This window comes from Pseudomonas sp. IT-232MI5 (assembly GCF_949767845.1).
Classification (GTDB): domain Bacteria; phylum Pseudomonadota; class Gammaproteobacteria; order Pseudomonadales; family Pseudomonadaceae; genus Aquipseudomonas.
In genome coordinates this window covers 1-57671 of the sequence record NZ_CATKQE010000022.1, presented here as the reverse complement: position 1 = coordinate 57671, position 57671 = coordinate 1, and the positions used below count along the sequence as shown (strand labels likewise).

The following is a 57671-nucleotide window of genomic DNA, read 5'->3' as shown; positions in this document are numbered from 1 at the left end:
CAATCTCGATCTTCAGTAGCGTCGAAGTCAGGGTGACTTTCACACCGTCGAGGGTCGAAGGCTCGCCATCCAGAGTGATCTCCAGCTCATCCTCATCCGGGTAGCGGCTCATCAGGAACATGTCGCCCTTGTCGCTGTGGCAGCAGAGCATGGCCATGTTGTCTTCTTCGTCATCGCACGGGTTGACGATCAGTAGGGCGGTGGTCATTTGCATGGTCAATTCCTGCCTCAAAGGGCGTGTCGGTCGCTAATGGGCGCGATTCTGCCAGTCCTCGGGAATTTCTGCATGTGAGAGTGTCAGAGGATGTGTCGTGAACGCGACGTGGGTCAATGGTCATTTCTGGCACGCATGTACCGTAAAAACGGGCATTCAGACCAGCGTTTTGCGCCACGAGTGCTAGTGTTTACCGGTGCCAAACCCTCGGTTTACGTGCCAATGACCGAATATGTCGCAGCACCGCAAGCAGACACATTGTCGCACCCTTTAAGCTGCGCAACGGATGAGCACCCGTAAAGGCATTGTCGGCACCGCTGGCAGTCGCTTTTGCAGATGCTCATTCTATGGAAGGTGAATGTGACCTGAGTGTCCCGTCCAGCTTCACCCACCTGTCCCCCTGTTTCCTCTGCCCGAGAATCAGGAACAGGGCGACACAAGCCCCGAAAGGGGTGTTGCACGCGACGCTTTCCATCAATAACAAGCTTAAGCGGAGTACCACAGATGGCGTTCTTCACCGCAGCCAGCAAAGCCGACTTCCAGCACCAACTGCAAGCGGCACTGGCGCAGCACATCAGTGAACAGGCACTGCCACAAGTGGCGCTGTTCGCTGAACAATTCTTCGGCATCATTTCCCTGGATGAGCTGACTCAACGTCGCCTCTCCGACCTCGCTGGCTGTACTCTTTCCGCGTGGCGCCTGCTTGAGCGCTTCGATCACGCGCAACCGCAAGTGCGCGTCTACAACCCTGATTACGAGCGTCATGGCTGGCAGTCGACCCATACAGCGGTCGAAGTCCTGCACCACGACCTGCCATTTCTGGTCGACTCGGTCCGCACCGAGCTGAACCGCCGCGGCTACAGCATCCACACCCTGCAAACCACCGTGCTCAGCGTGCGTCGTGGCAGCAAGGGCGAGCTGCTGGAAATCCTGCCAAAAGGCAGCACCGGCGAAGGCGTTCTGCATGAATCGCTGATGTACCTGGAAATCGACCGCTGCGCCAACGCGGCCGAACTGAATGTGCTGAGCAAAGAGCTGGAACAGGTTCTCGGTGAAGTCCGCGTCGCGGTCGCCGATTTCGAGCCGATGAAAGCCAAGGTGCAGGAAATCCTCACCAAACTCGACAACAGCGCGTTCGCCGTCGATACCGACGAAAAGAACGAAATCAAAAGCTTCCTGGAATGGCTGGTGGGCAACCACTTCACCTTCCTCGGCTACGAAGAGTTCGTGGTCACCGATCAGGCCGATGGCGGCCACATCGAGTACGACCAGAACTCCTTCCTCGGCCTGACCAAACTGCTGCGCACCGGCCTGACCTACGAAGACCTGCGCATCGAAGACTACGCCGTTGCCTACCTGCGCGAACCGACCCTGCTGTCGTTCGCCAAGGCTGCGCATCCAAGCCGTGTACACCGTCCGGCCTACCCGGACTACGTGTCGATCCGTGAAATCGACGCTGACGGCAAAGTCATCAAGGAACACCGCTTCATGGGCCTGTACACCTCCTCGGTGTATGGCGAGAGTGTGCGGGTCATCCCGTTCATCCGCCGCAAGGTCGAAGAAATCGAAACGCGCTCCGGCTTCCAGTCCAAGGCTCACCTGGGCAAGGAACTGGCGCAGGTGCTCGAAGTATTGCCGCGTGATGACCTGTTCCAGACTCCGGTCGACGAACTGTTCACCACCGTCATGTCGATCGTGCAGATCCAGGAACGCAACAAGATCCGCGTGTTCCTGCGCAAAGACCCGTACGGTCGTTTCTGCTACTGCCTGGCCTACGTGCCGCGCGACATCTATTCCACCGAAGTTCGCCAGAAGATCCAGCAAGTGCTGATGGAGCGCCTGAAGGCTTCCGATTGCGAATTCTGGACATTCTTCTCCGAGTCGGTACTGGCGCGCGTGCAGTTGATCCTGCGTGTCGACCCGAAAAACCGTCTCGACATCGACCCGGTGCTGCTGGAAAAAGAAGTCGTGCAAGCCTGCCGCAGCTGGCAGGATGATTACGCCGCTCTGACCGTCGAGAGCTTCGGCGAAGCCCACGGCACCAACGTGCTGGCCGACTTCCCGAAAGGCTTCCCGGCCGGCTACCGCGAGCGTTTTGCCGCGCATTCGGCCGTGGTCGACATGCAGCACCTGCTGAGCCTCAACGAAAAAAATCCGTTGGTGATGAGCTTCTATCAGCCGCTCGGTCAGGTCTCCGGCCAGCGCGAGCTGCATTGCAAGCTGTACCACGCCGACACGCCGCTGGCGCTGTCCGACGTCTTGCCGATTCTGGAAAACCTCGGCCTGCGCGTACTGGGTGAATTCCCGTACCGTCTGCGTCACACCAATGGCCGCGAGTTCTGGATTCATGACTTCGCGTTCACTGCCGCGGAAGGCCTGGACCTCGACATCCAGCAACTCAACGACACCCTGCAGGACGCCTTCGTCCACATCGTCCGTGGCGATGCCGAAAACGATGCGTTCAACCGTCTGGTTCTGACCGCCGGCCTGCCATGGCGCGACGTCGCGCTGCTGCGTGCCTACGCGCGTTACCTGAAGCAGATTCGTCTGGGCTTCGATCTGGGTTACATCGCCAGCACCCTGAACAACCACACCGACATCGCTCGCGAGCTGACCCGGTTGTTCAAGACCCGCTTCTATCTGGCGCGCAAACTCGGCAGCGACGATCTGGAAGACAAGCAACTGCGTCTGGAACAAGCGATTCTGACCGCACTGGACGACGTCCAGGTGCTCAACGAAGACCGCATCCTGCGTCGTTACCTCGACCTGATCAAAGCCACCCTGCGGACCAACTTCTATCAGACTGATGCCAACGGCCAGAACAAGTCGTACTTCAGCTTCAAGTTCAACCCGCACGCGATCCCTGAACTGCCGAAGCCAGTGCCGAAGTTCGAAATCTTCGTTTACTCGCCACGCGTTGAAGGCGTGCACCTGCGCTTCGGTAACGTCGCTCGTGGTGGTCTGCGCTGGTCCGACCGTGAAGAAGACTTCCGTACTGAAGTCCTTGGTCTGGTTAAAGCTCAACAAGTGAAGAACTCGGTCATCGTGCCTGTGGGCGCGAAGGGTGGCTTCCTGCCGCGTCGCCTGCCACTGGGCGGCAGCCGTGACGAGATCGCGGCCGAGGGCATCGCCTGCTACCGCATCTTCATCTCCGGTTTGTTGGACATCACCGACAACCTGAAAGACGGCGCACTGGTGCCGCCATTGAACGTGGTTCGCCACGACGATGACGACCCGTACCTGGTAGTCGCGGCGGACAAGGGCACTGCGACCTTCTCCGACATCGCCAACGGCATCGCCATCGACTACGGCTTCTGGCTGGGTGACGCGTTTGCGTCCGGTGGTTCGGCCGGTTACGACCACAAGAAAATGGGCATTACCGCCAAAGGCGCGTGGGTTGGCGTACAGCGTCACTTCCGCGAGCGCGGCATCAATGTTCAGGAAGACAGCATCACTGTTGTGGGCGTCGGCGACATGGCCGGTGACGTGTTCGGTAACGGCTTGTTGATGTCCGACAAGCTGCAACTGGTCGCTGCCTTCAACCACATGCACATCTTCATCGACCCGAACCCGAACCCGGCGACCAGCTTCGTCGAGCGTCAGCGCATGTTCGACCTGCCGCGTTCGGCCTGGACCGACTACGACACCAGCATCATGTCCGAAGGTGGCGGTATCTTCTCGCGCAGCGCGAAGAGCATCGCGATCTCCCCGCAGATGCAGGAACGCTTCGACATCAAGGCTGACAAACTGACCCCGACCGAACTGCTGAACGCCTTGCTCAAGGCACCGGTGGATCTGCTGTGGAACGGCGGTATCGGTACTTACGTCAAAGCCAGCACTGAAAGCCACGCCGATGTCGGCGACAAGGCCAACGATGCACTGCGCGTCAACGGCAACGAACTGCGCTGCAAAGTCGTGGGCGAGGGCGGTAACCTCGGCATGACCCAACTGGGTCGTGTGGAGTTCGGTCTGAATGGCGGCGGTTCCAACACCGACTTCATCGACAACGCCGGTGGCGTCGACTGCTCCGACCACGAAGTGAACATCAAGATCCTGCTGAACGAAGTGGTTCAGGCCGGTGACATGACCGACAAGCAACGCAACCAGTTGCTGGCGAGCATGACCGACGAAGTCGGCAATCTGGTGCTGGGCAACAACTACAAGCAGACTCAGGCCCTGTCCCTGGCGGCCCGTCGTGCCTATGCGCGCATCGCTGAGTACAAGCGTCTGATGAGCGATCTGGAAGGCCGTGGCAAGCTGGACCGTGCCATCGAGTTCTTGCCGACCGAAGAGCAACTGGCCGAGCGTATTGCTGAAGGCCACGGTCTGACCCGTCCTGAGCTGTCGGTGCTGATCTCGTACAGCAAGATCGACCTCAAAGAGCAGCTGCTGGGCTCGCTGGTGCCGGACGATGACTACCTGACCCGCGACATGGAAACGGCGTTCCCGCCGACCCTGGTCAGCAAGTTCTCCGAAGCCATGCGTCGTCACCGTCTGAAGCGCGAGATCGTCAGCACCCAGATCGCCAACGACCTGGTCAACCACATGGGCATCACCTTCGTTCAACGACTCAAAGAGTCGACCGGCATGAGCCCGGCGAACGTCGCTGGCGCTTATGTGATCGTGCGCGACATCTTCCACCTCCCGCACTGGTTCCGTCAGATCGAAGCGCTGGACTACCAAGTCAGCGCTGATGTGCAGCTGGAGCTGATGGACGAGCTGATGCGTCTGGGCCGTCGCGCTACGCGCTGGTTCCTGCGTGCCCGTCGCAACGAGCAGAACGCTGCCCGTGACGTTGCACACTTCGGTCCGCACCTGAAAGAGCTGGGCCTGAAGCTCGACGAACTGCTGAGCGGCGAAATCCGTGAAAACTGGCAGGCGCGTTATCAGGCGTACGTCGAAGCCGGTGTACCGGAATTGCTGGCGCGTATGGTAGCGGGCACCTCGCACCTGTACACCTTGCTGCCGATCATCGAAGCGTCCGACGTGACTGGCCAGAACCCTGCTGAAGTGGCCAAGGCTTACTTCGCTGTGGGCAGTGCGCTGGACATCACCTGGTACCTGCAACAGATCAGCGCACTGCCGGTTGAAAACAACTGGCAAGCCCTGGCCCGTGAAGCGTTCCGTGATGACGTCGACTGGCAGCAACGTGCGATCACCATCTCCGTCCTGCAACAAGGCGACGGCACACTGGACGTGGAAGCACGTCTGGCGCTGTGGATGGAACAGCACGAAAGCATGATCTCGCGCTGGCGCGCCATGCTGGTGGAAATCCGCGCGGCAAGCGGCACGGACTACGCCATGTATGCAGTGGCCAACCGTGAGTTGCTGGATTTGGCGTTGAGCGGGCAAGCGGTCGTGCCTGCGGTTGCTGCGAATGCCGAGCTTGAACTGGCGTAAGTAGTGGTTGAATAAAAAGCCCCGGTGTCGTGAGATGCCGGGGCTTTTTTCTGTCTGAGGGTTTTGTGCTGGCTGTTCCTGCCTCATCGCTGGCAAGCCAGCTCCCACAGGTTTTGTGGCGTTCGCAATACCTGTGGGAGCTGGCTTGCCAGCGATTAGGCTCTTACATTCAATACAACTTTTTATCTTGTTCACTATTGAGCATCGACACTTTATCCGCCGGCCGCGCGACCAAATTGTTGAGCGACTGGTCAAACTTCTGCAACGCCCGAACTTGCACATCCTGCTGCTGATTAATATCGGCAACTATCTCTTCCGACCGCTTGAAGTCCGCCCACACCGGCGTCAGTTCTCGCGCCTCTGAACCTTTCGCCGTACCGATGTAGTTCAACTGCGCATCATAAAAGTCGGCACTGACATCAGCTTTGATGTCGGAACTGCGCGAGGTAATCAACTGGCTGTGGGTATCGACAATCGCCACCACATCCGGTCTGGCTGCGCGCAGGCTCTGCATGTCCGGATACACCGTCACTGAGCCAAACTGACGTTGCAGGGATGCATTGACCCAGTCCACCGCCATGTCCGGTTTCGAGCTGGCGACGTAGGCGTCATGGATCGGCTGCACCAGCAGGCTCTGGCCGAAACCGGTGCCGGCGTTGGCCTGATAGTCGCGCAGGTATTCGCGGTTGGTCTGGGTGCTTGGGCTGTAGACCACGCCGAGCGATACGCCGGGACCGCTTTTTACCTGGGTGGCGCTGCTGCGGCCGGTGGGATGGGGGAGCAGGGTGTCCAGTGAGGAAACGGCTTGAGGCGCGGTGGGTACCGAACAGGCTGACAGCGTTAAAACCGATATCGCCAGTACACTGGTGAACGCAAGTTTCATGGTGTTTCTCCCGTGAAACAACATCAGTCGGAAAGTTTAAAGGTCGTTGGTGACGACCGTTAATTCAGACTAAACCCGTCAACCTGACAATTTGCTGAGTTAAAACGTGTTAGATAGTTTCATTTGCTGTAACCCGGCGCGGTTAATTGCGCCGGGAAATAAAAAGGCGCGAAACGATGATTTGCGCCTCTTTATTTATGGCTGGTTAAACAGCCATCAGTTTTTCAGCGGGATCAGCACTTGCTCATCCGGGGCCAGCACCATGAACACCAGCAACTTGGCGGGTTTGGATTTGCTGGCATTTTTCGACACCAGATGTTCGGAACCGGCCGGTTCGTACCAGAACTGACCCTTCTTGTAGGTGATTGCCTGTTCGCCTTTTACCTGGGAAATCACCTCGCCTTCGAGCACGTAGGCCATGGCGGTGCCGTCGTGTTTATGGGCGATGGAGGATTGGCCGGGTTTGTAGTCGACTTCGATCATCATGGCTTTTTTGCCGGGGGCGTTTTTCAGCATCTGGTCTTGCAGGACGGTGACTTTTTCAGATGGGTCGTGGGCGAAGGCGGCAGAGGCGCAGAGGCTCAGGGCGAGGGCGGCGGCGAAGAAGGGCAGGGCTTTCATGGCGGGTTACCTGTGAGGGTTGGGGTTGCTGATCACAGTAGTCCGCAGGGCAGGGCATTCAAACGGCCAATATTCGGGAAGATCAGGTGACCAATTGGAGGTTATTCAGCGTGTTTGAGTACGCCATCGCTGGCAAGCCAGCTCCCACAGGTTTTGTGTCGTTCATTAAATTATCGAACGACGCTGAACCCTGTGGGAGCTGGCTTGCCAGCGATAGCGTCAGATCAGACGATAGGAAAGCTGTTGAAATCCACACTATTGGCCAACCGACTATCGATCAAGTCAATAAACCCCTGCGCTTCGGGCCGGTTGAAATGCGCTTGCATCGCCGCTTCCGACTGCCAGCGCGCACTAACCGTCCAGCGGTGGCTGTCCTCGGGGCAGCGGTCGACCAGGTAGGAATCGCAGCCTGGCGTTTCGCGCAGGGTTTCGACGATCTTCTGCAGTTGCCTGCCCAGTTCATCCGAGCGGCCGGCGGCAGCTTGCACCTGGACCGTATTGATCACTTCGTTGGACATTGCTCACACTCCTGAATCAGGCCGGACGAATCCTGCTCATTGAGGGATAACGCCTGTGCAGGATAGGCCTGCACCCCCGGAACACCAATAACCAATCGGCGGTTAAATCTTTAGGCCAATCGCTCAGGCGACGTGCTGGAGGATGTCGCGCAGGCGATCCAGCGCAATGTCGATGTCGAGGGTTTCGATAGCACCGAAGCCGAAGTACAGGCCGTTCTTCGCCGGTTGCTGATGATAAAAACCATTGATCGAGTACAGCCCGACTTCAACTTTTTTCGCCAATTCGATCACCAGCGGCAGGTCGATCGGCACCTTGCAGATCACTGCCATATGGAACCCGGCGCTGGCCGGCACCGCCTCCAGCCATGGCGCCAGATCGGTGGCCATGCGCGCGAGAATCCGCTCGCGGCGCTGCGCATAAATCGCATGACAACGGCGGATATGCTTGAGCAGGCAGCCCTCGGCGATGAACTTGGCCAGCGCCCATTGCGGCAGGGTCGAGGCGTGCAGATCGGTGAGCTGCTTGGCGCGGATCACTGCTTCGAGAATCGCCGGCGGCAGAATCGCATAGCCCAGACGCAACTCCGGCAGCAGGGTTTTCGAGAAGGTGCCGACGTAGGCGACGATGCCGCGCTGGTCGAGATTGAACAGCGAATCGGTGGGCCGCCCCTCGTAGCGGAACTCACTGTCATAGTCGTCCTCGATGATGATCGCGCCCAGCTCATGGGCGCGAGCCAGCAAGGCTTCACGGCGCGCCTGACTCATCGGCATGCCCAACGGAAACTGGTGCGACGGCGTGACATAGATGAGTCGGGTGCCATCGGGAATGTGCTCGACCTGAATGCCCTCGGCGTCCACCGGCACGCCGACCACCTCGGCGCCATGGGTACCGAACAGCAGGCGCGCTGGCGGATAACCGGGATCTTCCATCGCCACCAGACTGCCGGGGCTGATCAGCACACGGGTGATCAGGTCCAGCGCCTGTTGCGCGCCGTTGCATACGACGATGTCTTCGTCCTGACAGTTGATCCCGCGGGAAAACGCGATGTGCCGGGCAATCGCATTGCGCAGCGCCGGCAGGCCTTCGGCCACGCTGTAGAAGCCTTTGGACTGGCTCATCTGGCGCATCGCATGGGCGACGCAGCGGCGCCAGTCATCCTGCGGAAACTGGCCCTTGCTGGTGGCGCCACCGATGAAGTCGTAGCGCAGCGAGCCTTCCAGCGTCGGGTGACGCAGAAACACCGGCAGATTGCGCCAGCTCTCGATCACCTCGGCACTGGCCAGTTCAGTGTGGCTTTGCTTGCGCTGGATTTGCGCTGGACGGGCGTTGACGTAAGTGCCTTTGCCGATCACTCCGGTGAGGAAGTTTTCGTAGGTCAGTTGCGCGTAGGTGTCGGAGATGGTCTTGCGCGAGATGCCCAGTTGCTCGGCGAGCAGACGGCTCGGCGGCAACTGCGTGCCAGCGGCCAAGCGCCCGGATTCAATGGCGCCGCGCAGTTGCTGATACAACTGACCGGCAAGATCCTTGCGGCCGTTGATCACGACGTGAAGTTCCATACCGACGAGGCTCCCGAGACTATTTGGCGTGCCCGCCAGATTACCGCTGTTGCGGGACCGGCAATAGTTGCCTACCCGAAAAACCCGAAATTGGCCTAGATCCCCTGTAGGAGTGAGCCTGCTCGCGATGACGGTGGCACATCCGACATCAATGTTGCCTGACACACCGCTATCGCGAGCAGGCTCACTCCTACAGGGATTTGTGCTCGGCTCATGGTGATTGGTGTAGCGGTTTTCCGTGCAATTGGGGCTGTAATGCATCGCTGTCGGCGTTTACGGTGAAGTCATTATTCCGTCTACCGAGAACCGCCATGTCCCCGCGCCTGGATTACTACAACGCTTCGCCCAAGGCGATGAAAGCGATGATTGCCATGGAGGCGCTGACTGCCAACCTCAGTATCGAACAGCCGTTGCTGCAACTGATCCGGATCCGTGCCTCGCAGCTCAACGGCTGCGCCTTCTGCACCGACATGCACTCGGTGGATGCGCGACGGGCCGGGGAGAGTGATCGGCGTTTGTATGCGATTGCGGTGTGGCGCGACAGCAACTTCTTCAACCCGCGTGAGCGTGCGGCGCTGGCCTGGGCCGAGGCGGTGACGTTGTTGGCGGAGAGCCGTGTGCCTGATGAGGTTTATGAGCAGGCCCGTGAGCAATTCAGCGAAGGGGAGTTGGTCGACCTGACCATGGCCGTGACCACCATCAACAGCTGGAATCGTTTGGCCGTGAGTTTCCGCCAAACCCCCAGCGAATGAGCCTGCCCTGATCGTTCCCACGCTCTGCGTGGGAATGCCTCAACGGACGCTCTGCGTTCGGCTCCGGATGGGACGCGGAGCGTCCCGGGCTGCATTCCCACGCGGAGCGTGGGAACGATCGGTGGGGTGTCATTGCGGTGGGCGTTGTGGTTTTACTGATGTGCCAAAGGTATTGCCCATCCGCGTACTGGTCGCCGCCGGTGTCGCGAGGCCAACCTGATTCGGTGGCCGTTTGTTCACCGGCACATTCAGGGCCTCCTGATTCTTCTCCGCCGCCGCAGCGCCTTCCGGGTTGTTGCCCATCTGCTGGCTCAAACAGTCGTAATTCGGCGCCTTGTAGCCGCCGACCGTCACCTCGACACAGCCCAACGGTTCCTCGGCATAAGCGCTCGACAGCGCCATCAACAACAGCCCGCCAAGGCTCAATCGCCACAGTGTGTTCATGCTCGCCTCCTGGCCGGCCCGACGGGGCCGCGCTATGGCTTGAGTCTAGTGCAAGCCTTGCGCAATTCCCGTGATGGTTTTTTTGCACCGCCCGTCACACCAGATTCATAAACAGCCCTCAGGATGACGATTTCCAAGGATTCGTCAGCCGTGCAGCGAGGCAATTCCACGGACGGTTTTCAGCGTTCAACGAGGCTTGTGCGCCGGATGTGTCTGGGGTGGCTGCTTGGTTGTGCGGCGGGCCACGCCATGGCCGACGCGGTGCCGGCGGACTTGCGCATGACGCTGCACATTCCGGCACAGGATCTGGCACACGCGCTGGATCAGTACAGCCTCGCCACCGGCGTTGCGGTGCTGGTCGACAGTCAGTTGAGTCGCGGCCGTCGCTCGCTGGCGGTGGACGGTGAATACACCGCCGCCGATGCCCTGCGTCGATTGCTCGGCGGCAGTGGTTTGATGGCGCGGTATGCCCGCGACGATGCGTTTACCTTGCAAGTGGCGCAGGTCGAAGACGTACCGGCGCCGGCACAAAAACAGACGCCGGAAAGCGTCGCCGTCAATCGCAGTTACGCCACGGCGGTGCAAGCGGCGATCGAGCGCAACCTGTGCCGCTCGCCGCTGACCCGTCCCGGCAGTTATCGCGCGGTGTTGCAGGTCTGGGTTGGCCGCGACGGCTTGGTGCAGCACAACCGGTTGGTCACTTCGACCGGAGATGTACGGCGCGACAACGCGCTGGTGGAAAGTTTTCGCAACCTCAAAATCGACCGGCCGACGCCCAGCGCCTTGCGTCAGCCGGTCACGTTGCTGTTGTTACCGGAGTCGTCAGGGAAACGCATGGAATGCACCAAATGGGAAGGAGTTTCCGGGGGATGAAAGACACCGGACAAGGTTCGATGGTCCAACTGTTCCTGACGTCCTACGAGGACTTTCGGGTGCGCCTGCGCAGGCGTCTCGGTTCGGAAGATCTGGCCAACGACGTGCTGCACGAAACCTACCTGCGGGTCGATCGCATGGAGACGCCGCCGAACGTCCTGCGGCCCAATGCCTACCTCTATCGCATGGCCCTGAACATTGCCGCCGACCGCCGCCAGGCCGATGCGCGCCTGCTCACCGGCGAGGAAGTCGAAGAGCTGCTGCAAATCGGCGATGAAGCCCTCGATCCGGCGCGGGTGGTGGGTGGGCAAAAGGAAATCCAGTCGCTGCTCAGTGCGTTGTACGAGCTGCCCGCACGGCGCCGGAAGATCTTCATCGCGGCGCGCCTGGAAGAGGCGCCGCATCTGGAAATCTCGCAGCGCTTCGGCATTTCCACGCGCATGGTCGAGAAGGAAATCAAAGCTGCGTTGAGCTTCTGCGCGGCGAAACTGGAAAGAAAAGTGTTTCAGCGGTTCGGTCGCGGGGCCGGAAAACCGTCTTCTGAATAGTGCCCGATCAATTCGTTGAGAATCTGCGCGTTTGAACATCTTTCGACTGACATCTGCCGAGCCATCGGCGGCCGACAATCTGCACAGCGAAGCTCGCGACTGGCTGGTCCTGTTGACTTCCGGCCGCGCCACCGTGGGCGACGCCCGGGCCCTGCGCGAATGGTGCGCGCAGAGTGCCGAGCATGCCCGCGCGTTCGAAGAGGCCAAGCGGTTGTGGCAGCAGCTGCAACCGGCCGTGGAGCAAATGCAGGCACCGCGTGGGTTTGGTCGACGTGCGTTTCTCGGTGGGGCGATTGCTGCGTCGGCGGCGTTTTTGCTGGTGCGCGGGACGATTCCTGGTGGTTTTGAAGGGTTGGGCGCTGACTACATTACTGAAGTTGGCCAGCAGCGGCGTTTTGAACCTGTGCAGGGTGTGAGCCTGGAGCTGAACACTCAGACGCGGATCAATCAGCGTGCAGTGTCTGAGGGTGTGCAGGGGTTTGAGCTGGTCAGTGGTGAGGTTGAAGTGCAGACCGTGCGGTTGCCGTTGGCGATGCAGGCTGGGGGAGGGTGGTTGCGCGCGAGTCAGGGGCGTTTCAACTTGCGTAACACTGATCAGCAAGTTTGCGTGACTTGCCTTGATGGTGCGGTTGACGTGGATGTCGAGGGGCGTAGCCTGCGTCTTGAACCGGGGCAGCAGGTGACCTACGACGCGCGGCAGGTTGGCAGTGTGCAGAGTGTCGACACGGCGGCGGTGATGAATTGGCGTCAGCAAGTGTTGGTGTTTAACGGCGCTACGCTGAGCCAGATGATTGATGAGATCAATCGCTATCGGCCGGGGATGTTGTTGTTGCTCAACCGTGAGCTTGGGCAGCGGCGGGTGCAGGCGCGCTTTAGCCTTGATCAGCTCGCTGGCGTTGCGCTGCTGATTCGCGATGCTTATGGCGTCAAATGCACTGAGCTGCCGGGTGGTGTTGTCGTTTTGAGCTAGTGGGTTTGATTGGGTACATATCCGTTGCTGCGGTTATGGCTGCTTAGGGTTCCGCCCTTACGGCGGGTCACTTTTTCCAGACGCCGAAAAAGTAACCAAAAAGGCTTGCTCCTACGTGCGGCCCGCTCGCTAAAGCTCGGGGTTCCTTCGCTGCGGGATCCATCCGGGCGCATCGCCTACGGTTTGCTTCGCTGCACCTCCTCTCGATGCATTTGGCTGCGCCAAACGGTCGCTGCGCTCCCACCCCCGGATGAATCCCTCCACTCAGCCTTCCGACGTCGCCCGTGGATCAAGATCAAGATCAAGAGCTGCAGCCGAGCTAACGCTCATCCTGTTGAGTGGGGCGGCTTTGCCGCTTGGGTTGTACGCACATTAAAACTGTGGGAGCGAGCCTGCTCGCGAAGACGGCCTGCCAGCCGACCAATCCCCAGCTGACTCCACCCAACCCCTGTGGGAGCTGGCTTGCCAGCGATGACGGCCTGCCAGTCAACCAATCCTTAACTGACCTCACACGATCCAATTGTAGGAGTGAGCCTGCTCGCGATGACGGCCTCACAGCCAACCAATCCCCAACTGACTGCCGCCAATCCCAATGTAGTAGTTAGCTAGATTAGTTGTAGATGCTCAAGTCCAGATAGCAGATGCGAAGGACAAGTTTGTACGGCGCTCCGAGGGTGTTCTGATTTGTCGTGAAAGTGCGGGAGTATCTGATGAGTATGGTTGATGGCTTTTAGCCTCGATGCCAGCTAGATTTAGAGCTTTCCACGATCAAGGAAGGATATGAAAAAGCTCATTGCAGTTATGGGGATGTGTGTAGCACTTGGCGGTTGCGCTACGTCGCACTACACCGTAGGCCGAGACTTTCCGTCCGCTAGTGTGACGAACATTACCAAAGGCAAAACTACGACGGCCGAATTGAAGTCGCTGTTCGGTGAGCCATACACCAAGAGCGCAGTCAGCGAGACTGACGAGAAGTGGATCTACACCTATACCAACGGCTCAGCCCATGCTCAAAGCTATGTGGTCACCATGAAGGTGACGACTACTGGCACTCAGAAAACTCTCGACGTCCTGATCCGTAATGACGTAGTCATCAACTACACCTTCAGCGAAGGCCCCGCTCCAGGCACTACCACTGCGACGAACTGAGATCGCCTCTTCGCCGTTGGGCGACCCACCGCGCTCAGTAAGTTGTTGATGGAGCAAGATCATGGACAGAACATATGCCTTCGTGGATGAGTCCGGGAATGCCGACCTTGATACGTCAAAGGGAGGAAGTTCGGGCTACTTCATCGTGTGCTCCATTCTAGTGGCAGAGAAAGACCTGGGAGCTGCTTTTGCCCAAGCTGAAGCACTTCGCATGCGCCATTTTCAAACAGGCGAGATCAAATCCAGCAATCTGAAGCCCAAGGATTCAGATCGCCGTGCCCGAATCCTCAACGAGCTAGCCGAGCTTCCATTCAAGCTCTATTTCACCATCGTTGATAAGTCTCGAATTCACAAAGACGGCGGCCTCCGCATCAAAACCTCGTTCATAAAATACGTGAACGGATTGCTATATGAACGTTTATTCCGTGCATACCCTGACCTCCAGATGATCGTAGACGAGCATGGTGGCCAGGAGTTTCAGGAGAGCCTAAAAAGCTACGTTGCAGAACGTTTCGTCGACGACCTATTTGGCGATAAGGATGCCTTCCAGACGATAGCCAGTAAGGACAACGTTTTGGTTCAGGTTGCAGATTTTTTTGCTGGCTCAGTAGCTCAGATTTACGAGGAGAAAGCATCGGAAGAAGTACTTCTTGCCTACAAGAAAATCCTTCGCAGCCTAACTCTTGGAATGCTGGAATGGCCATCCAAGTACCAGTCTCTTCTGCCGCCGCCGACGGATGAGTCTGGGTATGCTGACTACCAGGTACACCAAGAAGCTCTCCGCCAGGCCGACCGTTTTAGCGAGCGCGTTGGTAAGCACCCTGATGAGGATCAACGTCTTCAGCTAAGCATCCTGCGGTTCTTGAGATTCCAAAGCGAATTCGTCACGAAGGACTACGTTCTGACCACGGAGATCATGGCCCATCTAAAAGACAGCGGATTGGGAGAGGTCAACGGCCAGAGAATTCGCTCCAGTGGCATTGCCAAGCTTCGGGATGCAGACGTCATCATCACAAGCGCAGCTAAGGGTTACAAGATTCCGCAGACGCGTGCGGACATCAATGAGTTTCTTGAACGGGCGTCAGGAATAGTCGTTCCTCTACTGGAGAGGGTCAAAAAGGCTCGAGAAGTTTATCGGCTGAGCAGTCGAGGAGAATATGACATCGTGACGACAGCCAACCTTAATGAATTGGCCAAGCTACTCGCTGCCCTAGAAGCATTTGCGGATGAATGAACTCAGGCATTGCAACGAACCTCAGCAGACTGCTTTGATTCAGGATGAAATCCTGGAAATTATGAAAGAGGCCAAGGTGCTTGCGCGCCGATTCTATAGCCTGACCGGCAAGCCGTTGGGTGTGACCGGCGAGGTGGCAGAGTATGAAGCTGCCACTAGACTCGGCCTGTCACTACATCCTGCAAGGCAGGCAGGTTACGACGCTACCGAGATACTGGAAGATGGCGTAGCGAGAATCCAGATCAAGGGCCGCTGTATCCTGAACCCGCTAAAGATTACGGGCCGTATGGGGGCAATTGACCTACGACACCCGTTCGATTTTGTGCTCTTGGTGCTGCTTGATTCTGAGTTCAACGCATTTGCAATGTACGAAGCGAGTCGTGCCAAGGTCGAAGCAGCTCTGACTTTGCCAGGTTCCAAAGCCAGAAATGAACGTGGTGCGTTGGCTATCAGGCAATTTATGTCGATAGCCACGTTGCGCTGGGCTCGCCATAAGCCTAGCGACTGAGAGAGTTAAATGCCGTCTTGACGCCGAGTGCTACGGATATGTCCCGTATGACGTGCAAGTCTAATGTCCCCAATACGGCGCATTAATCATCACTTTTAGGGTTAATGCTCCCGTTCGGGCTGTCTCAGAGTTCGTCCTCATATCATCGAAGAAGTTCGAGGCTAGCTAGCTTGCCAGCGATGGCGCCCTGACAGCCGAAGATTTTCTATCTAGTTTGCTCAATTGCTATAAGAGATGTCGAAGACTGCGATCTTTTGATCTTGCTTTGATGTTGAGAAACAAAGGTCAAAAATCTCTATTCGGCTACTCTGGTACGGGAATCTATTCAGTTCAGTGGGCCTATCACCTGCCGATACCTCTCAACCCCCTGCGCCGTCTGCCGGGTCAGCCGAATCTCCAGCCCCAACGGATTCTCCCGCCGATTGCCACTCAGCTGCCGCCACCCCTTGTCCGGTTCCCAAACCCGCACCTGCGCATCGCTGACCTCGCTCAATACCGCCACGCCATCGGTCGGCGCCGGCAATGGATACCGACTCCGCGCCGCCGCCACCGCACGGTACAACGTGTCGCCCTTAAGCCACCAACGCACCCGCTGCAAAGCCCCAGGCTGGTCAGCCGCCGTGCGAATGATATCCAGCCGAAACCCCTTGCTGTCACTGCTACGCACAGTCATCGCGGGCGGTGCCGTCACCGGCTCATCGTCCGCGCCGACTTTCTTCGGCTCACTCAATTCAATGCCCGCACGCATGTCCACATCCCGCTGCAACTGATTCAACGTCCGCAGCAGGGCGTCACTCTGTTCACCACTGGCCTGCAAATGACTGTCCGCCCGCGTCACACTGTCCAGCCCACGCCAGGCAATCAAACTCACCACCGCCATCAGCAGAATCGCGACCATCACCTCGATCAGCGTAAAACCCTGTTGGCCCTTCATTGCACACGAATCCGGCCAGCGCCATCGCGCAGGACACTCAACTGATTGGCGCCATCGGACAACGTCAGTTGCAGCGGCGGATTGATCCACTCAGCGTTAAGCACGACTTTCTGTTTCGGCTCGACCCGCACCTGCACCTTCGGGCTCTGCCACGGCCGCGGGCGCAATTGCGCATCGTCATTGAAATGTTCGAAACCCTTGCCGCTGTCACTGCGCCGGCTGAAGCGAAACCCCTTGGCATCGCTGACCCACGCAATCGGCCGGCCATCCGCCCGCGCCTCGGCCTGTGCCACTTGCAGCAGTTGCGCCACACGTTCGGCGTCCTTGCGCAGCAATTGCAGCGGATCGGGCTTGATACTCAAGCTGATCGCCGCACTGGCGATGCCGATGATCACCAGCACCACCATCAGCTCGATCAGGGTAAAGCCCTGTTGCTTGCCCACGTTCATCGGTTGCGCGCTCCTTTGCGTCGACGTTCATCCTGCACGGCCAACATGTAAGGCGTGTGAAATAAAACCGTGAGAATTGCCGCGTAGTCTGTCAGGTGGGACTAAAAGGAGATTCAGCCCATGACATTCGCCACACGCTTTTCGCCACCACAAATGATCCAGGCCCTGGCCCTGCTGGCCACACTGGTCGGCGTGGCGACCTGGTCGTCACTGCTGCTGACCACCGCCGAATCCCACACCCCGACCGCCGCCCCACAATTGATCGCTGCGCGCAGCGACAGCCCGGCGTTGCAGTGGTTTTCCAATCAAACAGCGCCAGTGGACATCAAGGTGAGCGGGGTGATGGCGGGGAGTCGGGGGGCGGTGGCGATACTGAGCCTGAACGATGGGCCGCCGCGTAGTTTTTTGCAGGGGGAGAAGGTTGGGCCTGGGGTGAAGTTGCTGGCGGTGGAGGGGGATGGGGTGGTGATTGAGCAGGGTGGGGAGCGGGTGCGGTTGGGGGTGGAGAGGTTGCCGGAGGGGGTGGTTTTGCCTAGGTTGGTGAGACCGTGATTTGGGGAGTTGAGCTCATTTGTTTTGGTCGTTTGGTTGAGGGCAGTTCGACCGTCTCAGCAAAAAAATGAACTGAGAAGCAGAGTATTTGTTGTTGCCTTCGACCAGAAGTAGGTCGTTATGAATGGCCGCTATCGGCTGTGGATTCAGCCGGTGGACGCAACAGATTGGCTAAATCGTTCAGCGGGCGTTTCGTAGTTTAGTGTTTTTCGAGGGCGGTTATTTAGCTGCCTTGCTACTTCATTGAGTGTGGCTTGCGAGTGATCTGCAAGGTCAGTCCCTTTCGGGAAGTACTGCCTTAACAACCCGTTGGTGTTCTCATTCGATCCCCGTTGCCAAGGACGATGAGGATCGCAGAAGTAGACCTTTATGTCGGTAGCCACCGTAAAGCGCTTATGGTCAGCCATCTCTTTGCCACGATCCCACGTCAGCGATTTGTAGAGTTCTTGGGGTAAGTCGCGGGCGTTTTCGATCAGGGCGCTGATGACCGTCTCGCTATCCTTACCGACCAACTTCATCAGCATTACGTAGCGGGTATGACGCTCTACAAGAGTGGCAATTTGGCTGTTTCTGCTACCGCACAGGAGGTCACCCTCCCAGTGACCTGGCACCGCTCGATCCTTAACTGTGGCCGGGCGTTCACGGATCGATACCGCGTCTGTGATGCGACCGTGATTTTCTTTCTTCTGAGTGTGATGGCGCGAGCGACGCATGGCTCGCGTCCGCCGTAAATGCTCAAGCAACTCCTTCTTCAGAGCCCCGCGAGCCTGTATGAAGAGGGTGCGATAGATCGTCTCGTGTGACACCTGATAGCTCGTATCGTCCGGGTAGGATCGCTTCAGCCAGCCGGCAATTTGTTCCGGTGACCACTGCAATTGAAGCTTGTCTGCAACAATTTGCGCCACCGCTCGGTTCTCAACAAGCTTGCAGACCTTAGGCCGATGCGCGCGATCCCAAGCAGCCTGATCAGCTTGATTAGCCCGGTAGCATCCTTGACCACCGTTGCGTCTGATCTCACGGCTAACGGTCGAGGCTGCTCGCCCTAGCAGTGCAGCTATGGAGTGGACCGAGTTACCTGCAACCACCGCACGCGAAATCTCTTCGCGCTCAGCCAACGTCAGCGCCAATCTGGACCTGCGCCGTACAGCGGGTCTGATACCCCCTGTTTCCGCCAAGATGCGCTGTATCGATGAGTGGTTTCGATCAAATAATTGGGCGATCTGCTGGAGAGAGTCGCCTTTCTGCCAGTGATCCCACATCAGTTTTTTCTGGCTGTCGGTGTAATAAATCCGAGGTCTCTGCTTCATCTGCAACACTCCTTCTGCTTACACAGAATTTAGTCATGTTGCGTCCACCGGTTGAATCCACAGCCAATAGCGGACATTCCGAGTCGTCCGCTTCCCCCCTCAAATTTGCGAAAAAATACCGCACCATAATTCCGATTGCGATGCGACAGCCAATCAGGAGAAGAATTGATAGCGCTGCGGTTGCAAATTTCAGGAGTTATGTGACTTGTTCGCCCTATTTGGAGCTGTGGTTAAGCGCTCAGCAGGAGGGCGAGCATCAGTTGGAATTTCATGCCTATGCACACTGATGGACTAGCTATCTTGCATGATGTGCTGGCAATACGATATCTTCGCCACAGAAAATAGCTCACGTAGACGGAACTCATCGGATAATTTAAGAGGTTTAGATGGCAAACCAGGAGTATTTGAGCTGGTTACACATCAGCGACTTTCACGTTGGAATGAAAGGCGCTGGCCTGCTATGGACACAAATAAAACAGCGAATGATCGAAGATATCATCAATCATTCCACGAGACATGGTGCAATTGATTTAGTCATATTCTCTGGTGACATCGTTCAAAAGGGTGAAGAGGCGGAGTTCAATTTAGCCCTCAAAGAGCTGGTTGAACTATGGGAGGCATTCGAGACTGTGGGCCCTCCCCCTAAGCTTTTCTTAGTTCCAGGTAATCATGACCTTGTGCGGCCTTCAAAAACAGACCCAATCGCGCTCGCAGTAGCTGCATATAATGCTGAGCTGGAAGTGGCAATCTTTGAAAAAAAACACGATCACTACATTCAGGGCATTGAAAAAAGCTTCCACAACTATACATCTTTTTTAGCAAAACTAACCAATTCCGGCATCCCTGTAATATCAGATAAAAAAGGGGTTCTACCGGGCGATCATTCAGCTATTTTTGAAAAGTCAGGGGTGAGCGTTGGTCTGGTTGGAATTAACTCCAGCTGGACTCATATATTTGATGGAGACATGCAGGGTAAATTATCACTCAGCCATCACCAATTGTTCAACTCCGTAGACGGAAACCTCCCTCAATGGATTGACAATAACGACATAAACTTGATAGTGACACATCACCCAGCAAACTGGTTTACCGAGCACTCGCAGGAAGTATTTCTCAACGAAGTATCACCATCCGGTTGGTTTGACGCACATCTTCATGGCCACATGCACGAGTCGATGTCGAAATCAGAATCAATAAATAGTTCGCCCGGTAGGCTCTCAATACAAGTAGCTTCGCTATTTGGCCTTGATAGTTACGGCACAGCCAAAAAGATCAGAACGCATGGGTATTATTTCGCTAAAATCTGCTTGGTAGAACATAAATATACTTCTTGGCCAAGAAAGGCAATTCAAGTTGGCGGTGGCGGTTGGCAAATTAAGAAAGATCAGATTGCAGTTCCTGATGATGAGCAATCGAGCAACACAGCAGACATAATACTAAATTCTAAAAAAGCTCAAAAAAAAAGTCCAAAGAACTTCCAGTCTTAACGTCCGACATCTCCTCGAAAGCTGAAAGAAATTCTGAATTAAAGATAATTGATACCGAAACCAGTCACTTAAAACTGCAGTATGAGCCACCTAGATTCAAGCAGCACTATCTTGAAGCTGTTGGTAAATTTGCGGTTCGGCAAGCAATATACTTTCTGGAAACTGAAAAATGCTTTTGGAGTATTGCACATTGGGATATGTACGGAAATGAATTCCTTAGCTGCATCAAAAATCAAGCACCACAGCTTTTAGATAAAATCTTCCAGTTAGACTTAGACGACTTCATCGATCTTGCAACGCTGGATCTAAAACTCTTAAATCAAATCAACCTTAGCACGAAGGATTTTTGTACAAAACTCGCAAGCATTAAAAATTCGACACTCTTGATCGATAATATTTATGAGCAAAACATTGATCAAGGCTCCATGCAAGCAGCCCTATATATTAGTAATATTCTCAGAGAGGTTGCACCCGAAACGAACATTATCTTCAGAAGTAAATTTATTATTAAAAGCGCACCATGGGCTCCAATCCTAATACAGCCTATGAATGAGCCGGACATGAATAAGTTCATACTTTCAAATTCTGAATTTAATGTCCCTGAAAGCATAATCTCTTCAGGAGAGATATATAGGCTTTCTGGAGGGAGACCGGGAAGCGTTGAGCGCATAATTTCACAAATGGAGCATACAAGGTTTTCAGAACTGGTAAATGAAACTTCTGCCACCGCTTTGCGAAATATAGATAGCAGCACTATCCCCGTATCTATCAAGATAAAAATTGATACCATTAAAGCAGAGCATAGCGACTCCCTATATCAGCTATTACTTTGCTTGGCCATATTTCCTTATGGCGAAGATTTCAGCCACATCCGATATTTTGACAGGACCAAACCGTTTTACGCAAAGCACTCTATCGAATTAAGCAAAAAAGGGCTGATTGAGGTCTCTAGATATACCGACTATGGCGAGATGGAGGTTGAAGCTCCTAAAATAGTACGAGAACTCACTCAAAGTCAAAGCTATGTGCAATCGCTACTCACAGTAGAGAGCTATAAGGATTTTACTGAAAAGGCATTGACCGCATATTTTGGCAACTGGAAAATTAAGGAGTACGAGTTAGGTAGCAGCTTTAGTCATAAAGTTTTGACCGAATATGAATACTCATTCAATAATGCCACATGTCTCTTAAGGCGTCACTTTAATGATGCAATAGCTGAAAGCGACTCTAAACTTATCTCGAATGCCCTAGACTTGATAAACTTTTATACATCAAGATTGGATAAAATCTGTAACTTTAGAAATATTTGCAATTTCTGCCACGCCATAATTCCTCATTTGATAAAATTTTCTTATATTCGAGCGTCTCAGGATATCTTATTTAGATACGCAAATAGCATGCGTATGCTGAATAGCTTTGACGAAGCCTTGGTGATTTATGAACTCTTGGAGAAATTGGAGACCCAAACAAATCAGCGACTTGCTAGTGTGTGGCTAAATACTGCCATGCTATACTATGAAACCGATCGAAAAGCTAAAGCCATTAAGTTTGCAAGACAAGCTTCCAATCTATCGGATAAAAATGCTACCTATTTTCATGCTCAGTCAATCCTCACTGTATTGGATTCAAAAGATAACAAAGCTTCTAGACTTGAAAGAATTAAGGGCCGGTGCTTGAGGGATGCTCACCATGTTACGGCTAACAATATTTCTTTACGTTTAGCAGCTAAATTCCAAAAGCCAGAAGTGCGTATTGAAACATATCGGCAGATGGCCGATACGGCTATTGGGAAAGGCGATCGATTCAACTATGTCAAGGCGACTATAAGCTATCTTGAAATCGTGCATAAAACTCAGCACAAAATTCATAAAAATTACTTGAGCCAGTTACTTACCTGTTATCAATACGTGACGTCCCAAAGGCTGATTAACTTATTCACAAGATCTCACAGCTTGCTTTGGGAGCATTACCTCTCCCAAAGCGACATTAGATGGTTGGGAAGGATTTTTTGCTATAGCTCTCCAACATTCAGATTGGCGAACTTGGATGAAACTGAAAGAAAATATCTTTCAGAGTTAATGGAGCTAGGAGTCCTAGACTCGCCGGCTCTAGAGGAATCGGAGCGTTACTACATACAGCGACGAGCATTCGAGATTTAGTAATGGCAACTAGCTTATCTTGGTGTTGATCAGCTGCACGGATTGGAAAACCGCAAACTCGCTGATTAGTGCTGTGTCGCTCATAGCCTTGAATCGGTCCTGATTTCCTAGACGCTTCCGTCTGACTGCTGCTGGCCGGTAGCGGTAGCGGTCGCTGCCGATGTCCGCTTCTGGCCGCATGCGGTCGCTCTTGGCGTAGAAGATGGCTGCCGTGACTCCAGCGGGCAGCTTATCCCATTCCGAAACGCCTCCATGTCTGCAGACGTAGATCTATGCAAAATCAAGTCTTCTCAATATCATTAATTGACAAGCCAATACGACTAGGATACAGCGCCTGTATGGATATCGAACCAACACTACATGCCGAATGGATCAAACTTTTACCGATTATAGTGGGAGGAACATTAACGCTGCTTGGCGGAATTTCCGCCCAGCTTGTTACTCAATTTATATCGGCACGTCGTGATCGAAAGAAATTTTTGGCTGGAAAATTAGAGGATATTGCTAGGGCCGTTTCAGCATACTCCGCGTGGATATCAGAAAAGCAAAATACACTTCTTTTCAAGGACGAAGCACACGACTCGCCCTCGCCTCTAGATGAAGCTGTCCTGCTTCAGCGCTTATATTTTCCAGAACTCCACGGAGAGATCTTAGCGCTGATGCAAGCTTCCATTCCCTTGTTAGAACTCATTGGAAAACAATCGGTAGCACGAAAAGAAAATTTCGATTTGTGGCTGAAAAAATTCGACAATAGTGACTATGAATCAGGCTATAAGATCCACCTTCAGGCCTTAAGCGCAACCATTAAGAAGTGCAGAGATATCGCTGAAAGTGGCCTTAAATGATTGTGTCTATCTAGTACGCCATTCATGCACAAGTCTTCGCGATTGCGGAACGCGGACGCCGGGCATCACCATTGACCTGCAACGCAGAGGCAATCCCTGGTATCCGCCCAAACTTGCCTCCAATTTTATTATTCGTAGCATCGACCCAATCCCACATTCGATGGCGGTCTACTTTCGCACCGAAGAGCGATCCCAGACCCATTTCAGTCCTGTATGGCCTTTTTTCAGACGTCAAAAACCACAAGCCTCCGACTTTCTCTATGAGAATCAGTGGCTTGCGTTTACTGAATGGAGCGGTGAAGGAGAAATTCGAACTCCACCAAACTTTGGCCATCATAAATGCTCTTCAGGACTCACGTTAGAGTCCGCTTCTGGCCGAAAGCAGACTGTCAGCACTGCATCTTTCGGCCGGAACCGGTCACGCCAATGTTTAAAAAGACATCTCCAGACACTCTCGCAGGCTACACATCCTTGCGCCTTTGCCTACAGCTACGCCAGAATCCGCCGGCTTGTGCGCTTTTGGGTCGGATTCTATTGTGGTCCGGTCGCTGACGAATCAGCGATCGGGTTTGGTAGCCCGGCTTAGACTTGGCGCATAGCGTCACCCGATACAGGCCTTTTTGGGGCTGTGTATTTATGGTGGTCATGCGCAGGGCGTCTTCGGGCGCGCCGGTTCTCCAAGTCACCGGTCTACCAACCTTCGTATGGCCACCACCCCTTCGTTTGGTAGCGAAAGATGATGGCTCCTTTTCTATGATTTGGAGATTCACTCATGATCAAACCAACACCCAACCCGCCCGAAACCGCCTCGGTTTCCCCCTACGAATCCATCGATTCCAAAAAACTCAACGAAGCCGCCGACCGCGCGCTTGACCATTACCTCTGTCCGCCCGGTTCCACTCCGCCCCCACGTAAAAACCGTGGAATGTACGCCGTGACGGCGGACAACAAAACCGAAGAACTGCTGGTCGATGCCAGTGCAACACTCGCTTCGGCCAAAACCATCGCCCAAAACGTCTCCAGCCTGTTGCCGGCATCGCAGCGCCATGCGCTGGCGGGGATTGCGCAGTTGATCATGCTCGGGGAGTTGGCGGTGAATAGGGCGCTGGACAATTTGCAATTGCCGGAGTGATGCGGGTGTCGGGATCACCTGGTGATTGATCGGGTGTTCATCCTGGCGCCTTCGCGAGCAGGCTCGCTCCCACAGGGTTTTGTGTTGGTCAGGAATGTTGTGTCCGACGCTGAAACCTTTGGGAGCAGGGCTGGTAGCGATGGCGATGACACATGCGTTGTATCCGTTGCCCGAGCCTTCGGCAGCTCCTACAGGAGGAAAAGGGGACGGATTTATATTTGAAAAATAGATCCGTCCCCTTGAATGCAGATGCCCATCTAACGGTGCAACCTCTGACGGGGAACCGTATCAAGATCTACCTAGTCGCCCAAATCAACGGCATTACCGCTAGCCCGGACATAATAATTATCGAATTCACCGCTTTCGATGAACACGAAGCCATGGCGAGTGTAAAAGCGATTTGAAGCGCTTTCCTTGAGAGCACCCACCTTGATGGGACGCCCGATCTCATCAGCCTCTCTGAAAATCCGAGTAAGAACTTCAGAGCCGATTCCTGCTCCTTGAGCTCTGGGTATCACATACAAGTGGTCAAGCAGCAGCTCGCTCTGCTGGTCTTTGATTACGACAAAACCGACCAGATCACCTAATACTTCTATGCGGCGTGTGCTGTTAGCGTCGAACCCACCAAGAAATCGTTCGCGCGCACGATCTGGGTCAAATCGTCCAAGCCGTTCGAGGCTCTCGCGCATGGCCTCAATCCTGATGGCTACCAGATCTTCCAGGTCGTTATTGGAAGTTGCGCATAAAACGACAGCGGAGTTTTGATCAGCGGAGGCTGGCATAACAAGCACCCTAAACATGGCCGGTCAGTGATTATAGAGAACAGAGTCCGCATAACCACTGCTGCTCGGTTCAATGGAGGCGATGGCTCCCTATCAGCTTCAGGGGGATGTGTTCGCCGGACGCTTACGTCTGTTGGGGCAAGGGGACGGATCTGTGCTGGGGTCCGAGACGCGATGAGGATTCCGATAAACACCAACGTTTAAAAAGACATCTCCAGACACTCTCTCAGGCTACATATCCTTGCGCCTTTGCCTACAGCTACGCCAGAATCCGCCGGCTTGTGCGCCTTGGGGGCGGGTTCTATTGTGGTGCGGTCGCTGACGAATCAGTGATCGGATTTGACCGTCCGCCCAATATCAAGGCGCGCCAGCGTTCTGCACGTGTTCAGGCATTGTCTGAAATCGTGTCGCGGTGGCTGTGCGTGGGACACCTTCGGGTGTGCCGGATTCCTTGATGTCCGGTCGGTCAACCCGCGTACAGCTGCCACCCTGTTTGTTTGACCGCGAACGGTGGCGGCTCCAGTCATCAAGGAGCTTTACCATGATCAAACCAACACCCAATCCGCCCGAATCTAACTGCACGTCTCCCTACGAATCCATCGATTCCAAAAAACTCCACGAAGCCGCCGACCGCGCGCTCGACCATTACCTCTGTCCGCCCGGTTCCACGCCGCCGCCACGTAAAAAACGTGGGATGTATGCCGTGACGGCGGACAACAAAACCGAAGAACTGCTGGTCGATGCCAGTGCAACACTCGCTTCGGCCAAAACCATCGCCCAGAACGTCTCCAGCCTGTTACCGGCATCGCAGCGCCATGCGCTGGCGGGGATTGCGCAGTTGATCATGCTCGGGGAGTTGGCGGTGAATCGGGCGCTGGATAATTTGCAATTGCCGGAGTGATGCGGGTGTCGGGATCACCTTGTGATTGATCGGGTATCCGTTCTGGCGTCTTCGCGAGCAGGCTCGCTCCCACAGGGTTTTGTGCTGATTGCAGATGTTGTGTACGACGCTGAAACGTGTGGGAGCGGGTCGGTTACTTTCCTGCGGCGTTTTCATTTGGTTTGTTGTTGCTTTCGGCATTGCGCCTGGAAAAATCAGCGGCGGATCTGTTCAAGGAGGGAGGTGAGCGACCATCACCCTTGCGGGTGATGGTTCGATGCTTAACGCAGGTTAGATATTCGGGGTGTAAGAGAAACTCTGCGAAGCTTCGGTATCGGTGAATGGCGTGACGCGAGTTTTCTTGTTGAACAGGCCATTGACGACCGAGCCGGGGAACATTTCGATGGCGTTGTTGAACAGTTCGACGTTGCGGTTGTAGATGGTGATGGCTGCGCCGACGTTCTCTTGTTGTTCGGCAATTTCACGCATCATGTTGTTCGCCGCTTCTGATGCTTTCAGGTCAGGGTAGGCCTCGAAAGCGATGCGTAGGCCACCTATCAGCTCCCGGGTGGCGGTTTCAACGGTCGTGAGGGCATTGCCATTGGCGCCCGCAGGCAGGGCGTTGACCGCGCTGCGAAGGCCGGTGATCTTTTCCAGGAGGCTGGCCTCATAGACCATGAAATCTGCGAGCACTTTTTGAAGCTGGTCGAGAACTTTGGTCTTCTGGCGTTCGTAAACGAGGACGTCCGACCATGCACGTTGTACTCGGTTGTGTCCCCCGATAATGCCGTTATAAATGCTGAAGCCCGCTACGATTATGACGACAGCGATAACAGCGGAGAGGATGAGTGCAATGTCCATGGCTTACTTCTCTTGGCGTTGTTTTGGGGGAGTGGCGGTAAAGGTAAAGTTGTCATCGTGCAGCTCACTGAGTGCATGGCTCCATTGGAGCGCAGACATCAGACGCGGCAGTTCGATACCGGCAGAAATTTCTTCGTAAAAATTGTTGGGCGAAGCCAGCGAATACTGGGCACCGAACGCGAACAGGTCGTTGCTCTCAAAACTTAGGCAGAGCTCTCCACTGTCGGAGAACTCCAGGTTCGGACGATGGAGGATGTCGAACAGCTTCAGCAAGTGGAGCACCGTCGAAGGCTTGATGAATTTCGCACAAAGCATCTCGCTGCGACCGGTCAAACGGAACGCTTTATTGAAATCCGTAGAAGCCGTGTCCATGGGATGCGAATAGTCGTTCTGGGACTGGTAATCAGATCTGACCGATATTCCGGTGACCCATGGAAAGTCGATGACCAAACTGTAGCGATCGTAGTGGTCATAAACCACTCGAGTCTCGGTTTTGGTATTGCCCTTTTCGTCGGTAACCGTGGTATGCACCTCGCGTCGGTTGACATAGTGCAGCTGGCGGTACGTGAAAGGGAGGTTGCGCAACGTGCCGGTAAATTCACCCTGTATCGACTCGACCAACTTGCGGCTGTAGTCGCCGCGACGGTAATCACCAAATTCCGTGTCCAGCTCTTTGAGGGTTGCGGCTGAGTCTTCTCTCAGGAAAGTCAGTCCGTTGTGGAAGTAGGATGACAGTCGAGCAATTCTTTTACTGAGCGACGGCAACCGATCAGATTTGGATTTCATCCATGCCAGACTCCAAACGGCAATCACGATGCCGAGAAAACCAGTACCCATGCCGAACGAGTCGGGATCAATTTCCAACCGGTAAAAGAACAGAGCGACGCTATGGATGTTCCCAATCCAATAAAGGGCCACAGCGCTCGCAAGCAATAACAGGCCGGTGCCGAAACACCACCATGCGCGTGTGCGATCGAATTCGAGCGGGCCGTTGTACAAGGCGAACTCATGGATCACGTTCAGGAGGTCGGCATTGGATTCAGCCCTGTCAATACTGGCTTCGCTCACCGTCAGCAACTCAGTGAGTCGCGCGTTCTGCGATGCGTTGGGCATGTAGACATCCTTCAGCGAGAGCAAGGTCGAAAACTCACAAAAGCATAGCGATGGTGTCCTGGCCTCACTTCGGATTCAGGGATGCCTGGTGCGGGAGCAATGGTCCGGTTTGAGGATTTGGCTCTATTCATAATCTGTCAGAAACATTGAAAAGGAGTGGACGATACCATTGTCATGCGCTGACCGCTTGTGGCGGATACGTGTCTCTGGAAATGGTCGAGCATTCGGCAGGCAGTAGTCTGTGGCCCCTGTCCGTGCGTCGGGCGTTGTCATGACAGTTACCTCGGCGACCGATTGATAAAGACGCAATCCAGCCGCACGCCATTCTGTCATTTGGTCGATGTCAGTTCAGGCAAAGCGGCGTTTATGAAATTCAGGGCGATTCATATGCTTTGAAAGTGTGCGCTGCAATGGCGCACTTAAATTGTCGGACAATGATCGAACTGGCCGGATTCGGAGACTTTCGTAGCACTATCCCGGTGCGGTTGTATAACAGTTACGCACCAAGTTAAGCGCAAAAAGTTTTTTTGATTTTCATTCTTGACAGCTGTTTTTATTTGTTTAAATCTCACTTCGCCGAATGGTTCGGCTTCATTGAAGATAAGGAGAGTGTCATGACTGTTATTAATCTCGAATCGAAAACCCTGGCTAACTGGACTCAAGCAGCAGGTCCGGTTAAAACCACCGTCAAGTGATGTCAGGGCCCGGAAGAAGTTCTTCCGGGCTTTTTGTTTTTACCAGTCTCAAGGACGAGAGAAGTGCCATCCTATATTAGTGATAATATTTTTTTTCTGATCAAGAATAAGCAATTGGTGCTATGGGACTACCAGGCACACAAGCAATATTCCATCTCTCCTCAGTATCTTTTTCGTTTACTGCATCTCAGCCAAAACCCAGACGTAGAGCCGGATACACAAGATTCGATCGACCAGGAATTGCTGGCCGCCGGGGTAGTGTCAGAGAGCGGATTTCCCGCAATGGAATGGGGCTGGGATGATCTTTCCCGCATCTTTCACGTTGGCACCAGCAAGATCGACTATGCGGCGCGACCGGAAAGTGTCGATGAATGGGCGATAGCCTACCAATCGGCATGTGACGAAGCCTTTACTGTTCCAGTGCCGAGGTTAAGGCATGAGAGTAAGGGTAAAGATACAGGGCACTGTATTGCTCTAACACGACCGGTCACTACTCAGAATTATGACTTGCAAAGTACCTTGTCAAAGCGCCGCAGCGTCAGGGAGTTCCTTCCTGTGGCGCTCACGAAGCAGCAGATAGAATTGATTCTTTATTATTCGCTGGCGTATCTTCCTTCCCGCGGTCTTGCGACTAGCCAGCTGTGCCCTGATGAACTTCGCCATCGCAGAAGTAGCCCATCAGGTGGCGGACTCAATGCCATTGAGGGATATGTTTACATCAACAATGTCGCGCAGATCCCGCCTGGGTTCTATTACTACAATCCTGTCGAACACCAGTTGGAATCCATAAAAACCGATGACGATTTCAGCTTGGGTCATGCACTCAACGGCCAATTTTTCGCGGAAGATATTCCGTTCGGTATTTTTCTGACGTGCCAGTTTGACCGGCTATGGTGGAAGTATCCGCACTCAAGGGCCTACCGCGTCGCGCTGCTGGACGCCGGTCATATTTCCCAGACCGTGCAGCTTGTTTCAACTGCCTTGGGCCTTGGGACTTGGGTCTCTGCCGCTATTGATGAGGCTTGTCTGGAGCCGATTCTGGGCGATTCCCATCAGTCAGCTCCTTTGTTGTTTGTCGGTGCCGGGGTTAGCACCGGCAGGGACATGCCGGTGGCTTTGGAAGCGCTGCATGCCAGCGGAGGCGCACGAGAAAATGATTAAGCAAGAGTGCTCAATCGACAGCGATGCGTTGATGGTCTTCCTGGACTGGAACGAGGCCGCCACCGTGCGTTCGCGGCCTAACGCCTATGACCTGTCGGGTTGGGCGCAGGGCGGCGAACAGCACAAAGACTGGTTTGTGCCGACGGCAACTCCCTGGTTGGCTGATGAGGCTGTTCATTGCCATGGCGACGCCGTCAGGCAGGCGATATTGGCAAGATATCTGGTGATGTTCCTCGACTACACAACTGAGTTAGAGACCCGCATTGTCAATCGCTCGATCACAACCATTGCTCATGATCGAATCGGTTTGGGTTTGTCTCCAGAGTTGAAACTCACAGGGCTCAAGTTATATGCCGATGAGGCCTACCATGCAGTGATGTCGGCAGATGTCGCCAATCAAGTCAGCGCTATTTATGGAATTGCCAATCGGGAAATTACCTCGGAACGCGTGCAGAACATCCGGGCGCTTGTTAACTCGGTAGAGCCTGCCCATACCGAATTGGCTTGGTTTGTTGTTGGATTTGTTTCTGAAACCGTGATTACAAAAGAATTCCTTAAGATCTCCAGGTCAACGGTTTATACGCCCGTCTACCGGATGCTGCGTGACCATCTTGAGGATGAACTCAAGCACTCACTTTATTTTTCGCATCTTTTTACCATTGTTTGGCAGGGTGCTTCGGACGCTCAGAAAACATTCATGGCGGATTTTATCGTTAAAGCCATCTTCGAATTTTTCAGGCTGCATGAAACATGGTTGTACGAGAACTTGAAGCTGGTGGGCGTTGATGCCGCCAGCGCGCAGGTTATCCATGAAAGGCAGCAAGGCAGCGCGCCTCATCGTGCCAGGGCCAGAGCTGGATGTACCGCAACGATAACGGCGATGAAACGCAGTGGTTTTTTCAAAGAACCGATGAACGTGAAGCGCTTTGCCGAGGCAGGGCTTATCGAATGACAGACAAAGGGAGACTACGGTGAACGTTAAACTCAAATCGCCTTCAAAGGCCTCTGCACTTTTCCTGCTGTCGGTCATGGTCGCACTTGGCGTATTCCCGCTCGATGTATTACTGCCGTCTTATCCGGCTCTGGCGGATGCGTTTGGAATGAAGGTCAATGAAGTCACCTACTTTGTGGCGACATTTGCGGTGGGGTTCTCCATCTCTCAGATCGTTGTAGGGCCGCTGTCCGACAAGTATGGCCGGCCTGTCATGCTCAAACTTGGGTTGGTAGTGTCACTGCTGGGTATTGCGGGCTGCCTGCTGTCCAGCACGCAACTGCAGTTTGCCTTGGCGCGAGTCGTGCAGGGCGCAGGGTGCGGATGTTTTGTGTTGGCTCAAGCGATTGTTCAGGATGTCTTCACGGCTGAAGACCGGCAGCGGATTCGCATTTACATGCTGTCGTTAAGCGGGATTTGTATTTCCTTTTCTCCGTTGTTTGGGACGTATCTGCAGTACGCCCTGAATTGGCAGGGGAGTTTCTACGTGTTTGCTGTGCTGGCTGTGATCTTGCTGGGGCAAACACTGTGGTTTTTTCCCAAATTACCGGATCAGTCGCTAACGTCGCGATCGCAAAAGCTGGAAATTCTCAAGCGTTATGCGGATATCTTCAGCTATAAACCTTTCGTGTATTCGTGGATGACATCGGCTATGGCCTTTTCCTGTCATTTTGGATTCATTGCTATTTCTCCCATCATCTTTCTCGAAACGCTCCGGGTGTCCTCGTTGAGTTACTCATTTGTGCTACTGGCCTACGGAGGCGCCTATGTGGTGGGCGGGTTATTGGCCACCCGGTTATCCAGAACACTGACGATCGACACTCAAATCAAGGTGGGATTGGCTATCTCCGGGCTGTCCGGCCTGATCATGGTGGGGTTGATTCAGTTCCAGCTCTCTATCGCTACAGTGGCCATCCCAATGATCATCTGTACGCTAGGAACGACACTGGTCAGGCCCGCCGCCGCCTCCAGGGCCATGGAGATGTTCAGCGAGAAAGCGGGGGCCTCGTCGGCGGCGGGCGGCACCCTCATGTTCGTGACGGCTGGCGTCGTCAGCGTGCTGCTCGCCGTCGCCCCCTTTCCTCCGCTGGCGAGCCTGTCCGTGTTCATCTTGATCGCAACGGTACTTGGCTATGGTTTCAACAAATGGGGCGTCGCTGAGGACCCGGCGCTTGAGAGCGTTGCTGCCAAGTGACCGCTAGCTGGCAACCCTGGCCCTCACCCCAGCCCTCTCCCGGAGGGAGAGGGGACCGACCGAGGTGTGGCGGGGTGCATCGACCTGGAAGACCGTGGTGATTATGGCTTTGGTGATTCTGGGATTTTGCGAGTAGAAGCGGCCCTCACCCCAGCCCTCTCCCGGAGTGAGAGGGGGCCGACCGAGGTGTCTTGCGGGGTACGTCGACCTGGAAGATTTTGGTGATTATGGTTTTGGTGAAAGACCTTGGCGGTTATGGCTTTTGTGAAAGGCCTTCGATTTGGCTTTGTGAGCTTGGCCATTTTGGATTCAATGAAAGACGTTCAAGTCGGTGTAGCTCTCGAATATCCCCCAATCGGTCTCCTCTCCCTTGGGGGAGGGCTAGGGTGAGGGGCTTTCCGTTCGGGACAACAAGGTCTCAAGCCTGGCCAGCGGCGGCGCATCCTGGCTGCGGTCAAATACCTGGATGCCAATCTTGAGCAACCGTCCATTCTCGGCTGCGCTAATCACCTGCTCACACCGCAACAACAACCGCCCCTGATCACATTCCTGCGCCTTCATCCCCATCGGCAACTTCCCTTCCAACCGCAACTCCGCCATCCGACTCTGCGCTGCAATCATCGCCACCGACCGATCCCGCAAAATCCCACTACTCTGCGTCATCAACCCCGCCACGCGCACAGCCGCCGACATCGCCACGGCAATAATCGCCAGCGCCACCAGCACCTCAATCAACGTGAAACCCGCTTCCCGCGAACGCGCACGCATACATGGCCCAAAACCCAAACCCAGCCCTCGACGCTAACCCCCGTCCTTGACGGCTTGACGACGAAAACACCCGAGGATTTTCAACATCACTGACATATCTTCTTGCAACACTGCGCGTCGAATCGAATCAAGCCAGGGTATGTCGAGATGGATATCGCACCTTTCAAATCGCTTCAGCAACCGATGCGCACGCCGCGTGGGCAGCAGGGTTTTACCCTGATCGAGATCATGGTGGTCGTGGTGATTCTGGGGATTCTGGCGGCGATGGTGGTGCCCAAGGTGCTCGATCGGCCGGATCAGGCACGGGCGACGGCGGCGAAGCAGGATATTGGTGGGTTGATGCAGGCGTTGAAGTTGTATCGCCTCGATCACGGCACTTACCCGAGCATGAACCAAGGGCTGAAGGTGTTGGTGGAGCGGCCGGCGGATGCGAAGAACAGCAATTGGCGCTCGTACCTGGAGCGCTTGCCGAACGATCCGTGGGGGCGTCCTTATCAGTACCTCAACCCCGGCGCCAATGGCGAGATCGACATCTTTTCCCTCGGTGCCGACGGTCAGCCGGACGGCGACGGCGTGAATGCCGATATCGGTTCCTGGCAGTTGTAAGGCCGGCCATGAACAGCCGCTCGCCTGAGGGGGCGAAGCAACAGGGCATGGCGATTATCAGCGCGTTGTTGATTGCGGCCGTGGTGGCGGTGATTGCGGCGGGCATGTTGACGCGCCAGAGCGTGTCGACCCGGGCGCTGGAGGCGGATCAGCAGCGTGTGCAGGGGCGTTGGCTGGTGCTGGGCGGGTTGGAGATCAGCCGTCAATTGCTGTGGGACGCACGTCAACGCGATCCGTTGACCCGGCTCGATCAGCCGTGGGCGCAGCGGCTCTCCGCGCAAGGTTTTGAAGGGCGGCTGGAGGATGAGCAGGGCAAGTTCAACCTGCGCAATTTGGTGGCCAATGAGCGGGTGGATGAGGCGCAGGTCGCGGCGTTTCAGCGCTTGTGTGAGTTGATCGGGGTCAGCGCCGGGTTGAGTCAGCGCATCAGTCAGCGGGTGATTGCCTCGTACCCGCGACTGCTGAAAGCGCAGATGGCCGAGGCGCCGAAAAGTGGTTTCGACAGTGGTCGCGCCACTTCGCCCAACGCTTCACACAAACCGCAGAATCCGACGCTGCCGATGCTGCGCAGCATCGATGATCTGCGCAGTGTCGACGGCGTGAATGAGGCGGTGATGGGCAAGCTGGCGCCGTACCTGACGGTGATCCCCGCAACCACTTGGCTCAACGGCAACACCGCCACCGCGCCAGTTTTGGCTGCTTACGTGCCGGGGCTGTCGTTGGAGCGTGCCAATGCGCTGATCGCCGAGCGCGATGCCGGGCGCTGGTTTATCAACCGTGGCGATTTCGTTAACCGCTTGCGCCTGCCGCAACTGGAGCTGACCAGCGTCAAGGTCGGCATCACCAGTGACTGGTTTCGCCTGCGCGGTGAGGCGCGGCGCGATCAGCGGCGGGTCAGTCTTGAGGCGTTGCTGCATCGCAGCCAGGACCGCTTGCCGCAGGTGATTTGGTCGCGGGTGGGCGTATGAGCCAGTTGAAAGTGGCGTTGCCGCCCTTGGCGGAGCTGGATCTGCACAGTCAATTGCATTGCGCCTGGCTGGATCGTCAGGGCCAGGTCACGCGGGAAGAACGCCTCAGCCTGAGCCAGTTGAGTCAGCTGTCGAAACTGCCGCCGCTGGTGTGTTTTCTGCACCCGGCTGACAGCCTTTTGGCGAGTCTCGATTTGCCACCGCTGCCGGCGAACAAGATTGTCGCGGCGGTGCAGTGTGCGGCGCAGGCCTTGATGCTGGGCGACAGCAGTGAGATGCACATCGCGCACAGTTCGCGGGACGAGGCCGGGCAGGTGCAGATCGCCTGGGCGCCTCGGCAGCAGTTATTGAGTTTTGGGCAATTGCTGAAAAGCGCTGGGTTGAACCTGCGCGGTCTCTACCCGGCGCCGTACCGTTTGCCGGTGCTGCCCGGCACCGTCGCTTGCGTGCAGGACGGGCATCTGTTGTTGCGCGATAGCGTGCAAGTGGCGCGGGTGCAGCCGTTGTTCGATGACGGACTCGACGGTGTTGTGTGGGAACCGGGCATCACTTTGCACTGGATCGGTGATCAACCGCCGCCGGGCGCTGAACTGCCGATGGCGGAGGCGCAGCGTTGGACTGGGCCGTTGCCCGGTTGGGGGCTGCATGGCGCGGTCCAGCAACAAAAAACCGAGCATCGCGGCTGGGGCAGGGCAATCGCCCTGTCAGCGTTGGCCGTGGCCGTTTGGGTGATCGGTTTGAATCTGTATGCCGCCCGTGAGGCGAGTCAGGGCCAGCAGCTGAAAGCCCAGATGAACCTGCGGGTAAAGCAGGCCTTTCCCGAGTTGCCGGTGATCCTCAACCCGTTGCAACAGGCCCGTCAGCAATTGGCGGCGCGGCAAAAGGGCGCGGCGGATGATCCGGCGCAGACGTTCAATCGTCTGGTGTTGCAGGCCGGTAGCGGTATGCCGTCGATGGCCGGCAGTGTCGAGCGGCTGGTGTTTGTCGACGGTGCCTTGCAACTGAGTCTGCTGAGTGAAGCCCGTCGTGGCGGCAATGATCAGGAGTGGCAAAGCACCTTGGCCCAGGCCGGCATCAGCGTCACTGCCGATGACGAGGGTTGGACCTTGCGTCCGGCCACTGAAGCCAGCCCAAGTGAAAGCGATGACAGCGGCGGAGCAGAAGAAGATGAATAAGGCCTCGCTCGCGCTGTACCGCGCCAAGTGGCAACGCTTCAAAGCTCAGGTGCAGGCGCGTTGGCAGCCGTTGGCCCTGCGTGAAAAACGCATGGTTGCCGGCATGGCCATAGCGCTGATCGGCCTGCTGCTGTGGGTCGCGCTGATCCAGCCGCCGCTGAGGAAAATCACCTATTGGCAAACCGAGACGCCAAAGCTGCGCGCGCAGACCGAAGCGCTGGAAGTGCTGCTGCGCGAAGTCAGCGTGCGCCCGGACGGGCAAAGCGTGGCGCAGTCTCTGGAGCAGACCCTTCAGGCCAGTGGCCTGGCGGGGCATTACCAATTACAGGAGGCACAGGGTGCCTGGCAGTTGACCTTCGACGCGGCGCCGGCCGATGCCGTGCTCGACTGGCTGTTGAGCAACCCGGCACAACTTTCTCTGCAAGTGGTCGAGGCCCGTTTGCAACGCGCAGACAACCCCTCGACCGAAGTCACCGCCGGCACTTTGTCAGGCACCGTTCGCATGGATCAGGCGCTGGGCGCTAAGGAAGCTTCATGAAGGGGTCAGGATCCAAACCGGCACGTCTGGCGTTGCCGATGTTGCTGATGGCGTTGAGCGCGTGCAGCAACACCAGCACACCGCAAAACCAGCCGCCATTGCTGGTCGACAGTGAACTCGGGCGGCCGCTGGCCAACACCCAGCGTAGCGGCGACGCGGTGCTCGACCGCGAACGCGCACAGGCCCAAGCGCGCCCGGCGCCCAAGCAATTGCACAACATCAGCAAGAGTGCGCGCAGTGGTGCGGCGTCGTCGGGCATCGCGTTGCCGAGCAATCCGTTGGGTGATCAACCAGTGACGCTGAATTTTGTCGACGCCGATATTCAAGCGGTGGTACGGGCGTTGGCGCGATCGACCGGGCAGCAGTTTTTGGTCGATCCTCGGGTGAAGGGCACGCTGACGCTGGTCTCGGAAGGTCAGGTGCCGGCGCGGCAGGCTTACGACATGTTGCTGGCGGCGTTGCGCATGCAGGGTTTCAGTGTGGTCGATGTCGGCGGTGTCGCGCAGGTGGTGCCGGAGGCGGATGCGAAGTTGCTCGGCGGGCCGATCTACAGCGCTGACAAACCGGCGGGCAATGGCATGCTCACGCGCACGTTTCGCCTGCAATACGAGAACGCGGTGAACCTGATTCCGGTGCTGCGGCCGATCGTTTCGCCGAATAATCCGATCAACGCCTATCCCGGCAATAACACCATTGTCATCACCGATTACGCCGAGAACCTGACCCGCGTTGCGCAGTTGATCGCGAGCATTGATTCGCCGAGTGCGATTGACACCGATGTGGTGCAGATCCAGAACGGCATTGCAGCTGACATCGCGCCGATGGTGGCGGATTTGCTCGATGCGCCGGGCAATGATCCGACGCAGAAAATCGCCGTGATCGGTGACCCGCGTTCCAACACCATCATCATTCGCGCCGGCAGCCCGGAGCGCACGGAGTTGGCGCGCAACCTGATCTACAAACTGGATAACGCGCAGAGCAATCCGAGCAATCTGCACGTGGTTTATCTGCGTAACGCCCAAGCGGCGAAACTGGCGCAGGCCTTGCGCGGTTTGCTCACGGGCGAAAGTGATAGCGGCACCAGTGACAGTGCGCGGTCGGTGCTCAGTGCCATGGGCGCAAGTACCGGCGGCAGCGCTGGGCAGAATGGCCAGAGCGGCACGCAAACCAGCGGCATGACATCGACCAGCAATAGCAGCGGCAGTGCCGGTGGCAGTTACGCACAAGGCAGTGGCGGCACCAGTAGCAGCGGTAATCAGGCGAGCGAACAGAACGTCGCCTTCAGTGCCGGCGGCGTAACGATTCAGGCCGACGCCACCACCAACACCTTGCTGATTTCCGCGCCGGAGCCGTTGTATCGCAACCTGCGCGAGGTGATCGATCTGCTCGACCAGCGCCGCGCGCAAGTAGTGATCGAAAGCCTGATCGTCGAAGTCGGCGAGGACGATGCCAGTGAGTTCGGCGTGCAATGGCAGACCGGCAACCTCGGCGGCAAAGGCGTGATCGGTGGCGCGAATCTGGGTGGTTCGGGGATCAACACCAACGGCAAGACCAGCATCGACGTGCTGCCGCAGGGTTTGAACCTGGGCTACGTCAACGGCACCGTCGACATTCCCGGCATCGGCAAGATTCTTGACCTGAAGGTGCTGGCCCGGGCCTTGAAAAGCAAGGGCGGCACCAACGTACTGTCAACGCCGAACCTGCTGACCCTGGACAACGAAGCGGCGAGTATTTTTGTTGGCCAGACCATTCCGTTTGTCAGCGGCAGTTACGTGACTGGCGGTGGCGGCACCAGCAATAACCCGTTCCAGACTGTGACCCGGGAAGAGGTTGGACTGAAGCTCAACGTGCGCCCGCAGATTTCCGAGGGCGGTACGGTGAAGCTCGATATCTATCAGGAAGTCAGCAGCATTGATGAGCGGGCTTCGGCCAGTTCGACGTCAGCGGGGATCGTCACCAACAAACGCGCGATCGACACCAGCATCCTCCTTGATGACGGGCAGATCATGGTCCTCGGCGGGTTGCTGCAGGATGGTTATAGCCAGAGCAATGACGCGGTGCCGTGGCTGGGCAGTCTGCCGGGGATTGGCGCGCTGTTTCGCAACGAGCGCCGGGCGATTACCAAGACCAACCTGATGGTCTTTCTGCGTCCGTACATCATTCGCGACAGCGAAGCGGGGCGCAGCATAACCCTCAACCGTTACGACTTCATGCGCCGCGCCCAGGGTGGTTTGCAGCCGGAGCGCAGCTGGGCAATGCCGGACATGCAGGCGCCACAGTTGCCGACAGCGGCGCAGGGCGTACCGGCGGTTTTACCGGGGTCGGGTCCGCGCGCCACTATCAAAGCGGTGCCCATCCAATGATTCCGCCATCGCCTCTTGATCTGGAAAACCGATTTGTAGGAGCTGCCGAAGGCTGCGATCTTTTGATCCTGCTCTTCGACGGACCCAAACGACCAAAGATCAAAAGATCGCAGCCTTCGGCAGCTCCTACAGGGATTGGGGAGGGCATGAGATGAGTGCGCTGCCTTACGCCTGGGCCAAGGCGCAGCGGATTTTGTTGTGTGATGGCGTGCTGACCGTTTGCCCGTCAACGCCGGGCTGGTCGATCAGCGAGGCGCGGCGGCAGTTCGGTGCGACCACGATTCAACGCGTACGTGATGACGAACTCGACGGTTTGCTCGCCGCTGCCTATGCCGACACTGGCAGCGCGGCGGCAGTGGTCGGCGCGGCAGAAAACGAAGTCGACCTCGACCGCCTGATGCAGGACATGCCGGAAATCACCGACCTGCTCGATACTCAGGACGGCGCGCCGGTGATCCGCATGATCAACGCCTTGCTCACGCAGGCGGCGCGCGACGAGGCCAGTGACATTCACATCGAACCGTTCGAAACCCATTCCGTGGTGCGCTATCGCGTCGACGGCACGTTGCGTGACGTGGTCTCGCCGCGCAAGGCTCTGCACGGTGCGTTGGTGTCGCGGATCAAGATCATGGCTCAGCTCGACATCGCCGAGAAACGCCTGCCGCAGGACGGTCGCATCGCCTTGCGCGTGGCCGGGCGCCCGATCGATATTCGTGTTTCAACGGTACCGACCGGGCATGGCGAAAGGGTGGTGATGCGTCTGCTCGACAAACAGGCCGGGCGCCTGCATCTGGAAACACTGGGCATGGACGCGCAGGTGCTGGCCAAACTCGATCACCTGATCCGCCAGCCCCACGGTATTGTCTTGGTCACCGGGCCGACCGGCAGCGGCAAAACCACCAGCCTCTACGCCGCACTGGCGCGGCTGGATGCGAGTACCAGCAACATTCTCACCGTGGAAGACCCGGTGGAATACGACTTGCCTGGCATCAGTCAGATTCAGGTCAACGCCAAGATCGACATGACCTTTGCCCTCGCACTGCGGGCAATTCTGCGCCAAGACCCGGACATCATCATGATCGGTGAAATCCGCGATCTCGAAACCGCGCAAATCGCCGTGCAAGCCTCGCTGACCGGTCACTTGGTGCTGGCAACCTTGCACACCAACGACGCGGTGTCGGCGGTCAACCGTTTGATCGACATGGGCGTCGAGCCGTTTCTGCTGGCGTCGTCGATGCTCGGCGTGCTTGCGCAACGCTTGGTGCGGCGCCTGTGCAATCACTGCAAACAGGAAGACCCGGCGACACCGGGGACGTGGCGCCCGGTCGGTTGCCCGGCGTGCAATCAAACCGGTTACAGCGGCCGCACCGGCATCCACGAATTGTTCTGCATCGACGACGACATCCGCACCCTGATTCATCAAGGGGCAGGGGAGCAGGCCTTGCGCGCATCAGCCGCCAAGGCCGGGATGTTCAGCCTGCGCGAGGACGGTGAGCGCTGGATCCGTAGCGGCGCCACCGCGCCTGAAGAAATCTTGCGTGTGACACGGGACGCCTGATGAATCGCTATCGTTTTGAAGCTGCTGATGCCACTGGCAAGATCGAATCCGGGCACCTTGAGGCGGAGAGTCAAAGCGCCGCTTTCACAACATTACGCGGGCGCGGGTTGACCGCGTTGTCGGTGCACAAGGAAAGCAACGTTGCCCAGCATGGTGGCGGTGGATTGTTCAGTGCCAAGCTCTCGGACAACGATCTGGCCTGGGCCACGCGGCAACTGGCGAGTCTGTTGGGCGCGAGTCTGCCGTTGGAAGCAGCGCTGAGTGCCACGGTCGAACAGGCCGAAAAAAAGCACATCGCCCACACCCTCAGCGCTGTGCGTGCGGATGTGCGCAGTGGCATGCGTCTGGCTGAGTCGCTGGCGGCGCGGCCACGGGATTTTCCTGAGATCTATCGCGCGTTGATTGCGGCTGGCGAGGAGTCCGGCGATCTGGCGCAGGTCATGGAGCGGCTGGCCGATTACATCGAGGAGCGCAACAACCTGCGCGGCAAGATTCTCACCGCGTTTATCTATCCGGGTGTGGTGGGTCTGGTGTCGATCGGCATTGTGATTTTCCTGCTCAGTTACGTGGTGCCGCAGGTGGTCAGCGCGTTTTCCCAGGCGCGACAGGACTTGCCGGGGCTGACCTTGGCGATGCTCAACGCCAGTGATTTCATAAGGGCGTGGGGCTGGTTGTGTGCGGCGATCATCGCAGGGGCGTTCTGGAGCTGGCGCCTGTACCTGCGCAATCCGGCGGCACGTTTGAGTTGGCATCACCGGGTGCTGAAGTTGCCGCTGTTCGGGCGTTTTATTCTGGGCCTGAACACCGCGCGATTCGCTTCGACTCTGGCGATTCTCGGCGGCGCCGGGGTGCCGTTGTTGCGCGCACTCGAGGCGGCGCGGCAGACCTTGTCCAATGATCGCTTGAGTTTGAGCGTCACTGAGGCCACGGCCAAGGTACGTGAGGGTGTGAACCTGGCGGCAGCGTTGCGCGTGGAGAATGTGTTTCCACCGGTGCTGATTCATTTGATTGCCAGCGGCGAGAAAACCGGTTCACTGCCACCGATGCTTGAGCGTGCGGCGCAAACCCTGTCGCGTGATATCGAGCGGAGGGCGATGGGCATGACCGCGTTGCTGGAGCCGCTGATGATTGTGGTGATGGGCGGGGTGGTGCTGGTGATTGTGATGGCGGTGTTGTTGCCGATCATTGAGATCAATCAACTGGTCCAATAGGGCTGTTGTTGCGTAGGGCCTCATCGCGAGCAGGCGAAGGCCTACATTTGAAATGCGTTCCCCTGTAGGAGTGAGCCTGCTCGCGATAAGGTCAGCTCAGGAAAAGAATCTGTGAAACTTTTACAGCGCATTCGACCATCACCCGACCCTCAAAAAAACCATCCTCGGGTTCTCCTTTCTGTCATCTGCAACCACCCGCCAACGCCTCCAGCCCGATTCAGCCAAACCCCCGCCCCAGACGCTGCGCAGCACCCGACAAACACCCGAGAAAATCCCTTCGGAAACACCTCACAGCTCCCGAGGTTTTTTCCTTTATCTGTCACCGGAAACTGCGAATTTCTCAGTGCGACTTAACCAAGGCCAGCGCTAGCGAGGGCCCCGGTGAGTCCTCCCAGTGTCATGCAAGCAACCCCGAAACCTGTGTTCACAACCCAGTTGAAAAGGAGATTCTTCATGTTCAAGCGCACTCTGATCGCCGCCTCACTGACCGTCGCCGCTCTGGCTTCCGCCCAGGCCATGGCCGCCAACGTTACCGGTGGTGGCGCGACTCTGCCTGCCGCTCTGTACAAAGGTTCTGCCAACAGCATCCTGCCAGCCAACTTCAGCTACCTGGGCACCGGTAGCGGCACTGGCAAAACGGCTTTCCTGACCAACAACTCCGCGCTGTTCAGCACCACCGGTTCGGTGCACTTCGCCGGTAGCGACTCGATCCTCAGCGCTACGGAAATCAGCACCTACAACAGCACCTACGGCGCTTCGTACGGCCCGCTGATCCAACTGCCTTCGGTGGCCACTTCGGTTGCCATTCCGTACAAAAAGTCTGGCCAGACCGCGCTGAACCTGACCAGCACTCAGCTGTGTGATGCCTTCTCGGGCGCCAAAACCACTTGGGGTGCGCTGTTGGGTACTGCCGACACCACGCCGATTCGCGTTGTTTATCGCAACGTTTCCAGCGGCACTTCGGAAATCCTCACTCGCCACCTGAACTCGATCTGCCCGACCAAGTTCGCCACCAACTCCACCTTCACCAACGCTCGCCTGCCAGCCGGCTCCGCACTGCCAGCGAACTGGGTGGGTGTTGCCGGTACGTCTGACGTCGCCACCCAGGTCAACGCCGTTGACGGTTCGATCGGTTACGTCGGTCCGGACGGTGTGAACGCTGCGAGCAACGCTGTTGTTGCCCGCGTCAACGGCGTGCAGCCAACCACTGCCAACGTTTCCCTGGCATTGGGTTCGGCCGCTCTGCCAGCCGCGCCTGCCAACCCGGCGCAGTGGGTACCGGTTGTGCCTAACCCGGCGAGCGGCTACCCGATCGTCGCTTACACCAACTTCATCTTCGGTCAGTGCTACAAGGATGCAACCGTGGCCAATGATGTACGCAGCTTCCTGACCACTCACTACAGCAACCCGGGCAACAACGCTGCCACCATCGCGCACAGCTTCACTCCGGTTCCAACCAACTGGAAAGCCGCTGTGACCGCCAACTTCGTCACCAACTCTTCGGGCAACAACCTGGACATCAACAACGCCAGCGTCTGCAACGCTATCGGTCGTCCTTTGTAAGCTTCGCTTCAGTCGCAATGCAATCGCAGCAGCCTTCGGGCTGCTGCTTTTTTTTGGCCGATCTACTCCTCAATCATGAAGTTTGTGTGACATCCGTTCGGTCGCGGCCTTCGCCAACCGCCTACGTCATAACAGCAGGGTCCACCCGACCTGCGGCCTCGTGTGGCAACTCAAAAGGATCTCGTAGTGATGCTCGCTCGCCCATCCCGTCGCAGTACCCGTGTTCAGCCTCAACAGCGTCTTGTCGTCGATCCGGCGCTGTGGCTGCTCAAGCCGTTGGCGCAGGCGATTGCCTTGTGTCTGGTGGCGGGCAGCGCCGAGGCGGCCACTGCTTTCAGTTCGGGATGGTTTGCCGCCAAGGGCGCGGCGCAGCAGGCGAGTGCTGCACGGCCCGGCACCGGCGGTTTGCCGGGGATGACGCCGCCGCTGGCGCAACAGCAGAAGGCCAACCAACAGCTGCAGCGGTCGATTCAGACCTTGAACAACACCGTCGCCGCGATTGCTGCACAGCAAGCGGCGCAAGCGGCCGGACGCGCGACAGCATTGGGTTCGGTGCAGTTTGTTCCGGACGGTTTGGCCGAGGGGGGGCTGAAGGTCGACAACAGCCTTACCCAGGGCTGGCAGAACGCCAAAGGCCCGCAACAGACTCAGGCCGACGGCAAGACCACGGTGAAGATCGAGCAAACCGCCGACAAAGCCATTCTCAACTGGGAAACCTTCAACGTCGGGCGTAACACCAGCGTTGAATTTGCCCAGCAAGCGAATTGGGCGGTGCTCAACCGGGTCAACGATCCGAGTGCACGGGCCAGTCAGATTCAGGGGCAGATCAAGGGCGACGGCACGGTGATGCTGATCAACCGCAACGGCATCGTCTTCAGCGGCACCAGTCAGGTCAACGTGCGCAACCTGGTGGCAGCCGCCGCCAACATCACCGATATCCAGTTCCGTGATCGCGGCCTGTATTTCGACAGCAGCGCCAGCCAGCCGACGTTCACCGACGCGGCGGGCAAAGTGCTGGTGGAGCGCGGGGCGTCCATCGAAACCGCACGACCGGCGAAGTCCACCGACGCCGGCGGTTATGCCTTGCTGTTGGGCAGCGAAGTGCAGAACGACGGCAGCATCAACACCGCCAAGGGCCAGACCGTGCTGGGGGCGGGGGATCGCTTTTACATTCGCAAGGGTGCGGGCACCGAAGGCAACGGCTTCTCCACGACGTTCGGCAACGAAGTCACGCCGGGCTTCGAAGCCGCCAGCGTTGCCGGCAAGGTCAGCAACAACGGTCTGATTCAGGCCGCGACCGGCGACATCACCCTGACCGGCCATGAGGTCGTGCAAAACGGCGTATTACTCGCCAGCACATCGGTCGCCACGCGCGGCACGATTCATCTGCTCAACCCGGCGACGGACACCCAAGGCAGCGTGACGCTGGGGCAGGGCAGTGCCACGGCGATCATGCTCGACAGCAGTGACCTAACGGCCCTCGACAGCCAGCATCAGTCCGCACTGACCGCCGTTACCCCGACCAATTCGATTCGCAGTGACCAGTCGCGCATCGACATCCAGAGTGGGGGCAGCGTCGAGTTCCAGAACGGTTCGATTACCCTGGCCACGGGCGGACAAATCGCGGTGGCCGCGCAGCGTCGCAGCCTGGTGCGCGACGGCGCGCTGATCGACGTTTCCGGCGCCATCGGCGTGAAAGTCGCGATGGAATCCAACAGCATCAAGATCAATGTGCAGGGCAACGAACAGCGCGACGCTTCGGGCAACCGCGACAAAGGTGCGCTGAACAGCAACGACGTCTGGGTTGACGTGCGTGAGCTGGTCTACGTGCCCGCCGGCACCAACGGTTACGCCACGGATCGCTGGTACACAGCAGGTGGTCTGCTCGAAGTCGGTGGTTACCTTGGCACCCAAGGGCACAGCATCGGTGAATGGATGGCCCTGGGCGGGACGGTAAATTTCGCCGGCAATGACGTGGTGTCCGAGAAGGGCTCGTTGATCAACCTGTCTGGCGGCACGCTCGATGTGCAAAGTGGCGAGATTCGCCAGAGTTGGTTGCGCGGTGCCGATGGGCATCTCTACGAATTGTCCAAGGCGCCGGGCGATCTGCTCTACAGCGGTCTGTACAACGGTTATGAAGACAGCAGCGAACGCTGGGGGCAGACGAGCTATTACTACAACCCGCTGATCGCACCAACCAAGCGCCTGGAGGCTGGCTACACCGTGGGTCGCGATGCCGGGCAATTGGTGATCGGCACCCGTAACGCGCTGCTCGACGGGCAACTGCTGGGGGAGGTTTATCAGGGCGAGCGCCAGACTCAGGCGCCGCGTGCCGTGCTCGATGGCTACGCGCAGCGTCAGACCGCTCTCGCGCGGCGCGGGCAGTTGATCGTCGGTGGTTACGATGCCGCCTACGTCGCGGCGGCGGGTGGCGTGCTCTATGGCCTCAATCCGTTGCTCGATCAGGTGCAGATCGGCATTGAGCGTCCGCTCGGCGACAATGACGCGGACGCGGGCCTGACCGGCGTGGTGTCCGAGGCGCGCAATGGCAAGCTATTTCTCGATGCTGCACAACTGAGTGACTGGCAACTGGGCGCGCTGAAAGTCGCCGCCAAAGAGCGCATCGACGTGGACGGCGCCGTGACGGTCGGCAACGGTGGCGATATCACCCTCTACGCGCCGCAGGTGCAGGTCAACGCCGACCTGATTGCACGGGGCGGCAGCCTGCATGTGGGCAACGTGCTCAACCAGCTCAATACCGACCGTGTCACCGATACCCGCATCGTTGCGCCTGCGGGCACGACCACGGGTGTTCGCGTGGCGGAAAAGGTGCAACTGGACACCCGGGGGCTGTGGAGCAACTTGCGCACTGACCCGGATGACGCGAGCAGTCTTGCGTATCTGGACGGTGGCGTCATTTCGATCCGCAGCAGCGGCGACATCGAAATCGGCACCAGCAGCCTGCTCGACGTGTCCTCCGGCGGCGCGCTCCTGGCCAACGGCAAGACTCGGGGGGGCAAGGGCGGCGACATGACGCTGGAGTCCAGTGCGTTGTCAGCGCCGGGTGACAGTCATCTGCGCCTCGCTGGCCAGTTGCGTGGCTATGGTGTGACGGGCGGCGGCAGCCTGTTGATTCAGGCCGGCAACGTGCTGATCGGCCAGACCGACAAAGACCTCGCCGACAATACCTTGCAGCTGCAAGCGGATCTGTTCGACAAAGGCTTTTCGGCCTACAACCTGATCGGGCTCAACCGTCTCGACGTTGCGGACAACACGCTGATCGACGTGCTGATGCCGGTTTATCGGTTTGCTGACGCGGCAGCCAGTCAGGCCAGCGGTGTCGCCCCGCAACAGGCGCTGGAGCTGTGGACGCCGACGCTCTATCAGGACAATCCGGCCAAGGCGCAACTGACGCAACGCGCGGGTGCCAGCCTGAGCTTGCAGGCCGGTTCCAGCGAGGTGGCGTTGAGCGATCCTGCGCGTAATGCGTTGACCCTTGGCCAGGGCTCGCGCATCAGTGTCGACCCGGGGCAAAGCATCAACGTGCGCGGCGCCGGACAGATTACCGTCGACGGTGAGTTGCACGCCTGGGGCGGCATCATCGACATTCGCCAGCAGCAGTTCGGCTCGATGAATGTCGCCGAGGCCTCGCAAGTCGCCGACAAAAATGCCCACAACCGCTCGATCTGGATTGGCGACCACGCCGTGCTCGATGTCGCCGGCCGCGCTGCCACGGGCGTGGATGCGCTGGGCCGGGTATATGGGCTGGTGGGCAAGGGCGGCAGCATCATCATTGGCGGTGAAACCGATGCGAAGAAGGCCACCGCCACGGCGGCCGATGCCTATGTCGTCGTGCGCAATGGCGCGCGGCTTGATGCTTCCGGTGCGCAGGCGCTGCTGGATATCGCCGGGCAGGGGCCGACGGCGGTCGCTACGGACGGCGGGCGAATTTCCTTGAGTTCCTATAACGGCCTGTTCATCGACGGCGACCTGCGCGCGGCGGCCGGTGGCGTCGGCGCGGCGGGTGGGCGCCTGGAAATCGCTCTGGAGACGCCGAGTTATCTGCGCAGTGATGCCAGCAATGAGGTGCGCGTGCCGCGCGAAATCATCATCAGCCAGCAAACCGCTGACGCCCTGTTGCCTGCCGATGTGCAACCGGGTGAAGCGGCGCCCGCGTTGCAATACGGGCGTGCCCGCCTGAGTGCCGACCAGTTGATGGCTGGCGGGTTCGATAATCTGAGTGTGCTGAGCAACGGCCTGCTGTCGTTCGACGGTGACGTCAATCTGCACATGCAGCAAAGTCTGAGTTTGTATGCCGGCGCGATTTCGCTGGCCGAAGGCGCGCAAGACAATGCGCGTATCGACCTGTCTGCGCCCTACCTGCGCCTGTCGGGGACGGGCAAGTATTTCGAGGCGCCGGGCAACCTTCGGCCACGGGTGATGAACACGCCGACAACGCGTGTATCGATGGGGCAATTCAATGCCAGTGCGGATCAACTGGACCTGAGCAACAGCCTGTCGTTCGGTACCGCGGGCAATATTGTCCAGCTCACGGGTGCGGATTTGCAGGTGACGCGTCGTGGCTTTGATCAGGTCTCCCTGCATAGCCGTGGTGACCTGCGCTTTCTGGCGCCGACCGGTTATGTCGAGAAAACCGAACTGTGGACACCGGGCGACCTCAACCTGCGTGCCGCGCAGATCTATCCTGCCAGCGATGTCACCGCCGAGGTGCGGGTGGGCTACCAAAGCGTGATTCCCGGTGCCGATCCGGCTCGCACCTTGCGCATCAGCAGCAGCGGGGCCGCACCGGCCGCGTTGCCGTATTCGGTGTTTGGCAACCTGACACTGGCGGCCGGGCGCATTGAACAAGGCGGGGTGATCCGCGCACCGCTGGGCATGATCAGCCTTGGCGGTGAAACGGTGGTCAATACCCGCGAGCTGCATTTGCTGCCAGGCAGCGTGACTTCGGTCAGCGCCGCCGGGTTGCTCATGCCGTATGGCGGGACTACCGACGGCATCGACTATCGCTACGCTGGCAAATCCGTTCAGCTCAAGGGCATCAGTGCGGATACCGCCGGCGTGACGCTGACCTCGCGCTACGTCGATGTGCAGGGCGGCGCGCTGATCGATCTGTCCGGTGGCGGTGATCTGCGCGGCGCCGGGTTTGTCTCCGGGCGCGGCGGTTCCACCGATGCCCGCTACAACCCGCTGGTGCGCAACGCCAATGACGGCACCTTCAGCCTGCCCGGCCTTGCCAGCAATCCGGTGTACGCCATCGTGCCGGGCAATCAGAGTGCCTACGCGCCGATGCTCGCCGAGGCCGGGGCGGTCGATCCGCGCATCGGCCAGCAGATTACCCTCGGTGCCGGCGTGCCGGGTCTGGCGGCGGGCACCTACACGTTACTGCCCTCGACCTTTGCCTTGCTGCCCGGGGCGTTCCGGGTCGAAGTCAATGGTCAGGCCACAGCAGGCGTCAGCAACGACGCGTTGCAGATGCGCAATGGTTCGTGGACCCGTTCGGGGCAGATGTCGATTGCCAACACCGGGCTGCGTAACAGCCTGCCCAGCCAGGTCATTCTGACGTCTGCGGATGTCCTGCGCCGTTATTCGCAGTACAACGAGACCGGTTTCAGCCAATTCATCCAGAGTGACGCGACACGGCGTGGCGTGCCCCGGGCCTTGGCCCCGATGGATGGCAAATCGCTGAATCTGTATTTGATGCCAGGCGCCGAGCAGGACGTTGCCCTGGATTTCAACGGCCGCGCGTTATTCGCCCCGGCCGCCGGCGGGGTGGTCGGAACGGCCACGGTACGCGGGGCAATGGACTTTGAAATTCTCGGTGCCGGGCATTCGCGCACCGACGGTTTCACTGGCGTGTCGCTGTATGCCGACAGCCTCAACGGTCTGAATGCCGGCCGCCTGACCCTCGGCGCGCAACCGCTGATCGATTACAGCGGCGCGGGCAATATCATCTCGTTCACTGGCTACACGACGTCGATCACCCTGCGCGAGGGGGCGATGTTGTCGGCGCCCGAGGTGCTGTTGCGCACCGCCCGCAGCGATGGTGGCATTACCCTCGAAGCCGGTTCGGGGATCAACACCCTGGGCCGTGGCAACGCGCCGTACGACTCCAGCAGTGGTTTCATCTACCAGCCGGGGGCGGCCGCGCTGCTGATGGTGTCGAACGGTTGGACCAACGTCCTGGCGCCAGCGGTAGCGGACGGTACTTCCGGTGCGGGCGACATTCGCATTGGCAAGTGCCCGACGACCGTCTGCACCAACCCGACGCTGCTCTATTCCAACGGCAGCATTACCGCCGCCACCGACAAGCAGTTTGAACTCGATGAGTCGGTACGCTTCGGCACCCGCCATCTGGCCCTGGCTGTCGGCGCCGTCAACGCTGGCAGCGCCGAAGCCTTGAGCGCTGCCGGCAGCCGCGTGCCGACCGGTCTGACGCTGAACCAGAGTGTGCTCGATCGCCTGTTGCGCGGCGATACGCAGTTGGGTGCGCCCGCGCTGGAAACCTTGAGCCTGACCAGCCGCGATGCGTTCAACTTTTACGGCAACGTCAGCCTCGATACGCTGGACGCGCAGACGGGCGTGAGTAAATTGCAGAACCTGATATTCACCACGCCAGCCATTTACGGCTTGGGTGAAAGCGCCGATGTGGCGTCCATTCGCACCGCCAATCTGATCTGGAACGGCGCCAGCCAGGATCCCGGCGCCGTCATCACTGGCGGCGCCGGCACGGGCCGCGGCACCCTCGATATTCAGGCGCAGCGCATCGAATTCGGTTACGGCCCGAATCCGCAGGCCAGCGGTCTGGAGCAGAACAATCGGCTGGCGCTGGGTTTTGCCAACGTCAACCTCAGCGCCAGTGAGCGCATCACCGCCAATCACAAGGGCAGCCTGGCGGTGTACCAGGAACAGGGCGCTTACGATCCGGTCAAGGGCTATGTCTACAGCGGCGGCAATCTCAACCTGCGCACGCCGCTGCTGACGGGCGAGGCCGCTTCGATAAACCTGCTCAAGGCCGGCAACAACCTGACGCTCACCGGCGCCGGCACGCCAGCGGCCGCCAATGCCTTGGGCGCGGAACTGACGCTCGATGCCCGCAGCATCGCGCTGGACAGCCGCATCACCCTGGCCAGCGGCAAACTGCTGGTGAAATCCGAGGGCGATCTGACCCTCGCCGATGGCGCGTCTGTGGACATGGCCGGCCGCACTTTGCCGTTCAATGATGTCAGCAAGTACAGCTGGGGCGGCGATGTGGCGCTGTACAGCAGCCATGGCAATATTCGTCAGGCCGCCGGTTCGCGCATCGACCTCTCGGCGCAGAACAATCAGGCCGGCACCCTCAGTGCCGTCGCGCTGGCCAGCGATGCGGGCATGGTTGATCTGCAAGGCCAGATACTCGGAACCAGCAGCGGCCATTACGATGCCGGCGGCACGTGGGTGCCGTACAAATCCGCAGGCGTGGACATCCGCGCCCAGCACCTGAACGGTGATGCCAGTCAGCAGTTTGCCGCCCTCAACCAGCGCTTGAATGCCGGTCAGGTCTTCGGCAGTCGCAGCTTGCAACTCAAGCAGGGTGATCTGCTGATTGGCGACGGACTCAAGGCTGGCGAAGTGAACGTCTCGGTGGACAACGGCAGCCTGACCGTCGCGGGTTTGATCGATGCCAGCGGCGAGCGGGTCGGCAACATTCGCCTGTCGGCGCAAAACGGCCTGACCCTGGCCGGCAACGCCGTGCTCGACGCCCATGGTCGTGTGCTGCGGGTCGATAGCTACGGCAAGATTATCGACGCGCCGAACCGGGCGACGGTTGAGCTCAATTCCGCTGCGGGTCTGTTGAGCCTTGGCGCCGGTGCGCGGATTGATCTGCGTCATGGCACCGATGCCGTGCGCGGCACCTTGCCCGGGCAGTCCGACGGGCTGTTGCGCGGCACGCTGGAGTTGAACGCGCCGCGTCTTGGGGTCGATGACATCGCCATTGATGCCAGCGGTGCGCTGAGCATTCAGGGCGCACGGTCGATTGGCCTTAACGCCACGCGGCGTTATACCGATGCCACCGACGGTGTCGACCCGGCGGCCAGCGGACGGCCGTATCAGGTGATCGATCAGGCCTACTTCGACCGCATCCATGCTGACAGCAGTGCGTTCATCGACGCGGCGCTGGCCAACCGCAACCTGCTGCAGAACAAGCTGGCGGGGCTGAACAATGCCACCTACGCCGATGCGTTCCATTTACGGCCGGGCGTGGAAATCGCCAGCAAAACCGCCGACGGCGATCTGGTGGTGCAGGGCGATGTGGACTTGTCCGGCTACCGCTATGCCAGCCTCAATCCGCATACGCAGAAAACCGCTGTGTACGGTTCGGGCGAGGCGGGCAGTCTGGTGATGCGAGCCGGCGGCAACCTCGATATTCATGGCAGCCTCAACGACGGCTTCGCGCCGCCGCCGGAAACCGTCGACGATGCCGGCTGGAAACTCTTGCCGGGCATCCAGCCGTTTGGTGGCGACCTGATCGTGCCGACGGCGGGCGTGACCCTGGCCGAAGGCACGCTGTTCCCGGCCGGTGTCACGTTGAACTACGACGTGCCGCTGCAAGCCGCGACGCTGCCCGCCGGGACCCTGTTGCCCACCGAGGCGACCCTGGCCGGACCGTATACCTTGGGCGCAGGCACAGTGCTGGCCGCTGCGGTACACGATGCGACGGGCCAGTTGTTGTACGCCGCCGGTACGTTGCTTGCCGACAGCGTGACCTTGCCGGCGGGCAGTCGCCTTGGCGCGGGCATCCGCTTGAACAACGTGACGGCGATCGGCGCCGTGCGCTGGCCCAAAGGCGTGCCGTTGCCAGGCAACGTCGAGGCGGGCACCAACGCGATCAAGGGCGTGCGCCTGAGCGGTTCGCTTGCTCTGTTGCGTGGCTCGCTGATCCCGTCGATGACTGATGTCGTGTTGGCCGACGGCACCGCGTTCATTGAGTTGCGACCGTTGAGCGGCACGCAACAGGGGCGCAACTGGGCAGTCGCAAGCATGTTGCCGGCCGGCAGTGCGTCGTGGTCGATGCGCGTGGTGGCGGGTGCGGATCTGAGTGCGGCGGACAGCCGCGCGATCAAGCCGCTTTCCAGCGATGGGCACTTGCGTCTGGCCGACACCCACTACGGCTTGAAGGTGACGGAAAAACCGCCGACGCTGGTCTGGGGCGACGGCAACCTGGGTGGTTTTACTCCCGGTGAGCCAGTGCCTGACGACCTGAAAGACTGGTGTGACTGGGCGCCGAACTCTTGCGTGCCGGCGCCGCGTTGGGCGTGGGCGCCGGACAACTGGCTGGGCATGCCTGCCGGCTCCCCGATGAGCGACGATGACGTGGCGGCCTGGTGCGGTGCGTTCCCGGAACTGTGCGTGGAAAACAAACCGGGCATCACCGTCAAAACCCGCACGCAAATGTTCAGCGTGTTGCGCACCGGCACCGGCGATCTGGACGTGCTCGCCGCGGGCGATCTGAGCATGGATTCACCGTTCGGCGTGTACACCGCCGGCACGCAGTCGCAGGACGTCGATCCGCTGTACAACCAGCCGCGCGGAAGCCTGTCGGATAACGGCTCGGTGCTGGGCAGTGGCGGCAGCGATTACGAAAAATGGGTCAGTGGCAATGACAGCCTGTATCAGGCCTGGTACCCGCAAATGGGTGGCAACCTGACGATCAATGCCGGCGGTTCGATTTCCGGCGATGTGCTGGGTCGCCGCGGGTACTCGCAAAACATGGATACCCCGGAACAGGTGCCGAGTGTGGCCGTGGGCAATTGGCTCTGGCGTCAGGGCACCGGCAGCAGCGATGTGCCGACCGCGTGGTGGATCAACTTCGGCAGCTACGCGACTCAGCCGTTGCCGGATCAAAGCGTCGACACTGGCCCCTTCCTGGTGGGGTTCACCGGTTTCGGGACGTTGGGTGGCGGCAACATCAGCCTGCGCGCCGGTGCTGACGCCGGCATGCTCAAGGCCATGGGCGGCAGTGGCAACAGCAACCTTTATCCTCGTGGGCAGGGCTTGATTGTGGCAGTCGGCAGCACCGGACGTGTGGGCAGCGACGGTACTCTGCAATTGACCGGCGGCGGCGACATGGACATCCGTGTCGGTGGCTCGGTCAACCCATCGCTGCAGGCCCGGGCGGGACAAAATGGCGTCGGTGTTGCGCAACATGATCTGCAAGGTGCGTTGATCAACCTGCGCGGTGTCGCACAACTGACCGGGGGTGCGCTGGGTGGTATCAATCTTCAGTATGGCGCTGCCGCTCCCGTTCAGGACGTTCGTGAAGTCCGCCCGTACGATCCGTTTACGGCCACGCTGGGCAGCGCTTCCGGCGGCCTGGTGTTGATCCCGGGCGACTCGGCCATGAGCCTGAATACCCGTGGCGATCTGGTACTGGGTGGGGCGGCGGACCCGGGCCGGGTACGCTTGCAGAACTCTACGCCGTTTACCACCGATGACGGCGTCGTACACGACGGCGGCGGCTTGAGCGGCTTCTCGTTGTGGACCGATCACACCGCGATCGACCTGTTTTCAGCGGGCGGCAATCTGACGCCGAGCACCCAACTGGGCGAAACCACCGGGCAAGGTCCCGTGACTGCGCGTAATACCTCGCCGACCGACGGGCGCTTTGTCTATCCGTCGATCTTGCGCGCAGTGGCTGCGCAAGGCTCGATCTATGCCGGGCCGTCAGCGGTGTACAGCCAAGGCAGCGGCGTAGTGCCGGCAACGAGTTATTCATTGCTGCTGGCGCCGTCGAATGCAGGGCAACTGGAGTTGCTGGCGCAGGATTCGATCTATGCCGGCGGCTATGCGATCAACCAGTCGGGCGCCAGTCCACTGGCCATCGCCACGCCGTTCGCTCCCGCATTCAATGGCTACGGCAGCAGTACGTCGGCGACGCCAATCATGACGAATCTGAACAGTGACGGTGTTTCAGCGGACAAGAATGTGCGCTATCCGCTGTTTGCCTTTGGGCCCAACAGTTACTCGGGGTTGAGTGATGTGCAGGCACCGGCACGTTTCTATGCCCTGACCGGTGATCTGGTGGGCGTGCGCAGCGGTGAAACGCTGACGTTCAACCTGTCCAGACGCACCTGGTACGAAGCGGCGGCCCCGGTGTCGATGCTGGCCGGGCGCGACATCGTTGCGTCCGGTACATTCCTCGGCCAGCCAACGATCGTGCCCAACGCCGAAATGGGCTCGCCGAGTAGCGAAAGCATTGCGTCGACCGGCAACCTGTTCGTGCATAACGATCCGCGAGATATTTCGCGGGTATCCGCGGGCCGCGACATTCTCTACAGCAGCTTCGACATCGCCGGTCCCGGCGTTCTCGACATCAATGCCGGACGCAATATCCTGATGGAGGACCGCGCCAGTATTACCAGCATCGGGCCGGTAGTGGCGGGTGACAACCGCCCTGGTGCCAGCGTGGTCATGCAGGCGGGTGTGGGCGCGCAAGGGCCTGATTACTCACGCTTTATCGCGCATTATCTGAATCGCCAGAACCTCGCCAACCCTGACCAGTCGCTGAGTGCGCAACCGGGCAAAGTGGTCAGGACCTACTTCGACGAACTGCAGAGCTGGCTGACCCTCGGCTATGGATTTAACGGCAGTGACGAACAGGCCCAAGCGTTCTACGCCGCGCTGCCGAGCGCCGAGCAGGCGATCTTCGCGCGGCAGGTGTACTTCGCCGAGCTGCGCGCCGGCGGCCTGGAGTACAACGATGTCGATGGCCCGCGTAAAGGCAGTTATCTACGCGGTCGCAACGCCATTGCCGCGCTGTTCCCGACCACTGATGTGGCGGGCAATCCGATCCGTTACGACGGCGACATCACGCTGTACGGCGGAGCAGGGGTCAAGACCCTGTTCGGCGGCGACATCCAGATGCTCACCCCGGGCGGCGGTCAGGTGTTCGGTATCGAAGGCGCGGCGCCACCGTCCACCGCAGGGATCATCACTCAGGGTTCGGGCAATATTCAGCTCTATTCGCAGGGCAGCATTTTGCTCGGCCAGAGCCGGATCATGACCACGTTTGGCGGTTCGATTCTCGGCTGGTCGGCCGAGGGCGACATCAACGCCGGTCGTGGCTCGAAAACCACTGTGGTCTACACCCCACCGAAACGGGTTTACGACACTTGGGGCAACGTGACCCTGTCGCCGTCGGTGCCGAGCACCGGCGCGGGTATCGCCACGCTCAACCCGATCGCCGAAGTGGCGCCGGGCGACATCGACCTGATCGCGCCGCTGGGCACCATCGATGCCGGCGAAGCGGGGATTCGCGTATCGGGCAACGTCAACATCGCCGCGCTGACGGTGGTCAACGCCGCGAACATTTCGGTGCAGGGCAAGGCGACCGGTGTGCCGGTGGTGTCGGCGGTGAATACCGGGGCGATTACTTCGGCCAGTTCGGCGGCATCGTCGGCGACGCAAGCGGCGGAGGACGTCGCTCGTCAGCGGCAAGCGGCGGCGCGGCAGAATCAGGCGTCGGTGTTCACCGTGCAGGTGTTGAGCTTCGGCAACGAACAGCTTGCGCCGTCCCGCGATGGTGCCAGCCGTGCACCGGCACCGGGTTACAACCCGAACAGCCCGGTGCAGGTGTTGGGCGCCGGGGCGCTGGATGATCAGGCGAAACAGCAGTTGACCGAAGAGGAGCGTGGGCAACTGACGTTGTAAAAGACTCTCGTGTAGTACGTTTGGGCGACCGGTTGGTCGCCCTTTTTTTGTCTGCACAAACACACTTGCATTCGCGGAGAGCCTGTGGGAGCGAGCCTGCTCGCGAAGGGGCCAGAAGTGACACCGGATCAATCAGCAAGTGTTTCCCATGGCTGCCTCAATCCTACAACTCCAGATTATCCATCACCCGATTCACCGCCAGCTCGCCGAGCATGATCAGCTGCGCAATCCCCAACAGCGTCCTGCGCTGCGACGCGGGTATGAGGTGGGCGAAGTCATGGGCGATGGTTCTGGCCGAAGCGAGGGTTTCGCTGGCATCGGCCAGCAGTTCCTCGTTTTTGAAGTCGGCGGTGACGGCGTACATCCGGCGGGTCTTACGCGGTGGTGGCGTGGAGCCGGGTGGGCAGAGGTAGTGATCGAGGGCGCGGTCGGCGGCTTCGTGGAGTTTTTTTGAATCGAGGGATTCGTAGGGGGATGTGGAGTCGATTTCGGGTGGGTTGGGTGTTGGTTTGATCATGGGTAAAGCCTCTAGAGTGGTGAAGCTACCACCGTTCGCTGCTAACGAAGGGGGTGGCGGCTGTGCGCGGGTTAGCAGACCAGGACTCTAGAACCCGGCGCACCGAAGTGCCCCACGCAAAGCCGCCATAACGGCAACCGACTTTGTGCGTCTAGAGATAACCGGGCTGCTAAACCCGATCGCTGATTCGTCAGCGACCGACCCACAATAGAACCCGACCCCAAAGCGCACAAGCCGGCGGATTCTGGCGTAGCTGTAGGCAATGGCGCAAGAATTTGTAGCCTGAAAGGCGTGTCTGAAGGTGTCTTATAAACGCCTGAGTTTAAAAGGCAATTCTCACTGACTTCACTGGCCCCTTCGTGGGCAAGCTCACTCCCACATTTGGAATGCGTTTCCCTGTGGGAGCGAGCTTGCTCGCGAAAGGGGCCATCCCGGTCAGCAGAAAAATCTTGATCAAGCTCCGCTGTTTAAACCAATGGGTAAATAAATCCGTCCCTTTTGTCTTTAAATAAAACCAACTTGACCTTCGATGTTTTAATTGGTCATGGAAGTCTCTTGATAGTGATGTTGTCGAAATTTATAGGAACCGACAAGGTCTGATTTCTGTTGTGTCTACAGCTTATTTCAATAACAACATCCTGATTTTCGGCGTTGTAATAATAAGTGCTCGTAGTGCTTGTCCATATATTGTTTGCTGGTAATTCGTCAAGGTGATGAGCAAGCTGGCCATTAAAATCCACCCTTAAGTGACCGGGTATAGATATTTCCACATAATCATACTTGTATGAAAAACTTATTTGATAGCCTCCTCGCTTCAGTTTTTTATAAGTTTTCTTGATTCCTACGCGTTCGTTAGGCCTGAGAAATGTTAGGTTGTTTGCCCAGTAAAATTCTCCAAGTGTATTTTTTATTTCTCCTCGGCCTGAAATGATATTTGTCCAACTATTCCAGTTGCCACTGGTGAAGTCCGTGAAGTCGTCAATATTCTTGCTTACCGTTATTGCCCAAGGTGCTGAAGTTTCAGCATTGCCATATAAACCTCTAGCAGTAAATCTGTGCACTATTTCACTTAGATCTTCAATGAACAGGTTCCATGCTCCGGTATCAGCATGTACTGATGCTTGATGTATGGATACTTCGCCGTCAAATATCTCGACTTTCTGGCCTTTAGCGGCAACGCCGCTCAGTGTCACGGCTGTTTCCGCAGTTTCTCCACCTTGTGGAATTTCAAAACCGCTCGGTGAGCCTTTGACTGACGTCAATGTCGGAGCGGTAGCTTCCGTTACTGTCAGCGTTCTGGCTGCTGATACCAAGGCCGGTTGTTCCACATATCTGGCGGTGAAGCTGTGCTTGGCGTTACTCAGGTTTGCAACGGGCAGATTCCAGATGCCTGTTACTCCATCGGCGGTCTCTTTACCTTTGATATCCGTACCGTCGAGCACTTCAACTTCCCGCCCGGCTGCGGCAACGCCGCTCAAGATC

The 57671-nt window shown here is 58.0% G+C and carries 40 protein-coding genes and 1 pseudogene (1 of these 41 running past the window's edge); 26 read left to right on the top strand and 15 right to left on the bottom strand.

What is annotated here, in order from left to right; translation table 11 throughout:
• Window positions 1-214 carry the 5' portion of a hypothetical protein gene (locus tag ACM6JQ_RS13535; RefSeq protein ID WP_007913918.1) on the bottom strand. Its footprint begins 140 nt before the window's first position, so only the first 214 of its 354 coding nucleotides appear in the window; its start codon is at window positions 212-214; its stop codon lies off the left edge, out of view.
• Between the two features lie 504 nt (window positions 215-718).
• On the opposite strand from ACM6JQ_RS13535, the gene ACM6JQ_RS13530 reads away from it, so the two are divergent.
• On the top strand, window positions 719-5614 hold the full coding sequence (locus ACM6JQ_RS13530; RefSeq protein WP_414893983.1) for an NAD-glutamate dehydrogenase: 4896 nt from the start codon (window positions 719-721) through the stop codon (window positions 5612-5614).
• A gap of 169 nt (window positions 5615-5783) precedes the next feature.
• Here ACM6JQ_RS13530 and ACM6JQ_RS13525 read toward each other — a convergent pair whose 3' ends face one another.
• From ACM6JQ_RS13525 to ACM6JQ_RS13510, 4 genes are all read right to left on the bottom strand, one after another.
• The gene (locus ACM6JQ_RS13525) at window positions 5784-6497 is read right to left on the bottom strand and encodes an ATPase (protein ID WP_414893982.1); all 714 of its coding nucleotides are present in this window, start codon (window positions 6495-6497) and stop codon (window positions 5784-5786) included.
• Between the two features lie 216 nt (window positions 6498-6713).
• Window positions 6714-7118: a cupin domain-containing protein gene (locus ACM6JQ_RS13520; RefSeq protein WP_414893981.1), complete on the bottom strand. Its 405-nt coding sequence runs from the start codon at window positions 7116-7118 to the stop codon at window positions 6714-6716.
• Between the two features lie 224 nt (window positions 7119-7342).
• Window positions 7343-7636, bottom strand: coding sequence for a putative quinol monooxygenase (locus ACM6JQ_RS13515; protein ID WP_016984406.1), 294 nt, complete (start codon window positions 7634-7636; stop codon window positions 7343-7345).
• Window positions 7637-7759: 123 nt separating this feature from the next.
• The gene (locus tag ACM6JQ_RS13510; protein WP_414893980.1) at window positions 7760-9193 is read right to left on the bottom strand and encodes a PLP-dependent aminotransferase family protein; all 1434 of its coding nucleotides are present in this window, start codon (window positions 9191-9193) and stop codon (window positions 7760-7762) included.
• A 311-nt stretch (window positions 9194-9504) separates the two neighbouring features.
• Between ACM6JQ_RS13510 and ACM6JQ_RS13505 the strand changes: the two genes are divergently transcribed.
• Entirely contained in the window at window positions 9505-9945 is a 441-nt protein-coding gene (locus tag ACM6JQ_RS13505; RefSeq protein WP_007913931.1) for a carboxymuconolactone decarboxylase family protein, read from the top strand.
• 129 nt (window positions 9946-10074) lie between these two features.
• On the opposite strand, the gene ACM6JQ_RS13500 is transcribed toward ACM6JQ_RS13505, so the two are convergent.
• Complete coding sequence (locus ACM6JQ_RS13500) at window positions 10075-10389, bottom strand: hypothetical protein (protein WP_077573225.1); 315 nt, start codon at window positions 10387-10389, stop codon at window positions 10075-10077.
• A gap of 207 nt (window positions 10390-10596) precedes the next feature.
• On the opposite strand from ACM6JQ_RS13500, the gene ACM6JQ_RS13495 reads away from it, so the two are divergent.
• The 6 genes from ACM6JQ_RS13495 to ACM6JQ_RS13470 all read left to right on the top strand — a co-directional run bounded on the left by ACM6JQ_RS13495 (window position 10597) and on the right by ACM6JQ_RS13470 (window position 15671).
• On the top strand, window positions 10597-11262 hold the full coding sequence (locus ACM6JQ_RS13495; protein WP_038369308.1) for a secretin and TonB N-terminal domain-containing protein: 666 nt from the start codon (window positions 10597-10599) through the stop codon (window positions 11260-11262).
• The gene (locus ACM6JQ_RS13490; protein WP_095111438.1) at window positions 11259-11810 is read left to right on the top strand and encodes an RNA polymerase sigma factor; all 552 of its coding nucleotides are present in this window, start codon (window positions 11259-11261) and stop codon (window positions 11808-11810) included. The genes ACM6JQ_RS13495 and ACM6JQ_RS13490 overlap by 4 nt, the downstream gene beginning before the upstream one ends.
• Before the next feature lie 31 nt (window positions 11811-11841).
• Window positions 11842-12780, top strand: a complete 939-nt coding sequence (locus tag ACM6JQ_RS13485; RefSeq protein ID WP_414893979.1) for a FecR family protein — start codon at window positions 11842-11844, stop codon at window positions 12778-12780.
• A gap of 780 nt (window positions 12781-13560) precedes the next feature.
• The gene (locus tag ACM6JQ_RS13480) at window positions 13561-13929 is read left to right on the top strand and encodes a hypothetical protein (protein ID WP_095111436.1); all 369 of its coding nucleotides are present in this window, start codon (window positions 13561-13563) and stop codon (window positions 13927-13929) included.
• 61 nt (window positions 13930-13990) lie between these two features.
• Window positions 13991-15163 carry a DUF3800 domain-containing protein gene (locus ACM6JQ_RS13475; RefSeq protein ID WP_095111435.1) on the top strand — a complete coding sequence of 391 codons (1173 nt, stop codon included), beginning with the start codon at window positions 13991-13993 and terminating at the stop codon, window positions 15161-15163.
• Window positions 15156-15671, top strand: coding sequence for a hypothetical protein (locus tag ACM6JQ_RS13470; RefSeq protein WP_095111434.1), 516 nt, complete (start codon window positions 15156-15158; stop codon window positions 15669-15671). Before ACM6JQ_RS13475 ends, ACM6JQ_RS13470 begins: the two co-directional genes overlap by 8 nt.
• Window positions 15672-15996: 325 nt before the next feature.
• Here ACM6JQ_RS13470 and ACM6JQ_RS13465 read toward each other — a convergent pair whose 3' ends face one another.
• The gene (locus ACM6JQ_RS13465) at window positions 15997-16605 is read right to left on the bottom strand and encodes a prepilin-type N-terminal cleavage/methylation domain-containing protein (protein WP_095111433.1); all 609 of its coding nucleotides are present in this window, start codon (window positions 16603-16605) and stop codon (window positions 15997-15999) included.
• Window positions 16602-17054 (bottom strand): type II secretion system minor pseudopilin GspH, encoded by a 453-nt coding sequence (gene gspH / locus ACM6JQ_RS13460; protein WP_095111432.1) that lies wholly within the window; start codon window positions 17052-17054, stop codon window positions 16602-16604. Before gspH ends, ACM6JQ_RS13465 begins: the two co-directional genes overlap by 4 nt.
• Window positions 17055-17174: 120 nt before the next feature.
• Here gspH and ACM6JQ_RS13455 point away from each other — a divergent pair, with 120 nt between their 5' ends.
• Window positions 17175-17606 carry a type II secretion system protein N gene (locus ACM6JQ_RS13455; RefSeq protein WP_095111431.1) on the top strand — a complete coding sequence of 144 codons (432 nt, stop codon included), beginning with the start codon at window positions 17175-17177 and terminating at the stop codon, window positions 17604-17606.
• Window positions 17607-17752: 146 nt separating this feature from the next.
• Here ACM6JQ_RS13455 and ACM6JQ_RS13450 read toward each other — a convergent pair whose 3' ends face one another.
• The gene (locus tag ACM6JQ_RS13450) at window positions 17753-18913 is read right to left on the bottom strand and encodes an IS30 family transposase (protein WP_095111430.1); all 1161 of its coding nucleotides are present in this window, start codon (window positions 18911-18913) and stop codon (window positions 17753-17755) included.
• Between the two features lie 386 nt (window positions 18914-19299).
• Here ACM6JQ_RS13450 and ACM6JQ_RS13445 point away from each other — a divergent pair, with 386 nt between their 5' ends.
• From ACM6JQ_RS13445 to ACM6JQ_RS13430, 4 genes are all read left to right on the top strand, one after another.
• A complete protein-coding gene (locus tag ACM6JQ_RS13445) occupies window positions 19300-20400 on the top strand; it encodes a metallophosphoesterase family protein (protein WP_095111429.1) in 1101 nt (366 codons plus the stop codon).
• 197 nt (window positions 20401-20597) lie between these two features.
• Window positions 20598-22559 carry a hypothetical protein gene (locus ACM6JQ_RS13440; protein ID WP_095111428.1) on the top strand — a complete coding sequence of 654 codons (1962 nt, stop codon included), beginning with the start codon at window positions 20598-20600 and terminating at the stop codon, window positions 22557-22559.
• A gap of 338 nt (window positions 22560-22897) precedes the next feature.
• Window positions 22898-23404 (top strand): hypothetical protein, encoded by a 507-nt coding sequence (locus ACM6JQ_RS13435; RefSeq protein WP_095111427.1) that lies wholly within the window; start codon window positions 22898-22900, stop codon window positions 23402-23404.
• Window positions 23405-24176: 772 nt separating this feature from the next.
• Window positions 24177-24536, top strand: coding sequence for a DUF6124 family protein (locus tag ACM6JQ_RS13430; protein ID WP_095111426.1), 360 nt, complete (start codon window positions 24177-24179; stop codon window positions 24534-24536).
• Window positions 24537-24835: 299 nt separating this feature from the next.
• Here ACM6JQ_RS13430 and ACM6JQ_RS13425 read toward each other — a convergent pair whose 3' ends face one another.
• A complete protein-coding gene (locus ACM6JQ_RS13425) occupies window positions 24836-25318 on the bottom strand; it encodes a GNAT family N-acetyltransferase (RefSeq protein WP_095111832.1) in 483 nt (160 codons plus the stop codon).
• Window positions 25319-25859: 541 nt separating this feature from the next.
• On the opposite strand from ACM6JQ_RS13425, the gene ACM6JQ_RS13420 reads away from it, so the two are divergent.
• Entirely contained in the window at window positions 25860-26219 is a 360-nt protein-coding gene (locus tag ACM6JQ_RS13420) for a DUF6124 family protein (RefSeq protein WP_095111425.1), read from the top strand.
• Window positions 26220-26489: 270 nt separating this feature from the next.
• On the opposite strand, the gene ACM6JQ_RS13415 is transcribed toward ACM6JQ_RS13420, so the two are convergent.
• Both ACM6JQ_RS13415 and ACM6JQ_RS13410 read right to left on the bottom strand, forming a co-directional pair.
• Window positions 26490-27059 carry a LemA family protein gene (locus ACM6JQ_RS13415; RefSeq protein ID WP_095111424.1) on the bottom strand — a complete coding sequence of 190 codons (570 nt, stop codon included), beginning with the start codon at window positions 27057-27059 and terminating at the stop codon, window positions 26490-26492.
• A 3-nt stretch (window positions 27060-27062) separates the two neighbouring features.
• Complete coding sequence (locus ACM6JQ_RS13410; protein WP_095111423.1) at window positions 27063-28172, bottom strand: hypothetical protein; 1110 nt, start codon at window positions 28170-28172, stop codon at window positions 27063-27065.
• Window positions 28173-28930: 758 nt separating this feature from the next.
• On the opposite strand from ACM6JQ_RS13410, the gene ACM6JQ_RS13405 reads away from it, so the two are divergent.
• The 3 genes from ACM6JQ_RS13405 to ACM6JQ_RS13395 are packed head-to-tail and all read left to right on the top strand — an operon-like array spanning window position 28931 to window position 32214.
• Window positions 28931-30028: a SagB/ThcOx family dehydrogenase gene (locus ACM6JQ_RS13405; RefSeq protein WP_414893978.1), complete on the top strand. Its 1098-nt coding sequence runs from the start codon at window positions 28931-28933 to the stop codon at window positions 30026-30028.
• On the top strand, window positions 30021-30980 hold the full coding sequence (locus ACM6JQ_RS13400) for a diiron oxygenase (RefSeq protein WP_256588316.1): 960 nt from the start codon (window positions 30021-30023) through the stop codon (window positions 30978-30980). Before ACM6JQ_RS13405 ends, ACM6JQ_RS13400 begins: the two co-directional genes overlap by 8 nt.
• 19 nt (window positions 30981-30999) lie before the next feature.
• On the top strand, window positions 31000-32214 hold the full coding sequence (locus ACM6JQ_RS13395; protein ID WP_007919039.1) for an MFS transporter: 1215 nt from the start codon (window positions 31000-31002) through the stop codon (window positions 32212-32214).
• A 381-nt stretch (window positions 32215-32595) separates the two neighbouring features.
• Here the strand turns inward: ACM6JQ_RS13395 and gspI are convergent, their stop codons facing one another.
• Window positions 32596-32982, bottom strand: coding sequence for a type II secretion system minor pseudopilin GspI (gspI, locus tag ACM6JQ_RS13390; RefSeq protein WP_185051909.1), 387 nt, complete (start codon window positions 32980-32982; stop codon window positions 32596-32598).
• A 147-nt stretch (window positions 32983-33129) separates the two neighbouring features.
• On the opposite strand from gspI, the gene gspG reads away from it, so the two are divergent.
• From gspG to ACM6JQ_RS13345, 9 genes are all read left to right on the top strand, one after another.
• A complete protein-coding gene (gene gspG / locus ACM6JQ_RS13385) occupies window positions 33130-33588 on the top strand; it encodes a type II secretion system major pseudopilin GspG (RefSeq protein ID WP_038368790.1) in 459 nt (152 codons plus the stop codon).
• Between the two features lie 8 nt (window positions 33589-33596).
• Window positions 33597-34556, top strand: a complete 960-nt coding sequence (gene gspK / locus ACM6JQ_RS13380; RefSeq protein ID WP_414893977.1) for a type II secretion system minor pseudopilin GspK — start codon at window positions 33597-33599, stop codon at window positions 34554-34556.
• Window positions 34553-35731: a type II secretion system protein GspL gene (gene gspL, locus ACM6JQ_RS13375; protein ID WP_414893976.1), complete on the top strand. Its 1179-nt coding sequence runs from the start codon at window positions 34553-34555 to the stop codon at window positions 35729-35731. Before gspK ends, gspL begins: the two co-directional genes overlap by 4 nt.
• Complete coding sequence (gspM, locus tag ACM6JQ_RS13370) at window positions 35724-36269, top strand: type II secretion system protein GspM (protein WP_414893975.1); 546 nt, start codon at window positions 35724-35726, stop codon at window positions 36267-36269. The genes gspL and gspM overlap by 8 nt, the downstream gene beginning before the upstream one ends.
• A complete protein-coding gene (gspD, locus tag ACM6JQ_RS13365) occupies window positions 36266-38632 on the top strand; it encodes a type II secretion system secretin GspD (protein ID WP_414893974.1) in 2367 nt (788 codons plus the stop codon). Before gspM ends, gspD begins: the two co-directional genes overlap by 4 nt.
• A 151-nt stretch (window positions 38633-38783) precedes the next feature.
• Window positions 38784-40190 (top strand): type II secretion system ATPase GspE, encoded by a 1407-nt coding sequence (gene gspE, locus ACM6JQ_RS13360; protein ID WP_007918200.1) that lies wholly within the window; start codon window positions 38784-38786, stop codon window positions 40188-40190.
• Window positions 40190-41401 carry a type II secretion system inner membrane protein GspF gene (gene gspF, locus ACM6JQ_RS13355; protein ID WP_095111415.1) on the top strand — a complete coding sequence of 404 codons (1212 nt, stop codon included), beginning with the start codon at window positions 40190-40192 and terminating at the stop codon, window positions 41399-41401. The genes gspE and gspF overlap by 1 nt, the downstream gene beginning before the upstream one ends.
• A gap of 453 nt (window positions 41402-41854) precedes the next feature.
• A complete protein-coding gene (locus tag ACM6JQ_RS13350) occupies window positions 41855-42964 on the top strand; it encodes a substrate-binding domain-containing protein (RefSeq protein WP_007918196.1) in 1110 nt (369 codons plus the stop codon).
• 189 nt (window positions 42965-43153) lie between these two features.
• A complete protein-coding gene (locus ACM6JQ_RS13345; protein ID WP_414893973.1) occupies window positions 43154-55672 on the top strand; it encodes a filamentous haemagglutinin family protein in 12519 nt (4172 codons plus the stop codon).
• A 163-nt stretch (window positions 55673-55835) separates the two neighbouring features.
• On the opposite strand, the gene ACM6JQ_RS13340 is transcribed toward ACM6JQ_RS13345, so the two are convergent.
• Complete coding sequence (locus ACM6JQ_RS13340; protein WP_414893972.1) at window positions 55836-56189, bottom strand: DUF6124 family protein; 354 nt, start codon at window positions 56187-56189, stop codon at window positions 55836-55838.
• A gap of 542 nt (window positions 56190-56731) precedes the next feature.
• A pseudogene (locus ACM6JQ_RS13335) lies at window positions 56732-57671 on the bottom strand (hypothetical protein); the annotation flags it as partial.

Excerpts from the sequence above, each read along its gene's own strand:
- ACM6JQ_RS13530 (WP_414893983.1), top strand. The coding sequence starts at position 719 with ATGGCGTTCTTCACCGCAGCCAGCAAAGCCGACTTCCAGCACCAACTG.
- ACM6JQ_RS13525 (WP_414893982.1), bottom strand. The coding sequence starts at position 6,497 with ATGAAACTTGCGTTCACCAGTGTACTGGCGATATCGGTTTTAACGCTG.
- ACM6JQ_RS13520 (WP_414893981.1), bottom strand. The coding sequence starts at position 7,118 with ATGAAAGCCCTGCCCTTCTTCGCCGCCGCCCTCGCCCTGAGCCTCTGC.
- ACM6JQ_RS13515 (WP_016984406.1), bottom strand. The coding sequence starts at position 7,636 with ATGTCCAACGAAGTGATCAATACGGTCCAGGTGCAAGCTGCCGCCGGC.
- ACM6JQ_RS13510 (WP_414893980.1), bottom strand. The coding sequence starts at position 9,193 with ATGGAACTTCACGTCGTGATCAACGGCCGCAAGGATCTTGCCGGTCAG.
- ACM6JQ_RS13505 (WP_007913931.1), top strand. The coding sequence starts at position 9,505 with ATGTCCCCGCGCCTGGATTACTACAACGCTTCGCCCAAGGCGATGAAA.
- ACM6JQ_RS13500 (WP_077573225.1), bottom strand. The coding sequence starts at position 10,389 with ATGAACACACTGTGGCGATTGAGCCTTGGCGGGCTGTTGTTGATGGCG.
- ACM6JQ_RS13495 (WP_038369308.1), top strand. The coding sequence starts at position 10,597 with ATGTGTCTGGGGTGGCTGCTTGGTTGTGCGGCGGGCCACGCCATGGCC.
- ACM6JQ_RS13490 (WP_095111438.1), top strand. The coding sequence starts at position 11,259 with ATGAAAGACACCGGACAAGGTTCGATGGTCCAACTGTTCCTGACGTCC.
- ACM6JQ_RS13480 (WP_095111436.1), top strand. The coding sequence starts at position 13,561 with ATGAAAAAGCTCATTGCAGTTATGGGGATGTGTGTAGCACTTGGCGGT.
- ACM6JQ_RS13475 (WP_095111435.1), top strand. The coding sequence starts at position 13,991 with ATGGACAGAACATATGCCTTCGTGGATGAGTCCGGGAATGCCGACCTT.
- ACM6JQ_RS13470 (WP_095111434.1), top strand. The coding sequence starts at position 15,156 with ATGAATGAACTCAGGCATTGCAACGAACCTCAGCAGACTGCTTTGATT.
- ACM6JQ_RS13465 (WP_095111433.1), bottom strand. The coding sequence starts at position 16,605 with ATGAAGGGCCAACAGGGTTTTACGCTGATCGAGGTGATGGTCGCGATT.
- gspH (WP_095111432.1), bottom strand. The coding sequence starts at position 17,054 with ATGAACGTGGGCAAGCAACAGGGCTTTACCCTGATCGAGCTGATGGTG.
- ACM6JQ_RS13455 (WP_095111431.1), top strand. The coding sequence starts at position 17,175 with ATGACATTCGCCACACGCTTTTCGCCACCACAAATGATCCAGGCCCTG.
- ACM6JQ_RS13450 (WP_095111430.1), bottom strand. The coding sequence starts at position 18,913 with ATGAAGCAGAGACCTCGGATTTATTACACCGACAGCCAGAAAAAACTG.
- ACM6JQ_RS13445 (WP_095111429.1), top strand. The coding sequence starts at position 19,300 with ATGGCAAACCAGGAGTATTTGAGCTGGTTACACATCAGCGACTTTCAC.
- ACM6JQ_RS13440 (WP_095111428.1), top strand. The coding sequence starts at position 20,598 with ATGTACGGAAATGAATTCCTTAGCTGCATCAAAAATCAAGCACCACAG.
- ACM6JQ_RS13435 (WP_095111427.1), top strand. The coding sequence starts at position 22,898 with ATGGATATCGAACCAACACTACATGCCGAATGGATCAAACTTTTACCG.
- ACM6JQ_RS13430 (WP_095111426.1), top strand. The coding sequence starts at position 24,177 with ATGATCAAACCAACACCCAACCCGCCCGAAACCGCCTCGGTTTCCCCC.
- ACM6JQ_RS13425 (WP_095111832.1), bottom strand. The coding sequence starts at position 25,318 with ATGCCAGCCTCCGCTGATCAAAACTCCGCTGTCGTTTTATGCGCAACT.
- ACM6JQ_RS13420 (WP_095111425.1), top strand. The coding sequence starts at position 25,860 with ATGATCAAACCAACACCCAATCCGCCCGAATCTAACTGCACGTCTCCC.
- ACM6JQ_RS13415 (WP_095111424.1), bottom strand. The coding sequence starts at position 27,059 with ATGGACATTGCACTCATCCTCTCCGCTGTTATCGCTGTCGTCATAATC.
- ACM6JQ_RS13410 (WP_095111423.1), bottom strand. The coding sequence starts at position 28,172 with ATGCCCAACGCATCGCAGAACGCGCGACTCACTGAGTTGCTGACGGTG.
- ACM6JQ_RS13400 (WP_256588316.1), top strand. The coding sequence starts at position 30,021 with ATGATTAAGCAAGAGTGCTCAATCGACAGCGATGCGTTGATGGTCTTC.
- gspI (WP_185051909.1), bottom strand. The coding sequence starts at position 32,982 with ATGCGTGCGCGTTCGCGGGAAGCGGGTTTCACGTTGATTGAGGTGCTG.
- gspG (WP_038368790.1), top strand. The coding sequence starts at position 33,130 with ATGGATATCGCACCTTTCAAATCGCTTCAGCAACCGATGCGCACGCCG.
- gspK (WP_414893977.1), top strand. The coding sequence starts at position 33,597 with ATGAACAGCCGCTCGCCTGAGGGGGCGAAGCAACAGGGCATGGCGATT.
- gspL (WP_414893976.1), top strand. The coding sequence starts at position 34,553 with ATGAGCCAGTTGAAAGTGGCGTTGCCGCCCTTGGCGGAGCTGGATCTG.
- gspM (WP_414893975.1), top strand. The coding sequence starts at position 35,724 with ATGAATAAGGCCTCGCTCGCGCTGTACCGCGCCAAGTGGCAACGCTTC.
- gspD (WP_414893974.1), top strand. The coding sequence starts at position 36,266 with ATGAAGGGGTCAGGATCCAAACCGGCACGTCTGGCGTTGCCGATGTTG.
- gspE (WP_007918200.1), top strand. The coding sequence starts at position 38,784 with ATGAGTGCGCTGCCTTACGCCTGGGCCAAGGCGCAGCGGATTTTGTTG.
- gspF (WP_095111415.1), top strand. The coding sequence starts at position 40,190 with ATGAATCGCTATCGTTTTGAAGCTGCTGATGCCACTGGCAAGATCGAA.
- ACM6JQ_RS13350 (WP_007918196.1), top strand. The coding sequence starts at position 41,855 with ATGTTCAAGCGCACTCTGATCGCCGCCTCACTGACCGTCGCCGCTCTG.
- ACM6JQ_RS13345 (WP_414893973.1), top strand. The coding sequence starts at position 43,154 with ATGCTCGCTCGCCCATCCCGTCGCAGTACCCGTGTTCAGCCTCAACAG.
- ACM6JQ_RS13340 (WP_414893972.1), bottom strand. The coding sequence starts at position 56,189 with ATGATCAAACCAACACCCAACCCACCCGAAATCGACTCCACATCCCCC.